The 56045-nt window shown below is 59.1% G+C and carries 52 protein-coding genes and 1 pseudogene (2 of these 53 cut by a window edge); 27 read left to right on the forward strand and 26 right to left on the reverse strand.

Annotation, left to right across the window (positions count from 1 at the left end; genetic code table 11):
* Positions 1-523, forward strand: the 3' portion of a protein-coding gene (locus tag ACN1C3_RS08715; RefSeq protein WP_419115405.1) for an acetylornithine transaminase. The gene continues 695 nt to the left of window position 1, outside the view; 523 of the gene's 1218 nt are visible here — the last part of the coding sequence; its start codon lies off the left edge, out of view; its stop codon occupies positions 521-523.
* A gap of 4 nt (positions 524-527) precedes the next feature.
* Here the strand turns inward: ACN1C3_RS08715 and ACN1C3_RS08720 are convergent, their stop codons facing one another.
* Positions 528-1076 carry a DUF4174 domain-containing protein gene (locus ACN1C3_RS08720; protein WP_419115406.1) on the reverse strand — a complete coding sequence of 183 codons (549 nt, stop codon included), beginning with the start codon at positions 1074-1076 and terminating at the stop codon, positions 528-530.
* A 267-nt stretch (positions 1077-1343) separates the two neighbouring features.
* On the opposite strand from ACN1C3_RS08720, the gene ACN1C3_RS08725 reads away from it, so the two are divergent.
* Positions 1344-1703 carry a hypothetical protein gene (locus ACN1C3_RS08725; RefSeq protein ID WP_419115407.1) on the forward strand — a complete coding sequence of 120 codons (360 nt, stop codon included), beginning with the start codon at positions 1344-1346 and terminating at the stop codon, positions 1701-1703.
* A 147-nt stretch (positions 1704-1850) separates the two neighbouring features.
* Positions 1851-2291, forward strand: coding sequence for a CBS domain-containing protein (locus ACN1C3_RS08730; protein WP_419115408.1), 441 nt, complete (start codon positions 1851-1853; stop codon positions 2289-2291).
* A 16-nt stretch (positions 2292-2307) separates the two neighbouring features.
* Here ACN1C3_RS08730 and ACN1C3_RS08735 read toward each other — a convergent pair whose 3' ends face one another.
* Both ACN1C3_RS08735 and ACN1C3_RS08740 read right to left on the reverse strand, forming a co-directional pair.
* Positions 2308-3642 carry a sensor histidine kinase gene (locus ACN1C3_RS08735; RefSeq protein WP_419115409.1) on the reverse strand — a complete coding sequence of 445 codons (1335 nt, stop codon included), beginning with the start codon at positions 3640-3642 and terminating at the stop codon, positions 2308-2310.
* A complete protein-coding gene (locus ACN1C3_RS08740) occupies positions 3639-4298 on the reverse strand; it encodes a response regulator (RefSeq protein WP_419115410.1) in 660 nt (219 codons plus the stop codon). The genes ACN1C3_RS08735 and ACN1C3_RS08740 overlap by 4 nt, the downstream gene beginning before the upstream one ends.
* A 132-nt stretch (positions 4299-4430) precedes the next feature.
* On the opposite strand from ACN1C3_RS08740, the gene ACN1C3_RS08745 reads away from it, so the two are divergent.
* The 4 genes from ACN1C3_RS08745 (at position 4431) to ACN1C3_RS08760 (ending at position 8893) form a co-directional block, all read left to right on the forward strand.
* On the forward strand, positions 4431-4901 hold the full coding sequence (locus tag ACN1C3_RS08745; protein ID WP_419115411.1) for a DUF2271 domain-containing protein: 471 nt from the start codon (positions 4431-4433) through the stop codon (positions 4899-4901).
* Positions 4902-4926: 25 nt separating this feature from the next.
* Positions 4927-7152 carry a PepSY domain-containing protein gene (locus ACN1C3_RS08750; protein ID WP_419115412.1) on the forward strand — a complete coding sequence of 742 codons (2226 nt, stop codon included), beginning with the start codon at positions 4927-4929 and terminating at the stop codon, positions 7150-7152.
* Entirely contained in the window at positions 7142-8125 is a 984-nt protein-coding gene (locus tag ACN1C3_RS08755) for an FAD:protein FMN transferase (protein ID WP_419115559.1), read from the forward strand. The genes ACN1C3_RS08750 and ACN1C3_RS08755 overlap by 11 nt, the downstream gene beginning before the upstream one ends.
* 66 nt (positions 8126-8191) lie before the next feature.
* Positions 8192-8893 carry a VIT1/CCC1 transporter family protein gene (locus ACN1C3_RS08760; RefSeq protein WP_419115413.1) on the forward strand — a complete coding sequence of 234 codons (702 nt, stop codon included), beginning with the start codon at positions 8192-8194 and terminating at the stop codon, positions 8891-8893.
* A gap of 120 nt (positions 8894-9013) precedes the next feature.
* Here the strand turns inward: ACN1C3_RS08760 and ACN1C3_RS08765 are convergent, their stop codons facing one another.
* Positions 9014-10147: a nickel/cobalt efflux transporter gene (locus ACN1C3_RS08765; protein WP_419115414.1), complete on the reverse strand. Its 1134-nt coding sequence runs from the start codon at positions 10145-10147 to the stop codon at positions 9014-9016.
* A gap of 199 nt (positions 10148-10346) precedes the next feature.
* Here ACN1C3_RS08765 and ACN1C3_RS08770 point away from each other — a divergent pair, with 199 nt between their 5' ends.
* Complete coding sequence (locus ACN1C3_RS08770) at positions 10347-10622, forward strand: metal/formaldehyde-sensitive transcriptional repressor (RefSeq protein WP_419115415.1); 276 nt, start codon at positions 10347-10349, stop codon at positions 10620-10622.
* A 239-nt stretch (positions 10623-10861) separates the two neighbouring features.
* Here the strand turns inward: ACN1C3_RS08770 and ACN1C3_RS08775 are convergent, their stop codons facing one another.
* Positions 10862-11470, reverse strand: a complete 609-nt coding sequence (locus tag ACN1C3_RS08775) for a hypothetical protein (protein WP_419115560.1) — start codon at positions 11468-11470, stop codon at positions 10862-10864.
* 626 nt (positions 11471-12096) lie between these two features.
* Positions 12097-13005 carry a glutaminase B gene (gene glsB / locus ACN1C3_RS08780; protein WP_419115416.1) on the reverse strand — a complete coding sequence of 303 codons (909 nt, stop codon included), beginning with the start codon at positions 13003-13005 and terminating at the stop codon, positions 12097-12099.
* Positions 13006-13173: 168 nt separating this feature from the next.
* Between glsB and ACN1C3_RS08785 the strand changes: the two genes are divergently transcribed.
* Positions 13174-14034 carry an NAD-dependent protein deacetylase gene (locus tag ACN1C3_RS08785; RefSeq protein WP_419115417.1) on the forward strand — a complete coding sequence of 287 codons (861 nt, stop codon included), beginning with the start codon at positions 13174-13176 and terminating at the stop codon, positions 14032-14034.
* On the opposite strand, the gene ACN1C3_RS08790 is transcribed toward ACN1C3_RS08785, so the two are convergent.
* Positions 14020-14922, reverse strand: coding sequence for a LysR substrate-binding domain-containing protein (locus ACN1C3_RS08790; protein ID WP_419115418.1), 903 nt, complete (start codon positions 14920-14922; stop codon positions 14020-14022). The two genes, ACN1C3_RS08785 and ACN1C3_RS08790, sit on opposite strands and share 15 nt — an antisense overlap.
* Positions 14923-15065: 143 nt before the next feature.
* On the opposite strand from ACN1C3_RS08790, the gene ACN1C3_RS08795 reads away from it, so the two are divergent.
* The 4 genes from ACN1C3_RS08795 to ACN1C3_RS08810 all read left to right on the forward strand — a co-directional run bounded on the left by ACN1C3_RS08795 (position 15066) and on the right by ACN1C3_RS08810 (position 18735).
* A complete protein-coding gene (locus tag ACN1C3_RS08795) occupies positions 15066-15764 on the forward strand; it encodes a CoA transferase subunit A (RefSeq protein ID WP_419115419.1) in 699 nt (232 codons plus the stop codon).
* Between the two features lie 52 nt (positions 15765-15816).
* Positions 15817-16479 (forward strand): CoA transferase subunit B, encoded by a 663-nt coding sequence (locus ACN1C3_RS08800; RefSeq protein ID WP_419115420.1) that lies wholly within the window; start codon positions 15817-15819, stop codon positions 16477-16479.
* A gap of 14 nt (positions 16480-16493) precedes the next feature.
* The gene (locus ACN1C3_RS08805; RefSeq protein ID WP_419115421.1) at positions 16494-17675 is read left to right on the forward strand and encodes an acetyl-CoA C-acetyltransferase; all 1182 of its coding nucleotides are present in this window, start codon (positions 16494-16496) and stop codon (positions 17673-17675) included.
* Positions 17676-17988: 313 nt separating this feature from the next.
* Positions 17989-18735, forward strand: coding sequence for an SDR family oxidoreductase (locus tag ACN1C3_RS08810; protein ID WP_419115422.1), 747 nt, complete (start codon positions 17989-17991; stop codon positions 18733-18735).
* A 191-nt stretch (positions 18736-18926) separates the two neighbouring features.
* On the opposite strand, the gene ACN1C3_RS08815 is transcribed toward ACN1C3_RS08810, so the two are convergent.
* The gene (locus ACN1C3_RS08815; protein ID WP_419115423.1) at positions 18927-19844 is read right to left on the reverse strand and encodes a LysR substrate-binding domain-containing protein; all 918 of its coding nucleotides are present in this window, start codon (positions 19842-19844) and stop codon (positions 18927-18929) included.
* 198 nt (positions 19845-20042) lie between these two features.
* Here ACN1C3_RS08815 and ACN1C3_RS08820 point away from each other — a divergent pair, with 198 nt between their 5' ends.
* From ACN1C3_RS08820 to scpB, 3 genes are read left to right on the forward strand one after another with little or no spacing between them, the layout of a single operon-like run.
* Positions 20043-21344, forward strand: coding sequence for an MFS transporter (locus tag ACN1C3_RS08820; RefSeq protein WP_419115424.1), 1302 nt, complete (start codon positions 20043-20045; stop codon positions 21342-21344).
* A 45-nt stretch (positions 21345-21389) separates the two neighbouring features.
* Positions 21390-22646 (forward strand): CaiB/BaiF CoA transferase family protein, encoded by a 1257-nt coding sequence (locus ACN1C3_RS08825; protein WP_419115425.1) that lies wholly within the window; start codon positions 21390-21392, stop codon positions 22644-22646.
* Positions 22643-23443, forward strand: coding sequence for a methylmalonyl-CoA decarboxylase (gene scpB / locus ACN1C3_RS08830; protein ID WP_419115426.1), 801 nt, complete (start codon positions 22643-22645; stop codon positions 23441-23443). Before ACN1C3_RS08825 ends, scpB begins: the two co-directional genes overlap by 4 nt.
* A gap of 8 nt (positions 23444-23451) precedes the next feature.
* Here the strand turns inward: scpB and ACN1C3_RS08835 are convergent.
* Both ACN1C3_RS08835 and katG read right to left on the reverse strand, forming a co-directional pair.
* Positions 23452-23619, reverse strand: a pseudogene (locus tag ACN1C3_RS08835) (LysR family transcriptional regulator); the annotation flags it as partial.
* Between the two features lie 133 nt (positions 23620-23752).
* Positions 23753-26047, reverse strand: a complete 2295-nt coding sequence (katG, locus tag ACN1C3_RS08840) for a catalase/peroxidase HPI (protein WP_419115427.1) — start codon at positions 26045-26047, stop codon at positions 23753-23755.
* 357 nt (positions 26048-26404) lie between these two features.
* On the opposite strand from katG, the gene ACN1C3_RS08845 reads away from it, so the two are divergent.
* Entirely contained in the window at positions 26405-27097 is a 693-nt protein-coding gene (locus ACN1C3_RS08845; protein ID WP_419115428.1) for a hypothetical protein, read from the forward strand.
* Between the two features lie 109 nt (positions 27098-27206).
* Here ACN1C3_RS08845 and ACN1C3_RS08850 read toward each other — a convergent pair whose 3' ends face one another.
* The gene (locus ACN1C3_RS08850) at positions 27207-27557 is read right to left on the reverse strand and encodes a BON domain-containing protein (RefSeq protein ID WP_419115429.1); all 351 of its coding nucleotides are present in this window, start codon (positions 27555-27557) and stop codon (positions 27207-27209) included.
* A gap of 271 nt (positions 27558-27828) precedes the next feature.
* Here ACN1C3_RS08850 and ACN1C3_RS08855 point away from each other — a divergent pair, with 271 nt between their 5' ends.
* The gene (locus ACN1C3_RS08855; protein WP_419115430.1) at positions 27829-28809 is read left to right on the forward strand and encodes a class I SAM-dependent methyltransferase; all 981 of its coding nucleotides are present in this window, start codon (positions 27829-27831) and stop codon (positions 28807-28809) included.
* A gap of 7 nt (positions 28810-28816) precedes the next feature.
* On the opposite strand, the gene ACN1C3_RS08860 is transcribed toward ACN1C3_RS08855, so the two are convergent.
* Positions 28817-29905 (reverse strand): polyamine ABC transporter substrate-binding protein, encoded by a 1089-nt coding sequence (locus ACN1C3_RS08860; RefSeq protein ID WP_419115431.1) that lies wholly within the window; start codon positions 29903-29905, stop codon positions 28817-28819.
* 72 nt (positions 29906-29977) lie between these two features.
* A complete protein-coding gene (locus tag ACN1C3_RS08865) occupies positions 29978-31279 on the reverse strand; it encodes an NAD(P)/FAD-dependent oxidoreductase (protein WP_419115432.1) in 1302 nt (433 codons plus the stop codon).
* A 192-nt stretch (positions 31280-31471) separates the two neighbouring features.
* On the opposite strand from ACN1C3_RS08865, the gene ACN1C3_RS08870 reads away from it, so the two are divergent.
* Positions 31472-32374: a LysR substrate-binding domain-containing protein gene (locus tag ACN1C3_RS08870; RefSeq protein WP_419115433.1), complete on the forward strand. Its 903-nt coding sequence runs from the start codon at positions 31472-31474 to the stop codon at positions 32372-32374.
* 32 nt (positions 32375-32406) lie between these two features.
* On the opposite strand, the gene ACN1C3_RS08875 is transcribed toward ACN1C3_RS08870, so the two are convergent.
* Complete coding sequence (locus ACN1C3_RS08875; RefSeq protein WP_419115434.1) at positions 32407-32985, reverse strand: DUF4337 domain-containing protein; 579 nt, start codon at positions 32983-32985, stop codon at positions 32407-32409.
* A 146-nt stretch (positions 32986-33131) separates the two neighbouring features.
* On the opposite strand from ACN1C3_RS08875, the gene ACN1C3_RS08880 reads away from it, so the two are divergent.
* Together ACN1C3_RS08880 and ACN1C3_RS08885 are read left to right on the forward strand one after the other, a co-directional pair.
* Positions 33132-33323: a hypothetical protein gene (locus ACN1C3_RS08880; protein ID WP_419115435.1), complete on the forward strand. Its 192-nt coding sequence runs from the start codon at positions 33132-33134 to the stop codon at positions 33321-33323.
* Between the two features lie 148 nt (positions 33324-33471).
* Positions 33472-35175 carry an AMP-binding protein gene (locus ACN1C3_RS08885; protein ID WP_419115436.1) on the forward strand — a complete coding sequence of 568 codons (1704 nt, stop codon included), beginning with the start codon at positions 33472-33474 and terminating at the stop codon, positions 35173-35175.
* A gap of 35 nt (positions 35176-35210) precedes the next feature.
* Here ACN1C3_RS08885 and ACN1C3_RS08890 read toward each other — a convergent pair whose 3' ends face one another.
* Genes ACN1C3_RS08890 through ACN1C3_RS08905 form a run of 4 tightly spaced genes read right to left on the reverse strand, consistent with a single transcriptional unit; the run spans position 35211 to position 38790 of the window.
* Positions 35211-36059 (reverse strand): sugar phosphate isomerase/epimerase family protein, encoded by an 849-nt coding sequence (locus tag ACN1C3_RS08890; RefSeq protein ID WP_419115437.1) that lies wholly within the window; start codon positions 36057-36059, stop codon positions 35211-35213.
* Between the two features lies 1 nt (position 36060).
* Positions 36061-37302, reverse strand: a complete 1242-nt coding sequence (locus ACN1C3_RS08895; protein ID WP_419115438.1) for an NAD(P)/FAD-dependent oxidoreductase — start codon at positions 37300-37302, stop codon at positions 36061-36063.
* Positions 37303-37320: 18 nt separating this feature from the next.
* A complete protein-coding gene (locus tag ACN1C3_RS08900; RefSeq protein ID WP_419115439.1) occupies positions 37321-37641 on the reverse strand; it encodes a MocE family 2Fe-2S type ferredoxin in 321 nt (106 codons plus the stop codon).
* 36 nt (positions 37642-37677) lie between these two features.
* Entirely contained in the window at positions 37678-38790 is a 1113-nt protein-coding gene (locus ACN1C3_RS08905; RefSeq protein ID WP_419115440.1) for a fatty acid desaturase family protein, read from the reverse strand.
* 182 nt (positions 38791-38972) lie between these two features.
* On the opposite strand from ACN1C3_RS08905, the gene ACN1C3_RS08910 reads away from it, so the two are divergent.
* Complete coding sequence (locus ACN1C3_RS08910) at positions 38973-40022, forward strand: substrate-binding domain-containing protein (protein ID WP_419115441.1); 1050 nt, start codon at positions 38973-38975, stop codon at positions 40020-40022.
* 37 nt (positions 40023-40059) lie between these two features.
* On the opposite strand, the gene ACN1C3_RS08915 is transcribed toward ACN1C3_RS08910, so the two are convergent.
* Positions 40060-42066 (reverse strand): sigma-54 interaction domain-containing protein, encoded by a 2007-nt coding sequence (locus tag ACN1C3_RS08915; RefSeq protein WP_419115561.1) that lies wholly within the window; start codon positions 42064-42066, stop codon positions 40060-40062.
* A 205-nt stretch (positions 42067-42271) separates the two neighbouring features.
* Here ACN1C3_RS08915 and ACN1C3_RS08920 point away from each other — a divergent pair, with 205 nt between their 5' ends.
* From ACN1C3_RS08920 to ACN1C3_RS08930, 3 genes are all read left to right on the forward strand, one after another.
* Positions 42272-43294, forward strand: a complete 1023-nt coding sequence (locus tag ACN1C3_RS08920; RefSeq protein ID WP_419115442.1) for a Gfo/Idh/MocA family oxidoreductase — start codon at positions 42272-42274, stop codon at positions 43292-43294.
* Positions 43291-44079, forward strand: a complete 789-nt coding sequence (locus ACN1C3_RS08925; RefSeq protein ID WP_419115443.1) for a TIM barrel protein — start codon at positions 43291-43293, stop codon at positions 44077-44079. Before ACN1C3_RS08920 ends, ACN1C3_RS08925 begins: the two co-directional genes overlap by 4 nt.
* 132 nt (positions 44080-44211) lie before the next feature.
* Positions 44212-45138 (forward strand): sugar ABC transporter substrate-binding protein, encoded by a 927-nt coding sequence (locus ACN1C3_RS08930; protein WP_419115444.1) that lies wholly within the window; start codon positions 44212-44214, stop codon positions 45136-45138.
* Positions 45139-45194: 56 nt separating this feature from the next.
* Here ACN1C3_RS08930 and ACN1C3_RS08935 read toward each other — a convergent pair whose 3' ends face one another.
* Positions 45195-45611 carry a DUF1801 domain-containing protein gene (locus ACN1C3_RS08935; RefSeq protein ID WP_419115445.1) on the reverse strand — a complete coding sequence of 139 codons (417 nt, stop codon included), beginning with the start codon at positions 45609-45611 and terminating at the stop codon, positions 45195-45197.
* Positions 45612-45935: 324 nt separating this feature from the next.
* Here ACN1C3_RS08935 and ACN1C3_RS08940 point away from each other — a divergent pair, with 324 nt between their 5' ends.
* Positions 45936-46355, forward strand: coding sequence for an organic hydroperoxide resistance protein (locus ACN1C3_RS08940; RefSeq protein WP_419115446.1), 420 nt, complete (start codon positions 45936-45938; stop codon positions 46353-46355).
* A gap of 132 nt (positions 46356-46487) precedes the next feature.
* On the forward strand, positions 46488-46682 hold the full coding sequence (locus tag ACN1C3_RS08945) for a hypothetical protein (RefSeq protein WP_419115447.1): 195 nt from the start codon (positions 46488-46490) through the stop codon (positions 46680-46682).
* Positions 46683-46800: 118 nt separating this feature from the next.
* On the opposite strand, the gene ACN1C3_RS08950 is transcribed toward ACN1C3_RS08945, so the two are convergent.
* The 6 genes from ACN1C3_RS08950 to ACN1C3_RS08975 form a co-directional block, all read right to left on the reverse strand.
* Complete coding sequence (locus ACN1C3_RS08950; protein WP_419115448.1) at positions 46801-48459, reverse strand: fatty acid--CoA ligase; 1659 nt, start codon at positions 48457-48459, stop codon at positions 46801-46803.
* A 25-nt stretch (positions 48460-48484) separates the two neighbouring features.
* Positions 48485-50263 carry an acyl-CoA dehydrogenase C-terminal domain-containing protein gene (locus tag ACN1C3_RS08955; protein ID WP_419115449.1) on the reverse strand — a complete coding sequence of 593 codons (1779 nt, stop codon included), beginning with the start codon at positions 50261-50263 and terminating at the stop codon, positions 48485-48487.
* Positions 50264-50270: 7 nt separating this feature from the next.
* Positions 50271-52805: an efflux RND transporter permease subunit gene (locus ACN1C3_RS08960; protein WP_419115450.1), complete on the reverse strand. Its 2535-nt coding sequence runs from the start codon at positions 52803-52805 to the stop codon at positions 50271-50273.
* 31 nt (positions 52806-52836) lie between these two features.
* Positions 52837-53910, reverse strand: coding sequence for a WD40/YVTN/BNR-like repeat-containing protein (locus ACN1C3_RS08965; RefSeq protein WP_419115451.1), 1074 nt, complete (start codon positions 53908-53910; stop codon positions 52837-52839).
* Between the two features lie 156 nt (positions 53911-54066).
* Positions 54067-55425: a DUF1329 domain-containing protein gene (locus ACN1C3_RS08970; RefSeq protein ID WP_419115452.1), complete on the reverse strand. Its 1359-nt coding sequence runs from the start codon at positions 55423-55425 to the stop codon at positions 54067-54069.
* A 39-nt stretch (positions 55426-55464) separates the two neighbouring features.
* On the reverse strand, positions 55465-56045 hold the final stretch of the coding sequence (locus ACN1C3_RS08975) for a DUF1302 domain-containing protein (RefSeq protein WP_419115453.1). The gene runs 1297 nt beyond the window's last position; only the last 581 of its 1878 coding nucleotides appear in the window; the start codon falls outside the window, past its right edge — the gene reads right to left on this strand; its stop codon occupies positions 55465-55467.

Genomic DNA, 56045 nt, shown 5'->3' on the forward strand with positions numbered 1-56045 from the left:
CCAGCATGAAGGCATCGTGCCGGACGTCATGACCCTGGCCAAAGGTTTGGGCAACGGCATCCCCATCGGCGCCTGCCTGGCTCGCAACAACGTGGCACAGCTGTTCACGCCGGGCAGTCATGGCAGCACCTTTGGGGGCAACCCGCTGGCCTGCCGGGTGGGCTGCACCGTACTGGAGATCATCGAAGAACAAGGGTTGCTGACCAACGCCAAGCGCCAGGGCGAACGGTTGCTCGTCAGGTTGCGCGCCGAGCTGAGCGACCATCCGGAGGTGGTGCAGATTCGTGGTCAGGGCTTGATGATCGGCATCGAACTCGCTCACCCCTGCCGGGACTTGATGCTCATCGCCGCACGGGACCATGGCTTGCTGATTAATGTCACCCGGGGCAAAACCATTCGCTTGTTGCCGCCGTTGACCATTGACGATCGAGAAGTGGAGATGATCGTGAGAGGCGTTTGCCAGACGCTGAAAAGCGTCCAGCAAGCTCAGGGCGTTTCAGACTGCACCCCGGCGCAAGCGTAAAGAGTCAGTCCTCCAGCGGTTTGGGTGGCCCCGCCGGCTTGGCGTTTTTGCCGGCCTTGCCCCCCTTGCCTGCTTTGCCGGCAGGGGCTGGTGTGGGCTCTGGTGGCGGTGGCGCTGCGGCTTCTTTTTCCTGGGCGGGCAACTGGTCGATGGTGCTGAAGATTTCCTTGGGGTCGATGGGGCCGGAGTGGTCGATCTTTTTCTCGCCATCCTTGCCCACCAGTATCACCTTGGCGTCAACGCCGGCACCCAACTTGAGTTCACGGATCAGCGCCATGGTGGTTTGCGGGTCCATATCCTTGCCATCGCGCTGGCCCATCATGTTGACCACGGTGTAGAGCACCATGTTGCGTTCAGTGAAGGCTGCGCGGTTGGCCGGCTCATCCAGGGCTTTTTTCAGGTTGACCAGCGTGGGGTCGACGGAGGTGCGAGTGATGATGATCAGCGGGCGCGATCGCCCCTGATCCTGAGCCAGGGGGGCATCACTGTCGGCGGCCATCAAGGGGGCAGTAGCGGCGAGCAGAATCGCGAGGGTCAGTGACCGAATGAGCATGCGCATCTCCTTCTCATATTCATGCAGTGTTCACTGAGAGTCTCATCCGTGAGGTTTCGAACTCAAGGCCGCATCCGTTGTGTTGTTCTGAAGCTTAGGTCAGCGCGCTCATCGCGCAACCATCTCCTGTCACTGAAGTGCTTGGGTCTGGATGCTCAAGCCGATACTCGGTAGCGAGTAGCCCTCACTGGCCCGCGGTCCGGTTGTGTGAGTGCTATAGTTAAAAGTCTTGGGGTAACCGGGGGGATTCACTTCGCAGGTACTGTCATGCGGAACCTCAACAGGATGCTGCTGACCCTCGCCAGCTGCACGATAGTCGCGGCCGGGGTCCAGTCCCAAACGACCATCAGTAGTGCCGCCGACTACGGGCAAGATCAGGACTTCGCCAATCCCGAGCCACTGCCGTTTCGCTCAACACCCCCCCAATCTTATCGATCGACTTCACCCCAGAGTTTTCTAGTCATTCCGGATCAGCATGTTTTCCACAATTCCCAGCTGCCGATTGTCATTGACGCCACGCCACGCGTATTCATCCGCACCTACAATCCAGACGTGGGATCGTACGTCGACACCGAGGTTCACGACCCGAGGTGCCTCATGAGCTGCGAGGCGAAGATGGGTCACTAAGTGAAGGACCAGTTGAACACCTCAATGACGTTTTTTGATCGTATGTGTGCCGCTTTGCTCCTTGCTCTACAGGCTTATCTCTACGATTCTGTATAGACCGTCAGGGCGGTTTACGGCCGCCCCAAGAACAATACCGGAGAGGCCCCCATGAAGACCGTTGCCCAACTACTGAAGCTAAAGGTCAAGCACAACCAGCAAGTCCACACCATTGCTCCACATCAAATGGTGCTGGAAGCGCTCATGGTGATGGCAGAGAAAAATGTCGGCGCTCTACCGGTGCTGGAAAATGGTCTGGTGGTCGGCGTGATCAGCGAGCGCGACTATGCGCGCAAACTGGTCTTGCATGGACGGTCCTCGGTTGGTACGCCCGTGCGAGACATCATGAGCGCGCCCGTCATAACGGTGGACTCCCACCAAACGGTCGAAACCTGCATGGGCATCATGACCGATAGCCACCTTCGCCATTTGCCGGTGGTCGAGGACGGACAATTGCTGGGCTTGCTGTCCATTGGTGACTTGGTGAAAGAAGCCATTGCCGAGCAGGCGGACCTGATTCGGCAGCTGGAGCAGTACATTCGCGGCGAATAGGTTGTGATGACTGAGGTCATCGCTGCACGTGAACAAACTGGACGATGACTTCGAAGCCATCTTGTTTGCCCGTCGCTGGGGACATGAGCGTCATTGTCGCGTCGACGCCTTGGGCAATCGTCAGCGCGATAGCCAACCCAAGCCCCGAACCACTGGCACCACTGTCACCTCGCACGAAACGTTCGGTCAGGCGTTTCAATACCGGCTCAGGCACCACCGAACCGGCATTCACCACCCTCAGCAGCGCCTGACCCGAAAGGCTCACCTCAATGGGATGATCCGGCGCTCCATACTTCATCGCGTTCTCGATCAGGTTACGCAGAAGAATGGCAAAGGCGTCAGGATCAATCGCCGACAGCACACTACGCGCTGCGGGCAGAACCAAATGAATCCGCTGACTGGCCGCGTGATTGCACTCATCAACAACATGCGCAAGTAAGGGAATAAGGTCTTGCGGTGCTTCGGACAGAAGCCCGCCGCCTTCAGCCTTGGCCAGTTGCATCAGCTTTTCCGAGAGCCGCGCCAGTTCTTGAAGGGAGGCCTCAATCTTGGCTGCACGCACTTGAAGCGGGCCCTCAGGCGCCTCGCGGCGTAACCGCTGGATGTGCGCCAACGTCGCCGCCAACGGGGTGCGCAGCTCATGGGCACTGTTGGCGGTAAAGCTGCGTTCGGCCTCCAATGCCTTGCGCAGTCGCTCCATCAAATGATTGACCGCCTCGGCCAACGGGTCGATCTCTGCAGGCAATCGATCCACCTTGATGGGGGACAAGTCACCGACCCCGCGCGTCTCGATTGCTCTGCGGTAAGCCCGAACGCTACGCAGGCTGGCGTGCACGAACAACCAGGTGCCCAACAAGCTGATCGGAATCAGTGCCAACAACGGCAGGAGCAGCGCGAGTAACGCCTCCTGCGCTGCTTCGCGTCGATGGGCCAAAGGCTCGGCCATCTCGATAAAAACGCCTTCACGCAGAGCGCTGGCCCCGTACAAGCGGTACTTGGAAGTGATCGTAAAACCCTCCACCGGCAGCGGATTGAATATGCTCGGGTCGGCATCATGGGACTGCATAAGGATCTCGCCCTTGGCATCACGGACCAGGTACGTCAGGTATTCCTTGCGCACTTTGAGCGTCGCAATATGCTGAGACTGGCGGGGCTTATCACGGTTGCTGATCTCGAGCACGGCCAATGGCAGAAGCCGCTGTGCCGTCTCCTCCAGAGCGCTGTCGAAGGCCTCATTCAACTCGTGTTGCACCACCAGCCAGGCGCCTACGGTCGCTCCCAGCCAGAGCAGGGTCATGCCCAGGGTCAGCCCCAGGCCCAGGCGCTTTTGCAGACTGGAGGCCGGTTTCATACCGGCATCAACCGGTAACCCATTCCACGGACAGTCTCAATCATGTCGCGCCCCAGTTTCTTGCGCAGACGGCTGATATAAACCTCGATGGTGTTGCTTTCAATTTCGGCCCCAAACGCATACAGACGATCTTCCAACTGGGATTTGGAGAGCAACGCGCCAGGGCGCTGAATGAATGCTTCGAACAATGCCCACTCGCGAGCGGTCAGGTCCAGCGTAACGCCGGCGCGCAGCACCGTGCGGGCGTTCATGTCTATTTGCAGCTCTCCTACTTTGATGTGCGGGTTGGGATTACCGCTGTAACGCCGCGCCACCGCCGCCACTCGGGCAGACAACTCAAACAGATCAAAGGGTTTGACCAGATAGTCATCAGCGCCCGCATTCAAGCCCTCAATACGATCGGATATCTGATCTCGAGCCGTGAGAATGATCACGGGCGTAACGTTCCCTGCCCCGCGTTGCTTGCGCAAAAAATCCAGCCCGCGTCCGTCCGGCAGCATCAGGTCGAGCAAAATCAGGTCATAACGGGTCGTTCGCACACTGGCTTGAGCGTGATCAAGGCGCTGCACCCAGTCCACCGCGTGGCCGTCATCCGCGATTTGTTCACGCACCGCTTCGCCGAGCCCCACAGCGTCCTCAACCAACAAAACCCGCATGCCACATCTCCTTGATTGTTCGTCGTACGACACATTAGCGGGCAAACCTGACAAACGCCTGAATCACCATTCAGGTTGCTGTCAGCTTACAGGCGCAGGATCCAGCCACAACGCTTGAACGGGAAACCCACCATGAAAAAGATTACTGCTGCAGTGTGTCTCGCTGGTGCCATTGCGCTGCCAGCGTTGGCCCAGGCGCGCGAAGTCACCTTGACCACCCAGCTGAAAAATTACGACGGCAATGATGCATATCTGGCGTTTTATGTGACCGATGCCAACGGTAAATACCAAAAAACCCTTTGGGTGGCCGGCAAGAAGGCCAAGTACTACAAACATTTGTCCGACTGGGCGCGCGGCAGCGGCTTGAGTCCCAGCGAATTTGACGGGGTCAGCGGTGCCAGCGTTGGTAGCGGGCGCACCCTGAAAGTCAGCGTTGAACTGGCTGATACGTTGATTGACGCCGGTTATCAGATTCGCGTCGACAGCGCTGTCGAGAACAAACATGAGGCCCGCTCCGATATTGCCGTGCCATTGACCACCCAAGGTGCGGGAAAGCCTTCGACAGGCAGCGGTTACATCGAGTCCTTTACCTACAACCTGTGACATCGGCAACCCTTGGAGGCTGACCATGCTACGCCAGTTTCATTCACTGCCCGGCCTTGTCGCAGCCCTGCTGGTCATGCTGCTGGCGATCAGCGGCGCGATCCTGTCTGTGGACCCAGCCCTGGAGCGGTTGAACGCAACGGTACCTGCATCAGGCCAACTGAACGTTGCCGAGCTGGCCGGTCGAGTGGCGCGCCACTACCCGGGGGTCGATCACATCCAGCGAACCCCCTCCGGTTCAATCATCGTGTATTACACCCAGGACGGTCAGACCGGCGCCGAGCGCGTCGACCCACTGACCGGAGCAGGTCTTGCGACCTATGCACCTTCAGCCTTCTCGCGCTGGGTGAAAGACTTGCACAGGTCATTGCTGCTCGGCACGCAGGGGCATGCCGTGTCGGGAATCGGAGCCCTTTTCATACTGATACTGTCGATTTCAGGCGCGGCTCTGTTGGCAAAGCGCCTGGGCGGCTGGCGAAACCTGATGCGACCACTACGTGGGAGTTTTAATCAGCGCTGGCACGCTGAAGTCGGGCGTTTCGCGATTCTGGGTTTGCTGCTGTCCGCATTGACCGGGATGTATATGTCGGCAACCACCTTCAGCTTTATCTCGGACGGAATGGAACGCGAGCCTGCTTTTCCGACCATGATCAGCGGCGGCCCGGCAGCGCCAATTACGACTTTGCCGGCGCTCTTGGCGACCGATTTGAATGACCTGCGCGAGCTGGTCTACCCCAGTGTCGACAACCCGGACGATGCCTTCTCGCTGCATACCGCGCAGGGTGACGGTTATGTCGACCCGGCCAGTGGCGCGCTGTTGTCGTACTTGCCCCATGACCGCATGCGCAATGCTTACGAGTTCATCTACCAGCTGCATACCGGCGAAAGCTTCTGGTGGTTGGGCCTGCTCCTCGGCGTTTGCGCACTCAGCGTGCCGTTGATGAGCGTCACCGGTGCGCTGCTTTGGTGGCGCCGCCGCCGGTCAATGCCGAAAATCCGTCACAACAGTGGCGCGCAAAACGCCGACACCGTGATTCTGGTCGGGAGCGAAAGCAACAGCACCTGGGGGTTTGCCAAGACCTTGCATGAGGCCTTGAACCAGGCTGGCCGCCGAGTACATACCACGACCATGAACCAGCTCGCGACTGAGTATCGTGGCGCGCAGCGTCTGTTCATCCTGACGGCCACGACCGGTGACGGTGACGCGCCCTCCTCTGCCTCACAGTTCTTGAAGCGACTGGCGAATGTCCGCGTAAAACCTGATCCGGGTTTCGCTGTACTGGGGTTTGGCGACCGGCAGTTTCCGAAGTTTTGTCAGTTTGCCAAGGACACTCAGGCGGCGCTGCTGGCTTCAGGCTGGTCACAACTACTTGAGCTTGAAACCATCAATCGCCAGTCACCCCAGGAGTTCACACGCTGGGGCACCACCGTTGGCCGGTTGATGGGCCATGAGCTGACGCTCGTACACACCCCTCGTCTGCCCGATACCACGGCCTTGGCGTTGATGGAACGCATGGAGTACGGCGAGCAAGTGAACGCGCCAACCCATATTCTGCGCTTCAAAGTAGCCGCACCTGCCCGCGCAGCGGGCTGGCTCAAACGTGTGCGCAAGGGCAACCGCCTGCCCCATTTCGAAGCCGGAGATTTAGTTGGAATGCTGCCGCCCGGTTGCCGGGTGCCGCGGTTCTACTCACTGGCCAGCGGATCAGATGACGGCGTTTTAGAAATTTGTGTGCGCAAACATGAAAGCGGTGTGTGCTCCGGCTTCCTCCATGACTTGCCGGTGGGGGCTCGGGTTGAAGCCTTCATACAGCCCAACCCTGACTTTCGTCCCGCGTCTGGAAAAAAGCCGGTGATTCTCATCGGCGCTGGTACGGGAATCGGTCCTTTAACGGGTTTTATCCGCAACAACAAAGCCAGGCACCCGATGCATCTGTATTGGGGAGGACGTCACCCGGCGTCCGACTTCCTCTATGAGCCCGAACTCAATGGTTATTTGGCGGATCAACGTCTCACCCAGTTGCGAGCCGCGTTTTCCCAAGTGCACGAACGAAGCTATGTGCAGGACCGACTCATCGCCGACGCCTTGGCATTACGCCGATTGATTGAAAAAGGCGCCCAAGTGCTGGTGTGTGGAAGTCGCGAGATGGCCAAAGGCGTGATGAACGCCCTGGATGAAGTGCTGGCTCCGCTCAACTTGAGCGTACTGACACTCAAAGCACAAGGACGCTACCGTGAAGATGTCTACTGAGCCCCATGCGCCCTCATCCTTGCAGCGCTATAGCCTGAACGGGGAGACCATGGGCACCCGTTACAGCGCGTTGTTTTACGCCGAACCGCAGGTGGATGAGGCCGCCATAAACAAGAGCCTGTTTGCGGCTGTCGACAACGTGGATCAACAGATGTCGACGTGGAAGCCACAGTCCGCTCTCAACCGTCTTAACGCGGCGCCTGAACAGCAATGGCTGCCCGTGTCTGGCGAACTGGCCAACGTTCTGAGAACCGCTTTGCGTGTGGGCTGCCAGTCCAGTGGTGCGTTTGATATCGCCGTGGGTGATCTGGTCAATGCCTGGGGCTTTGGTCCCGGCGAACAGCAACCGACCCCGCAGCAGATCAGTACGTTACGTCGCCAGGTGCGGGCAACTGCCACTCAAGCACTGGAGATTGATCCGCTCCGCAACCTGGCCCGCAAACGCTCGGCGACCACGTTAGATCTTTCAGGCATCGCCAAAGGCTTCGCGGTGGATGAAATGGCACGCTGCCTTGACGGCTGGGGGATGACGAACTACCTGGTGGGGATCGATGGCGAAATGCGCGCACGAGGAGTCAAGCCGGATGGACAGCCTTGGGTCGTTGCCATTGAAAGACCCCGCCGTGGCGTTCGTGAGGTTATGGGAGTGATGGAGATCAGCGATGCGGCGATTGCCACCTCCGGGGACTATCGACACTGGATCGAGATTGCCGGTCAGCAATACTCCCACACGATGGACCCCACTCTCGGTGCGCCCCTGTCCAACCCACTCGCCGCAGTCACAGTGGTTGCCTCCACTTGCATGCTCGCCGATGCATGGGCCACCGCCCTCATGGTCCTGGGAGAAAAAGCCGGTCCTGAGCTGGCGCAAGAACGTGGCATGGACGCATTGTTTGTACTGCACGATGGCGAGCAGTTCAGAGAAATATCGATTGTCGCTGGACGCCTCCAGGCGCAGATTGAAGCACGCTGAAGCAACCGAACCACAGGGCAGGTTTTTAATCGGCATTGGCTCAACGACAGTGAGTAGATTTCAACGATGAAGTTCGTTCGCAGGCACGCTGAGTCCCATAAACATGACCGGATCGGTTGGCTTCGAGCCTCGGTATTGGGCGCCAACGACGGGATTGTCTCAACTGCCAGTCTTTTGATCGGAGTGGCCGCTGCCCATGCCACCCACAGCACGTTACTCGTCACGGGTATTGCCGGGCTGGTGGCGGGTACAATGTCGATGGCGGCGGGAGAATACGTCTCTGTGCACTCCCAGGCGGACACTGAACGGGCTGATCTTTTGCGCGAACAAGCCGAGCTTGAGACAGCGCCGCTTGCTGAGCATCGGGAGTTGGCGGCCATCTACATGGACCGCGGCGTTGAACCTGAGCTGGCCCGAAAAGTCGCAACGCAACTCATGGCCCACGATGCACTGGGATCGCATGCGCGCGACGAGCTGGGCATTTCTGATGCGCTAAGCGCAAAACCACTGCAAGCAGCCGTGTCTTCGGCGGCCAGTTTTATTGTCGGCGCAGCATTGCCGCTGGGCGTGACGATCCTTGCTCCCACTCAAAGCGTGATCCCGTGGATATCCGGCATGTCATTGGTATTTCTGGGAACATTAGGCGCTATTGCGGCCAAGGCCGGTGGCGCCGATCTGCTGATGGGGGCATGGCGGGTGACGCTATGGGGGGCGCTGGCCATGGCGACTACGGCGCTGGTGGGCACCTCATTCGGAGCAATTGTCTGACTCATTTATCCCGACAGGGTCTATTTGAATTGGAAGTCGCTCATGCACTCCCCCACTGCATGCGGATTCTTGAGCCTTAGAGTAATCGGGGAGTCGCCTCCCCTACATAACAGCTCAATCTTAGGGATTCAAGCCGATCCAGCCATGAATGCCCATGTATAGACCTACGCCGATAATGAGCACACTGGAGAAGTAAGGTGCACGTCGAGCGACGTTGCCCAGCCAAGGCCACCGATTGGATGCTTGTCGAGCCCCCACCGCAGCTGCGACGCCAACGGTGACCAAGGTAAGGGCCAATCCAATGCTGAAGCAAAGCACCAGAACAGCCCCTAACGCCACCTCTTTGACTTGCAGGCAAAGCAACAAGACAGTGATGGCCGCCGGGCAAGGAATCAAACCACCCGTCAGGCCGAACATAATGATCTGCCCTGTGCTTACCTCACGATTGGTGAAGCGCTTACGTATATCATTGGCATGCGCTCGTTCATGAGCGTCCTGGTACCCGTCTATTGAAAGCTCCAGCCCCTCTAACTCCGAGTGGTGGTGGTCATGGCCGTGCTCATGGAAGTCCAGATCATAGTCGTGGCTATGACTTGCGTGGCCAAGGCAAAGTCGGGCGGTGAATGCGTGAGGTTCAGGAATGACGTCCAGGGACTCCAGGTATTCGCCCTGATTTGCGAAGATAAACGTCTGAACCTGTCCAGTAGGGCGGGTAGTCAGCAGGCTCACGTCAGCCGCAGCCCAAGCATGACCACTCACTGTTTTCAGACGCCACTTCGGTGGCACACCCGTTTCGAAAATAGAGAGTTCTACTCTGCCGTGGCCGGTATCGATGCGTTTGGTTTCATCATCATGGCTATGGTGGTCATGCCCATGATGACCGTCGCCTTCTTCAAACTTCCACCTCTGCTCGCCACGCCATGTGCGCCAGAGCATCCAGAGCGCAATGGTGATAATGATTGCGGCTGAGGCGAGCTGGAAATAAGGCTCTGTGGTGGCCGCGTCCAGGTTCTGCCCCAGGTACATACCTCCCACTGCTACTAGCCACACCACTAAGGTATGCGAAAGCGTCGCCGCTAACCCCAACAGAACCGCCTGCTTCACCGAACCACGTACAGCCACGATAAACGCCGCCATCATCGTTTTGGAATGCCCAGGCTCAAGGCCATGCAAAGCGCCCAATAGAATCGCACTGGGGAAATACAGCCAAGCGTGCGCAGGCCCCTGCTGCAGAATTTCTGCGAAAGTCGACATGGATGTTCCTGGAGGTGTTTAGTCATTTGATTGGGTTGACGAGCCGCCGTCCCCTGCAATTTTCATGGATGCTGTGAGGGTGACGGCCATCTGGTCTTTCACTTAGGTAGATGTAGGGGTTGGCATTTGATACCGTCCCCTATACAGGCACGAAATATACTATACCCCAGTATACCAACATGAAAGTGAGCAAAATCCCATGGGCCATACAATTCACGGAAAAAAGAAGTTATTAGCACGCGTTCGCCGTATCAAAGGGCAAGCAGAAGCGTTGGAGAAAGCGCTGGAGAAAGAGACCGAGTGCGTGGCGGTGCTTCAACAAATTGCTGCGATCAGAGGAGCCGTGAACGGCTTAATGACAGAGGTGCTCGAAGGACATATCCGTGAACACCTTGGGCCAGAGGTCGTTTCTCCAGAAAGCAGAAAGGAAGATGTAGAGCAGGTGGTTGCTGCTTTGCGCTCCTACCTCAAATGAAGGCAAAAGCCTGAGCTCGATGGGCTGAGAGGTGCCGGCTCCCCTTTCGATAAAAACAGGCCACTTGAAGCCACTTGAAGCAATGCCTGTCAGTTAAGCGAACGCAGCCTCATGCAGGAGCAGCCGGTCGACGCTCGATTGCTCGCGAGGGTGGCAATAAAAAACGACCTTTTGCTCGGTACCGGCATGTGATTCATGCCTTCACTCAGCAAAAGGTCGTCTCGACGTTTTTCGTCAGCTCAGCGTGCATTCATACTGGTGAGCGGCCATGGAGTTTCCTGAACCATGCTCTGCTTTCGCGCCCACTGGGTCAGCGCCAGCATCATCGCGAACCCGAGCACAATCAACACCGGATAAGCCGTCAGCAACTCGAGAAGCGAATATTTCCACGCAAGGGGGCGCCCAACGCCCAGCATGGCGGCATACAACCAGGACACACCCGACAGCGCCCCGGAGAAAATAGCCAGCGTGCGTACGCCAAACTCGAGATCGAGCAACGACCCGGCTTTTTGCAGCGCAGGCAGCACGACACGATGCAGAAACATACCGTTATACGTCAGCAACAGGACAATGATAACTTTGGCCTGCAGTTTCGGATTCGCGAAATAGGTCATTCCCTTATCAAGATAATCGACGCCGATGACAGCAGCCCCGGTGATCCATAAAAATATTAATGCCATAACCACAGTCTTCTGAAGACTCGCCATATGAGCGTTATCATGCTCGCTCGAAACATGGCCCTTTAATAAATTATTGACCATCGCAACATCACTGGTAAATACCAGACCAATAGCCACACAACAGGCTACAAGATGAACATAGATCAACCCTAACCGAAAAAGCTCCATGGTTTCTTTCTGCCCCAAAAGGGTAGTGATTGTATTTAACGCCACGGTTATTTCCCCACTCAATAACAATAGAGCAAACTGATCATTCAACAGGCATGTGAACTACTTGCTCACACCCAATGTGACCCGCTTCCGTACAAACAAAACCAAATCAATGACTTGATACTATCCACAGTACCGACTCGCCCAGCGAGCCACTGATCAGCACATTCGCCCACTCCAATTTTCAGGTAAAAAAAAGCCCCATTTGCACTCAATGCACATGAGGTTGAACGTCCACTTCTTTTTACTACTGACACAGAACAGATCGTAGAGAACCTGCCTGCTGGAGAATAAGAGGCCTGTATTTCCTGTTCGTTCAGATGTTGAACAGAACGACCGACAGACGGTGGCAAATTGAGGCCATATTGACACTCGCGCTATGCCACCCGTTTTCGCTCTATTGCGCGTAGTAACTGGGCTGCTTGCCGGAGAACCAGTGGCTCACTGTTAGTTCTGCAAGAAATGAATTAACACGAGCACACCGCATGATAGCGACTGCATCGTATTTAAGTGTCATTCCTAATAACAGCACCTGCTTCGACTTATCCTTGTCGCTGTTATCCTTCACGTTGAATTGGGTCGCCCTAAAATACTGACCATCCAATGCGCTGACTCAGCAACTCCAGAGCGGCCATGCCGGCCAACGAATTACCGGCAGCATTGAGCTCCGGAGACCAGACGCAAACGGTAAATCGCCCCGGCACCACCGCCACGATGCCACCGCCCACACCACTCTTGCCCGGCAAACCGACGCGATAGGCGAAGTTACCGGCTTCGTCATAAAGACCGCTGGTGGCCATGATCGAGTTGACCTGCTGGGTTTGACGCGGGGTCAAAATTTGCGCGCCGCTGTGTTTGCAAAAACCATCGTTGGCCAGAAAGCAGAACGCGCGGGCCAGATCCACACAACTCATGCGCAGCGCGCAATGGCTGAAGTAGCTGCGCAGCACCGCTTCAACATCGTTGTGGAAGTTGCCGAACGATTGCATCAGGTAGGCCATGGCCGCGTTTCGCGCGCGGTGCTGGTATTCCGACTCAGCGACTTTCCCGTCAACCAGCACCTGCATGTTGCCGGACAGACGTCGGACGAAATCGCGCATCGACAATGCAGGTGCAGCAAAACGTGATTGATTGATATCGCAAATCACCAGCGCGCCCGCATTGATGAACGGGTTACGCGGGCGCCCGCGCTCGAACTCCAATTGCACCAGTGAGTTGAACGGCTGGCCAGAAGGCTCGTGGCCCAGGCGTTCCCAGATCGCTTCGCCGGAATGATCGATGGCCTGCACCAGGCTGAACACTTTCGAAATGCTCTGCACAGAGAACGGTGTTTGCGCATCGCCCGCGCAAAATAACTCGCCGTCATTGCCATAGACAGCAATGCCCAATTGTTCGGCGGGCACATTACCTAACGCCGGGATGTAATCAGCCACCTTGCCCTGACCGATCAGGGGGCGGACTGCATCAAGGATTTCGTTCAGCAGCGCTTGCATGCTCGGGTCCGTATTCACTCCCCGTGCGGCTGCGGGGATACTTTCGCTAGACGCCGGACGCCATCTACAAATCACAGTTTTGGTTTCAGATGTCTGTAATTGCAGTCTCTTCGCTTTGGCTCAAAAGCGGACTATCTTTGCCTACCGGTATTGGAAACGGCATTCAACATGATCGATAGCCAGATCAGCACCCATCTCGACGCCCTTTACCACTTGATGGCCGAGCAACCGTTCCTGATCCTCACCGGCGCGGGCATCAGCACGCCTTCCGGGATTCCCGACTACCGGGACAACGACGGCGTGCGTCGCGGCAAGGCGCCGATGATGTATCAGGAATTCCTCAGTGCACCGGCATCACGTCGGCGCTATTGGGCGCGTGCGATGCTCGGCTGGCCGCGGATCCGCCAGGCTCGGCCGAATGCCGCCCATGAGGCGCTGGCCACGTTGCAAACGAAGCACCACATCGCCGGGCTCATCACGCAAAACGTCGACACCTTGCATGATCAAGCGGGTAGCCAGGACGTGATCGAGTTGCACGGCAGCCTGCATAGAGTCGTTTGCCTGGATTGCGAACAACGCAGTGATCGCCATGGGATTCAGCTCGTCATGGAAGCGCAGAACCCTTATCTGGCGGGTGTCGATGCCGTCCAGGCGCCAGACGGGGATACCTTGCTGGACCCCGCATTCGAGGCGCGTTTTCAGGTACCCCGTTGCCCTCACTGCGACGGAGAACGATTAAAACCGGACGTGGTTTTTTTTGGCGAAAACGTCGCCCAGGCGACTGCCGCCAAGGCCATACGTTGTGTCGAACAGGCTGCGGGATTGCTGGTGGTGGGATCGTCGCTGATGGCTTACTCGGCCTTTCGATTGTGCCGCGCGATGGCTGAGCAAAACAAACCGCTGATTGCTATCAATCTGGGTAAAACCCGCGCCGACGATCTGCTGGATCTGAAAATCGAAGGCTCCTGCGAGCAGCTGTTGCCGCTGATCGCTGAACGCCTGATTCATAACGGCTCAAACCACACCTGAAAACCGCTCACCCAGCCGTTCATCCTGCAAGATGTCAAACAACGCCTGGGCCGCCGCCGATAACTCATGCCCCGGTTTGGTCAGCACGCCGATCGCCCTCATCACCGGATCGCGCAGGGTGATGCAGCGCGCGCCCAGCTCTTGCATCTGCCCGGCGCATAGCGCCGGCACCGCACTCACACCCAATCCACTGGCAACCATCCGCCCCACCGTCGCAAGCTGGTGACTCTCCAGTTCCACCGGGAGTTTCATATTGCGGGCCTGCAGGTGCTCCTCAAGCATGACGCGCACGGTCGAGGGCCTTTGCAAGGTAATGAACGGCAGTTTCAACAGGGATTCCCAGTCGGTCTCTGCGCAGTCGGCCAGCGGCGAGTCACTGGGGACCACGGCCACAAAGCGGTCGATGTATAGCGGTGTGAACGCCAGCGACGAACTCTGCTGCGGTTCGAAGGCAACCCCCAGTTCCACGTGACGATCGCGGACCATCTCCAGCACCTGCTCGTTGATCACGTCGTTCACCGTGACGTTGACGTTGGGGTAGCGCAAGCGGAAGGCTTTCAGAATCGACGGCAACAGATTACCGGCAAATGAAGGCATCGCCGCCAGAGTCACTCGACCCCGTTGCAGGGTAAACAGTTGGCGCAGTTCGTCCTCGGCATTGTCCCAGTCGGCAATCAATCGCCGAGCCAGCGGCAATAGCGCGTCACCTTCCGGGGTCAGTGCGACATTGCGCGTGGTGCGGCTGAACAGTCGGCCGCCCAGGCCTTCTTCCAGCGCCTTGATCGTCAGGCTGAGGGCCGACTGGGACAAATGCAGACGCTCGCAGGCCACGGCAAAACTGAGGCTTTGCGCCACGGCGAGAAATGCACGGATCTGCTTGACGGTCATCAGCGATGCCTCCGGGATTCGATTGTTTTATTTTATCTATCAATCAACCTTAAAAATCAACTTAACAAATAAATTATCCAGAGCAACACTCTGGCGCATACGGCTAGCCAGCCGCCAACAAACAATAAAAGAGGATGGTGCATATGGCAGGTTTCGATAAGCGCGTGGCTTCCTACGAGGAAGCGTTGGCCGGTCTGGAAGACGGCATGACCGTGATCTCCGGCGGCTTTGGTCTGTGCGGTATTCCGGAAAACCTGATCGCCGAGATCAAGCGCAAAGGCACTCGTGATCTCACCGTGGTGTCGAACAACTGCGGCGTCGACGGCTTTGGCCTCGGTGTGCTGCTGGAAGACCGGCAGATCCGCAAAGTGGTCGCCTCTTATGTCGGCGAAAACGCCCTGTTCGAGAAGCAACTGCTCAGTGGTGAAATCGAAGTCGAACTGACCCCACAGGGCACTCTGGCCGAGAAAATGCGCGCTGGCGGCGCCGGCATCCCGGCGTTCTTTACCGCCACCGGCTACGGCACACCGGTTGCCGACGGTAAGGAAACCCGCGAATTCAAGGGCCGTCCGTACCTGATGGAAGAGTCCATCACCGGCGACTTCGCTATCGTCAAAGGCTGGAAAGCTGACCACTTCGGTAACGTGATTTATCGCCACACCGCACAAAACTTCAATCCACTGGCCGCCACCGCCGGCAAGATCACCGTGGTCGAAGTCGAAGAAATCGTTGAACCGGGCGAGCTGGACCCAACGCAGATCCACACCCCTGGCATCTACGTGGACCGGGTCATTTGCGGCACCTTCGAGAAGCGCATCGAACAGCGCACCGTGCGCTCCTGATCCCCTTCCCTTCCAGCCCGAAGCTCTTGATAACAGAGCATGGAGAAAAACAATGGCTCTTACCCGCGAACAAATGGCTCAGCGCGTCGCCCGCGAAATGCAAGACGGCTTCTACGTGAACCTTGGCATCGGCATTCCGACCCTGGTCGCCAACTACATCCCTGAAGGCATGGAAGTCATGCTGCAATCGGAAAACGGCTTGCTCGGCATGGGCGCCTTCCCGCGCGAAAATGAAGTCGACGCCGACATGATCAACGCCGGCAAACAGACCGTTACCGCCCGCATCGGCGCGTCGATTTTCTCGTCCGCCGAGTCCTTCGCGATGATTCGCGGCGGCCATATCGACCTCACCGTGCTCGGCGCTTTTGAAGTCGACGTGCAAGGCAACATCGCCTCCTGGATGATCCCCGGCAAGATGGTCAAGGGCATGGGCGGCGCGATGGATCTGGTAGCCGGTGCCGAGAACATCATCGTCACCATGACCCACGCCTCCAAAGACGGTGAGTCAAAACTGCTGCCGCGTTGCAGCCTGCCGCTGACCGGTGCCGGTTGCATCAAACGTGTACTGACCGACCTGGCCTATCTGGAAATCCGTGACGGCGCGTTCATCCTCAAGGAACGCGCGCCCGGCGTCAGCGTCGAGGAAATCGTCAGTAAGACTGCCGGCAAGCTGATCGTGCCTGAGCACGTTCCAGAAATGCAGTTCAGCGCTTAATGAGGAGTGATCCTATGCAAGAAGTCGTCATTGTCGCCGCAACCCGCACTGCCATCGGCAGCTTTCAGGGTTCGCTGGCCAACATTCCCGCGCCGGAACTTGGCGCGGCGGTAATCCGTCGTCTGCTGGAGCAGACTGGCTTGAACCCCAGCGAAGTGGATGAAGTCATCCTCGGTCAGGTGCTCACCGCAGGTTCAGGCCAGAACCCGGCACGCCAGGCCTCGATCCTCGCCGGCCTGCCCCACGCCGTACCCGCGATGACCCTGAACAAAGTCTGCGGCTCGGGCTTGAAAGCCCTGCACCTGGGCGCCCAGGCGATCCGTTGCGGCGATGCGCAAGTGATCATCGCCGGCGGCATGGAAAACATGAGCCTGGCACCCTACGTCGTGCCGGCTGCCCGCACCGGCCTGCGCATGGGCCACGCTAAAATGATCGACAGCATGATCAGCGATGGCCTGTGGGATGCGTTCAACGATTACCATATGGGCATCACCGCCGAGAATCTGGTTGACCAATACAACCTCAGCCGTGAAGAGCAGGATGCGTTCGCCGCAGCCTCGCAGCAGAAAGCCACCGCGGCCATAGAAGCCGGTCGCTTTGCCGACGAGATCACTCCAATCCTGATCCCACAACGCAAAGGCGATCCACTGTCCTTCGCGGTCGACGAGCAACCTCGCGCCGAGACCACAGCAGCCTCGCTGGCCAAACTCAAACCGGCGTTCAAAAAGGACGGCAGCGTCACCGCCGGCAACTCCTCCAGCCTCAATGACGGTGCGGCAGCCGTCCTGCTGATGAGCGCCGACAAAGCCAAAGCACTGGGCTTGCCAGTGCTCGCCCGGATCGCCAGTTACGCCAATGCCGGTGTCGACCCGGCCATCATGGGCATCGCCCCGGTGTCGGCAACACGCCGCTGCCTGGAAAAGGCCGGCTGGAGCCTCGGCGAGCTGGACCTGATCGAAGCCAACGAAGCCTTCGCCGCCCAGTCACTGGCGGTCGGCAAAGAGCTGGAGTGGGACGCAAGCAAGGTCAACGTCAATGGCGGCGCGATTGCCCTCGGTCACCCGATCGGCGCTTCGGGATGCCGGGTGCTGGTGTCTCTGCTGCACGAAATGATCAAACGAGACGCCAAAAAAGGCCTCGCCACGTTGTGCATTGGTGGCGGTCAGGGTGTAGCGCTAGCGATCGAGCGAGCGTAAGTCCGCAAGCGTTCAACAGGTAAAGTCGGTATCCACGAAATCCGGCTTTGCCTGGCAACAAACCCGGCGCGATTTCGGTCGCGCCGGGCCTTATCCCCTCCCCCCTGTTCCAGGGGCATGTTCCGCCTTCGCTTACGCGCTCTCGATCATATCGAAGCCGCCAAAGATCATCCGTTGACCGTCGAAGAGTCGATCAAGCCGACCGTCGGCCATTTCCGGCCAATCAGAACAGGACTTGATAACTATGCTGATCAAGCGGCTGACGCATAGGGGCCGCATCGCAACCCACTGGACGCGCATTGGGAGATGAGACATGAAAATCGTGGTCATCGGCGGCACCGGTCTGATCGGGAGCAAACTCTGCAAGAACCTGCAAGATCTGGGACATGAAGCCTTGGCTGCGGCGCCCAGTACCGGCGTCAACACCATCACCGGTGAAGGGCTGCAGAATGCTTTACAAGGCGCCGACGTTGTCGTTGACGTGGCGAACTCGCCGTCATTCGACGACGCTGCCGTTCTCCAGTTCTTCGAAACGTCCACACGCAACCTCCTCGCGGCCGAGGCGGTCGCCGGACTCAAGCACCATGTCGCCCTGTCAGTCGTGGGCACCGAGCGGATGCTCGCAAGTGGTTACTTCCGGGCCAAAATGGCTCAGGAAAAACTTATCAAGGAGTCAGGCATTCCTTACACCCTCCTGCGGGCGACGCAGTTCTTCGAGTTCATCGACGCCATTTCGCACTCAGGCATTCAGGAAGGCGAGACCATCCGTTTGACCTCCGCTACTGTGCAACCGATTGCCTCGACCGATGTCGCGGCGGCACTGACGAAAATAGCCGTGCAACCACCCAGCAATCGGACCCTGGAAGTGGCCGGGCCTGAGCGTTGGCCGCTGGTCGAATTCGTGAGGTTGTTCCTGCAACACAGCAACGATTCGCGTAAAGCCGTCTCAGACGATACCGTTCCGTACTTCGGCGCGCCGATAAACGACCAATCGCTTACGCCGGGGAGCAACCCCATCATCGGCCCGACTCGCTTCGAAACCTGGCTCAAGAGCACCTAGCCCCAATCCTGACAAGCCAACGGCGCGGTATCTACACACTCATGATCATTCCCACGCTCCCGCGTGGGAATGCAGCCCGTGACGCTCTGCGTCACATCAAGAGCGGACGCAGAGCGTCCAGTGAGGCATTCCTTTGCTGCGCGTGGGAACGATCAATAAGCCAACGGCGTGGGCACCTGCAACCGGACTCGTCATTGTCCGTCCGCCCACCCCGGCTGGCGCTCAAACTCCTCGAAAAGTTCAAAAATGGTCGCCTTGACCTTTTGCACAGCATTGCTCTGCACGGCCGTGTCGGGCCAGCATAGAGATAGCTCACGCGTGAACAGCCGATGATCGATCCTGGCCAGCTTGAGCTTATGCTGATCAAGTTCAACATGAGCCGCCGCCCACGGCAGGATCGTGACACCCAGCTTTGCCAGAACGGCTGCGAACAACAAGTCCGTGGAGTTGGCTTCGAACTCAACCTCGCAGTGCAGACCGGCCTCCTGCAGTGCCGACTCGACTCGACTGCGAATCGTGTTCGGTGCACAGGGCAGAACCAGCGGCATCTTCGCCAAAGCGTCGATCGTCACGGGCTCATCCGGTATCGAAAACTGGGGCCACGCAACCAGATACAGCGTTTCGGTCAGCAGCCGCTGCGAGGCCACTCCACGGGTTTCGAGCGCATCGACAATCACAGCGAGAGCAACCCGCCCGACAGTGATCAGGCCTCCCAGGTCGGCGCTCGGTGCATCGATCAATTCCAGTTTGATACCCGGATAGCGACTGCGGATCGTGCGAGCGAGCGGAATCGCCAACATACGAGCAGTGCTCGACGGCATGCCGACCGATACCTTTCCCTGCGGGAATTCGGCGTCCTGACGCAGCAGTTCCCGAGTGCCGTCGGCCTGGCGCAGCAGCTCGATGGCATGCCGGTACAGCGTCTGGCCAGCCGCGGTGGGCACCACGCCCTGCACGCTGCGCTCGAGCAATTGCATGTCCATATCCCGTTCCAGATTGCGCATCTGTTGGCTGATCGCGGGCTGCGCGATATGCAGCGCTTCACTGGCGCGGGTGATATTGCCGCACTCAACCACCTTGATGAAATACCGCAACTGGCGCAGGTCCATGCGTACCTCCAAGCCATATAACTTTCCGATTGAATTAGAGGAATATCATATTTGAAGCTTATGAGATACGACGCCTAGACTCGTCTCACAACAAACGAAGCGCTAACGGCCGCAACAGCCACGCAGCGCTTCTATAGGCCTGATCAAGGTCAATGGGAGATCTTAATGTCTAGAGCATTAACAGCATCAGCAACGAGCGTGAAACCCATCAAAACGCCCCTGACCCGCGAGCAGATCCGCGGCTTCTGGACCGTCTACCTCGGATGGGTGCTGGATGGCGTGGATTCGGTGATCTTCGCCCTGGTTTTGATTCCTGCCATGACCGAGTTGCTCCCCAACTCGGGCATTACCCCAACCCCTGCCAATATCGCTATGTACGGTTCTGTCTTGTTTGGGCTGTTTCTGATCGGTTGGGGTCTGTCGTTTATCTGGGGGCCACTCGCCGATCGCTTTGGCCGGGTGAAGATGCTGGCAGCCAGCATTCTGGTCTACTCACTCTTTACCGGGGCAGCGGCGTTCTCGGAAAATATTTGGCAGTTGGCGGCGTTTCGGCTGATTGCCGGGATCGGCGTCGGCGGCGAGTGGGCACTGGCCGGCACCTACGTGGCCGAGAGCTGGCCGGAGGACCGGCGCAAGATGGGCGCGGGATACCTGCAAACGGGCTACTACTTCGGCTTTTTTATTGCTGCGTTGCTGAACTACACCGTCGGTGCAACCTATGGCTGGCGCGTCATGTTTCTGTGCGGCCTCGCGCCGGCAGCGGTGGCGATCTACACCGTGTTGAAGGTGAAAGAACCTGCCCAGACTCGCAAGGCGGCGCAGCACGTCGAACACTCCCACTCCCACTCCCCAACCGCATCCGCACACACGTCGTGGTGGGAAATCTTTGCACCGGCCTTTCGCCGACGCACGCTGACCAGCTCTGCCCTGGTCGGAGTCGCCATCGTCGGGTTGTGGGCCGGCTCGGTTTACGAAGCGACTGCCGTCGTGACACTGGCGACACGCGCCGGTATCGATCACGTCGGGGCGGTGCACCTGGCGTCGATTGGCGCGGCCGTGCTGTCGCTCAGTACCATCCTGGGCTGCCTCGTGGCGCCATGGCTGGCCGAACGACTGGGGCGACGGGTTGCGCTGGGCATCTACTTCGCCGGCATGGCCACGTCGATCGTCTTCGCGTTCGGCTGGGTGTTCTACATGGACAACGGCCTCAATCTGTTCATGGTGTCGTTGGTGTTCCTCGGCTTCTTCGGCGGTAACTTCGCGATTTTCTCACTCTGGCTGCCGGAGCAGTATCCGACCCGGATCCGCGCCACGGCGTTCGCCTTCAATGCCTCGGTCGGCCGCTTCATCGGCGCGGGCGTCAACTTCCTGCTGGCCGCCGCGATCCACTGGCACGGTTCACTGGGTACCCCCATCGCCTGGACTGCCGCAGCCTTCGTGATCGGCATTCTGATCCTGCCGTTTGCCGCTGAAACCCGTGATCAGCCGTTGCCGCAATAGCGCGTACCTGAAACAGCACCGTTCAAACATTCACTGGAGAATCGTATGCAAGCTTTGCAAGGCGTGAAGATCGTCGACCTGAGCCGTGCGCTGTCGGGGCCGTTCTGCACCATGGTGCTGGCGGACCTCGGCGCCGATGTGATCAAGATCGAGCCCGGCCCGACCGGCGACATGAGTCGGACCTGGGGCCCGTTCGACCGGGGCGTGAGCACCTACTATCTATCGTGCAATCGCAATAAACGCGGCATGTGCATCGACTTCCGCAATCCCCAAGGGTTGGCCACGATCCAGCGACTGATCGATGATGCCGACGTCGTGATCGAGAACTTCAAACCCGGCACCCTCGAAAGCATGGGGCTCAGCTATGACGTACTCAGCGCGCGCAATCCGCGGCTGGTCATGGGCAGCATCAACGCCTTTGGCGCCGACGGGCCGATGAGCAGCTGGCCAGGTTTCGACCAGATCGCCCAGGGCTACTCGGGGCTGATGAGCCTGACGGGTTTCGTCGATGGCGACCCGACCCGCACCGGCACGGCCATCGGCGACCTGACCTCGGGCATGTGGCTGGTGACGGCGGTATTGGCCGCCCTGCTGGAGCGCGAACGCACCGGGCACGGCCAGCACGTCAGCACGTCATTGCTGGCCAGCCTGGTCGGGTTGTTAAGTGTGCACGGTCAACGCTACCTCAGCCTGGGCGATGTCCCCCGCCGCACGGGCAACGCCCATTCAGTCATTGCGCCTTACGGCGTGTTCCAGACGCAGGACGGCCCGCTCAATCTGGCGCCGATCACCTCGGCCATGTGGGGACGTTTATGCGTGCTGCTCGATTTACCCACGCTACCGGACGACCCGCGCTTCGCGACCAATGAAGCCCGGGTCGCGCGGCGTGACGAATTGAAAGTCATCCTGGAAAGCCGTTTAAAAACCCGCAGCAAACGAGCGTGGACCGAACTGTTCATCGAGGCAGGCTTGCCCGCCGGCCCGATCAACACACTCGACGAAGTGTTCGACGACCCGCAGGTGCTGCATAGCCAACTGACCAAGACACTCATGCACCCGACACTCGGCGCACTGCGTCAGGTAGTGACCCCTGTGTTCAGCGCCACAGACGCAGCAGAACCTGCGCCTGGTGTCAGCCAGCGACCACCGCCTCTCCTGGGAGAACACACCCTCGAAGTACTGCGCGAAGCAGGTTTCGACGCTGCGTCGATCAACGCACTGCTGGCCGCGAAGGCCGTGTACCAGGACACAAACGATTCGCCAGCAATGGCTTCCGGACAATCAACAGGAACAGCACAATGACCCCGACGCAAACCTCTTCCGCCATCGTGACCGTTAACATTGTCGAGGAGCGAATCGGGCGGTTGGTCTTCAGCAACCCCACCCACCGCAACGCCCTCAGCGCACAACTGCTGATGGCCCTCGACGAAAGCCTCGCTGCACTGGCGTCACAACGCATCCCGGTGGTGATACTAGGCAGCGAAGTGGGCCAGCCCGTCTGGAGCGCCGGCCATGACATCCGCGAACTGCAACATGACCGCGACCCCATTGCCTATGGCAAGCCACTCGAACAGGTGTTGCGCCGCATCCGCGCCTACCCCGGCGTGGTGATTGCCATGGTCTCCGGCTCGGTGTGGGGAGGCGCGGTCGACCTGGTAATGAGTTGCGATATGGTCGTCGCGGATCGCAGCGCGAGCTTTGCGATGACTCCGGCAAACATCGGCTTGCCTTACACAACGAGTGGGCTGCTGCGCTTCTTCAACAACCTGCCGATTCACGTGTTGAAGGAAATGTTTTTCTGCGCGCAGAAGCTCGATGCAGAACGCGCAGAACACTTCGGTGTGGTGAACAGGCTGGTCGACGGCGATGCGCTGGAGGCAACTGCGCTTGAACTGGCACGCACGATTGCCGGCAAAGCGCCGCTGGCCATTGCGGCGGTCAAGGAGCAGTTGCGCATCCTCGAAGACCTGCAACCGATGCCCGTCCAGGCGATGGAACAGATCGCAGAACTGCGTCGACAGGCGTGTGAGAGCAGCGACTTTGATGAGGGGCTGGCGGCATTTGCAGAGCGTAGGCCAGCGGTGTTTTGCGGTAGGTAGGACACTCTTCAGCCTATACCCCGGTCGCCCTCGAGTTCGAATTCAGCTTGCAGCATCGCAACGAAAGCATCGCGTGCGGGGTGGTGCGTGGAATGCTCGTGCCAATAGAACAGGTTATCGATAGCCGTGAGCTCCGCAAATTCATAGCCGGCCCAACCAGCGCCCCGCCCGTATTGCGCCACACAGGGAGGCGTTGGTTTTCAGAAACACCGAATATGACGCTTCTACTCTTGGCAACCTCCCTGGAGCCCCCCAACCTGAGCGATCAGGTCGAGGTGGCCCACTTCAAGACCAGGTCCAACGCTCGCGTCACCTGAGGTCGAAGCGGTCAAGGTTCATCATCTTGGTCCAGGCTGCCACGAAGTCTTTCACGAACTTCTCCTGCGCGTCGGCGCTTGCATAGACTTCGGCCAAGGCCCGCAGCTGCGCATTCGAGCCAAAGACGAGATCGACACGAGTGCCTGTCCATTTGAGGTCGCCGGTTTTGCGATCGCGTCCTTCAAACTCTTCATTGACGTCCGAGACCGGCTTCCATTCCACGCCCATGTCGAGCAGGTTGGTGAAGAAGTCGTTGGTCAACGCCTCCGGCCGCTTCGTGAAGACCCCGTGCGGGGTTTGTCCGACGTTGGTGTTCAACACGCGCAGGCCGCCAATGAGCACCGTCATTTCTGGCGCGGTGAGTGTCAGCAGTTGCGCCTTGTCGATCAGTAATGCCTCGGCCGGTACGCGGTATCGGGTCTTGAGGTAGTTACGGAAGCCATCGGCGATGGGTTCGAGAAACCCGAAAGATTCCACATCCGTCTGTTCCTGGGTCGTGTCCATCCGCCCTGGTGTGAAAGGCACCGTGACGGTATGACCGGCATTTTTCGCCGCCTGTTCGACGCCAGCGCTACCGGCCAGCACGATCAGATCCGCCAGCGATATTTTCTTGCCGCCAGCCTGCGCGCTGTTGAACTCGCTCTGGATTTTCTCGAGGGTCGCCAGCACCTTCGCCAGTTGCTCGGGCTGGTTGGCCGGCCAGTCCTTCTGCGGGGCCAGGCGCAGGCGCCCACCGTTGGCGCCACCACGCTTGTCGGAGCCTCGGAAGGTGGAAGCCGCCGCCCAAGCAGTTGATACAAGCTGCGAGACTGTCAGGCCACAGGACTGGAGCTTGCCCTTGAGTGCGGCGATGTCGCTGTCGTTGACCAGGGCATGGTCGACCGCCGGGATGGGGTCTTGCCACAGGAGTTCTTCGTTCGGCATTTCCGGACCGAGGTAGCGCGAGAGCGGCCCCATATCGCGGTGGATCAGCTTGAACCAGGCGCGGGCGAACGCGTCGGACAACTGATCGGGATTCGCCAGGAAGCGCCGTGAAATCGGTTCATAGATCGGGTCGAATCGCAGGGACAGGTCCGTGGTCAGCATGGTCGGATTACGCCGCTTGGACGGGTCGTGAGCATCTGGAATGATGCCGGCGCCAGCGCCGTTTTTCGGCGTCCACTGGTTAGCACCCGCCGGGCTCTTGGTCAGTTCCCACTCGAAGCCGAACAGGTTCTCCAGGTAATTGTTGCTCCACTTCGTGGGTGTCGTGGTCCAGGTCACTTCCAGGCCGCTGGTGATCGTGTCGCCGCCTTTACCGGTGCCGAAGGTGCTTTTCCAGCCCAGGCCCTGTTCTTCGAGGCCGGCGGCTTCGGGCTCGGCCCCCACATTGGACGCAGGCCCGGCGCCGTGGGTCTTGCCGAAGGCGTGGCCGCCGGCGATCAGTGCCACGGTTTCTTCGTCATTCATCGCCATGCGAGCGAAGGTTTCGCGGATATCCACTGCAGCAGCGACCGGGTCCGGGTTGCCCTCCGGACCTTCCGGGTTGACGTAAATCAGGCCCATTTGCACCGCGGCGAGCGGTTTCTCCAGGTTGCGTCCGCCCTCGGTACGGCTCTCCTCATTTTCCCCCGGCTCAGCAACGAGTGGGCCTTCTCCGGGTTCTTGCATGGCTTCTTTGTCTTTACCATAGCGGGTGTCGCCTCCCAGCCACTTGTTTTCGGAACCCCAGTAGACGTCCTCATCCGGTCCCCAGACGTCCGGACGACCTCCGGAAAAACCAAAGGTCTTGAAGCCCATGGACTCCAGCGCGACGTTGCCGGTGAGGACGATCAGATCAGCCCAGGAGATGCTACGACCATACTTTTGCTTGATCGGCCAAAGCAGTCGGCGCGCCTTGTCGAGGCTGACGTTATCCGGCCAACTGTTGAGCGGCGCGAAGCGTTGCTGACCGGAGCCGGCACCACCCCGCCCGTCACCGGTGCGGTACGTGCCTGCGGCGTGCCAGGCCATGCGAATAAAGAACGGCCCATAGTGACCGAAGTCCGCTGGCCACCAGTCTTGCGAATCGGTCATCAGCGCATGCAGGTCTTGCTTGAGCGCCTCAAAGTCCAGGCTTTTGAACGCTTTGGTGTAGTTGAAGCCCTCGTCCATGGGATCGGACAGGGACGAGTGCTGGTGCAGGATCTTCAGATTGAGTTGGTTCGGCCACCAGTCGCGGTTCGTCGTACCACCGCCAGCGGCGGCGTGATTGAACGGGCATTTCGATTCAGTTGCCATGTGTGAGCTACCTTTGGTCGTATTCATCCGGCTATTCGGCCCGGTGTGGGCGCGCAATAGCGACGAGCGAAATCAATGACATAAGCTGCAGGGCCAACAGTTCGATCAATTGATCGTCGTGGTCACACGGGAAATCCGGACAGCGGCAATCGAGTTGCCAGCACGGTGGCCCACGGCAAGCCTAGTACGCTTCTGACTTATTCGTATCTCTTTCAGGTCTCAACCGGCCAGCTTACGCCAGCACTCCATTAAGGTTAGACCCCTGTAAAGAAGTCAGCTAATAGGTGGAGTGTTCGGTCTTGATAGGCCTAGTCTTTTACCTGACACCTAAGGATGGAATAGAGCTGTTACGTGACGTACACCTGCACGGGAGAGGACCAGACCATGAATAAGCGCCCGCGCCGCACGGCCATCCACGAAGCTGGCCACGCCCTGGCCTTTTGGTGGAATGATCAGCACATAGAGCGCGTCATCGTGCGCACCAAGACAGAAGCCTTCACCGGTCCAATGATTGATCTGCGCGGCAACCCGCAAAACGTAGAGGGATTGGTAGAGGCTGATTACTGTGTCCAGCACCCATCCTTCGATGCCCCCGGGATTGCTGAATACCTGCCCTCTATGGTCGAGTCTATTGAGCGCGACCTTCTCCATTGCTTCGCCGGCCCCGTGGCCGAAGCCGTCTACAGGCACAGCAAATCTGACAAATTCATCAGCGGCAGCGGTTGGGGTGACCGGCGCCGAGGTAACGAATTGATAAGTTTGCTGCCCGCCCGAAAGCTACTCGACGCCGAATCCCAGGCAATCGCCCGGTCCAGCTGTCTGGTGCGTCGTTACTGGCCCGCTGTCACCGCTGTGGCGGATCTTCTACAAGAGCACGGCACGGTTAACGGGGAAGCTATAACAGCGCTGCTGTGCGAAATCACCGGGGAGTCACCTACGCGGCTCACTAATGACCTGGCATCCCTCGACACGCGACGCAACAAGCGGTGGACTGCAGCCCACGCCAAGCTACTTTTTAGCAAGGCCCAGCAATCGTCTGACCGAACTGACGGTGACGGTCCATCAGCTCAATCCTGAAAAAACAAAGGGTGCCTCCAAGCGCCCCCATGCCATTGTCAGTCATCAAACGGTGGCGCCCTGCCCTCGGTTCCCGACCGGGAGCGCGGCGCCTGCAAAGTTGCCATTATCATTTGTCGTCCATCTTCGTTGACGATGGTGGCCGACGCTCAGTGCTCTCTTCCGCGTTGGGCGCTTCTGGAAAACTCCCTGGCGTGAACACGTGGGTCTGCAAGTCGCTGGCATCGACTTCGGTGACACCATGAACCGAACGAGCCAGACCAATGGCTTGGTCACACTGCCTATGGGTGTTAACGCGGCCGCTCAACACCACCCTGCCCGCATAGGTTTTGACATTGATATGCAGGCCAAGGGTTGGTTCGGAAAATGCCAGGGCCGACTTCACCCTGGTGGTAATCCATGCGTCATGAACGGCTGTTTCCAGATCATGAGAGTAATGCTGGAAGGAATGAAGTTTCATGGCTGAACCCTCTCTCGTGTAATCAGATGTACTGTCCGTCCCATTTGCTGTGCTGCCCTTTGCCTGTCAGGCGAGCGTTATGGATAGCTGATTCGTTTGGGAGTGCTCGCCACTCAAACATGGGCACACATTAATTATAGTGCGGCCATTGCCTGCGGTCAGAGCGCTGGCCTCGGTGCTTAACCTCTGGCTAAAGGGATTTGCCTTGTAGAGGCTCTAGCGCCGCAATTGTGTTTAAAATGCCGCCCTTTCAAATTGCCGACCCTGCCCGATGAATCCTGACGCGCTGTCCACCCTGCATCACCATTTGCTGACGGCCCTGGCGGCTGCTCCCGAAGAAACCCGTCGCCTGTTTCACGGCCGGGGCCGATGCTGGCCGGGTCTGGAGCAACTCACTGTCGACTGGATGCAGGGTGTGGTTCTGGTCTCGCTGTTCAAGGAGCCTGAGCAGGCGCAGCTGGAGGCCTTGAAGCGGCTACTGATGGAGATTACCGAGTCGCCTGCGTGGCAAGCATCCAACGCTCATACGTTACTGCTGCAACACCGGTATCTGCCGCAAAGCTCTACTGAATGGCTGCTGGGGGAAGCGATTGAAGAATGGACGCTCACCGAGGGCGGCCTGCGCTATCGGGTGGACCTGGGCAAGAAACAGAATAATGGCCTGTTTCTCGACATGCGCTACGGCCGCGATTGGGTGCGGGCCAATGCCCACGGCAAACGTGTCTTGAATTTGTTCGCCTATACCTGCGGGTTTTCGGTTGCCGCCATCGAGGGCGGTGCGGATCACGTGGTCAATCTGGACATGTCCCGCGCGGCCCTGAGCCGTGGGCGCGACAATCACAGGCTCAACGGACACGACCTGAGCAAAGTGAGCTTTCTCGGTCACGACCTGTTCAAGTCCTGGGGCAAGGTGATAAGCAGCGGACCGTACGATCTGGTCATCATCGACCCGCCTTCTTTTCAGAAAGGCAGTTTTCTGCTGACCAAAGACTACCAGCGCGTGTTGCGCCGCCTGCCGGAGCTGCTGAGCAGCCATGGCACCGTACTGGCCTGCATGAACGACCCGGCCATAGGCTCGGACTTTCTCATCGACGGCGTAACCCGCGAAGCCCCGAGCCTGCACTTCGAACAACGCCTGGAAAACCCGCCGGAATTTGCCGACGCCGACGCTGAATGCGGCTTGAAGGCGCTGGTATTCAGACAGGGTGATAGACCGCTGATTGCTGGCCCCACTGAAAAAGCTGGCGCCTGACAAATCGCTATGTATTGGTTTTCAGCTTGGTCCACAGGCGAGTACTCAGTCGTGCGATTGCAGCGGGGAGATCCTCTACGATGAACAGCTTGTCCAGCACACTTTTCTGTGGGTATATCGCCAAATCCTGCTTCACGGACGGAATAACATACGCATCCGCCGCACTGTTGGGGTTAGCGTAATGAATGCTGTTGCTGATATTGGCAATGACTTGAGGCGTCAACAGGTAATTCATGTATGCGTAGGCATTCTTCTCGTGAGGCGCGCTCTTTGGCATGACCACCATGTCGAGCCATAGGGTAGATCCTTCGTCTGGGATCGAATAGGCGATTTCGATCCCGTTGTTTGCTTCCTTGGCACTGGCGGCAGCTTGCACAACGTCGCCATTGAAGCCAATCACCGCGCAGATATTGCCATTAGCCAAGTCACTGACGTACTTGGAGGTGTGGAAATACTGGATGTAAGGTCTGATCTTAAGCAACGCCTGCTCGGCTTTAGCGTAATCCGCCGGATCGTGGCTATGGTGGGGCAGTCCCAGATAATTCAGGGTGATCGGCAGGATCTGTGTAGGGTTATCAATAATCGCCACGCCGCACTGACTCAGCTTCTTGATGTTGTTCTCATCAAAAAACAGGCTCCAGGAATGAGTAACATCCGTGCTGCCGAATATCGCCTTGATTTTCTCGACGTTGTAGCCAATACCCGCAGTGCCCCACATGTAGGGATAACCGTACTGGTTGCCTGGATCATTGACCTCGAGTTTTTTCATCAACGCGGGGTCAAGGTTTTTCCAGTTGGGCAACTGACTTTTATCGAGCTTCTGAATAGCCCCTGCCTTGATCAATCTGGACAGAAAATGGTTCGAAGGACTCACCACGTCATAACCGGTATTACCGGTCATCAGCTTCGATTCCAGTACTTCGTTACTGTCGTGAATGTCGTAAGTCGCCTTGATCCCCGTTTCCTTGGTGAAATTGATCAAGGTGTCGTCAGCGATGTATCCGCTCCAGTTAGAAATGTTGACCTGTTCGGCAGCGTAAGTGACTGCCGAAAACGTCGTGAGTAATACCGCCAGAGAAATAGTATTGACGCGCATGTTCGATCACCTTCTTTTGAAGAGCTTTTATTCTTTTGTGGCTTTCTGGATTTCTTATTCTTTTGCGGTTTTCTAGATTTCTGTTCTGGCCCTGACCGCCTCCACGCGCATTCGAAGCATGGCGCCGATATCGAGTAATGGTCGGGGTGGGAGCCAGCCAGGCTGAGCCCTTTGCATGACCGACGCCAATATTGGCGAACTGACACCCGATGCCAGTTCGGCGAGCAGCCGCCCCCAAAGGGTGCCGCGCGCGACGCCTGATCCATTGCATCCGGCCACGGCAAACAGCCCCTCTTCGACCTTGGCAAAATACGGTTGTCCGGAGCGCGAGGCGCTCAGATGACCGGTCCAGGTGTATTGAATATCCTGCTCGGTCAACCACGGAAAACGTCGCTGCAAACCCAGCACATGGTGTTTTCTGCGGAGCAAGAGATCACTGTCGGACAAATCCCGAGAGCGGTATTCGGCGGTGTTACGGATCATCACGCGACGATCCGGGGTCAGTCGCACCGTGGCTCCGAGTGGACGGGTGGACAACACGCCCCAGGGCTCCACGCCGCCGATCGTTCGAAACTCCTCGTCGCTCAGTGGCCGAGTCAGGCTGGCGCTGAGTTCCATGGGAAACGTTGCGCTGTCATCTATTCCCGCACGTGGGATGAAGGCGTTCAGGCAAACCAGGACCTGCTTCGCCTCAATACTTCCCTCGATACCCTTGGCGCGAAGACGTCCTTTATCCAAACGCTCAAGGCCAGTGATATCGGTGTTTTCGTAGAGGGTCACATTCTGGGGCAGCGAATCCAGCAATCCCTTCACGTATTTGGCTGGTTGAAGCAATGCGTTTCCATTACCACACCAGATCGCGGCTTGGTAATGCCCGGTTCCCAGTTTTTGTTTCAGCTGTTCACCTTCCAGAAATTGCGCAGATGCACCCACTGCTCGTAGCGTTTCCAGTTTGGCCTCGACGTGAGTCAGCTTGCCTGGATCGCTAACGGCGAAGAAATAGCCGGAATCCCTGAAGTCGCACTCGATGCCGTGACGAGCAATGCGCTTACGGACTTCCTCACTGGCAACACGTGAAATCGACGTATCCACTTCAAAACCAGCGAACCCCTGATTGCCTAAAAGCTCATCATTGCCCGGATGTTCGTGGCCCACCACGAATCCGGAATTGCGCGCCGAAGCCCCCTGCGCCGCTCGCTGTCTGTCGACGATCACGATGCGTGCCTGAGGGTGCATTTCAGCGAGCGTATGAGCGGCACACAGTCCGGTGATACCGGCACCTACGACCAGCCAATCCGCTTTTTCCGCGCGGCTCAGCCGACCGCGACTTGATGAACTTCCAGCTTGCGCAATCCAGCCACATACATTCTTCACGCATCACCTCATTTGACTGTCGTTGCGGGCTAGCCAAAAAAAGCACTACCCTGCGAGCCGCCTCTATCCAAAGCAGAACTACATGCAGTAATCGCATGGGTGGTTTGAGATGGCGGTAGCTAGAGCTGGAATCTATAAGGTCTTTGGTGATACAACCAACGTTATAAAATCATTGAGCCATTCTGAAAACGCATGGATAAAATTCGCCACGTTCCCTCTCTTCAGGCCTTGCAGGCACTGGTGGAGGTCTCTGATTCAGGCAGCTTCACTCAGGCGGCGCAAAAGCTCTGTTTGACCCAAAGCGCAGTGAGCCGAAAAATCCAGCAGTTGGAGAGTCACTTCGGCGTACCGATGTTCGTGAGGAGCAGCCGTAGTATCCGACTGACCCCAGAGGGCGAACAGGTTCTTGGCAGCGCTCGGAATATCCTGGAGCAATTGAAGACACTCGAGGATCGGCTTTCTCCACAGAAACGCCCCTTCCGCATACGCATGCATGTGTCGCTGGCGGTTCGCTGGTTGCTACCGAAGTTGAGCGACTTCTACCGGCGTCACCCGGACATTTCCCTGTCGATCGAGACCGTTGCGACGGAGATCGTCGAGCCGGCCAGCGACAGCGACGCCTACATCCTCTATCTGCCCGAGCCGTCCAGTGACCCAGCCTGCCTGACCCTGTTCGAGGAAGCGCTGGTTCCGGTGTGCGCCCCCGGCCTGGGCAGCGCAACCCAGCCACTGGAATCGGTGGAGGATCTTGTACGCTTCCCCCTGCTCCATCGTTCGGCGGACAAGCAAGCCTGGATTGATTGGCTGGCAGCCAATGGCGCCAAGTCGTTGGAGGACTATCGGCACATCCCCTTCAACCTCGACGAGTTGGCGCTCGATGCAGCGGCGCGAGGCCTGGGAGTGGCCATGACCGACATGACCCTGGCAGAGGAGTCTATCGATCGCGGTGTGCTCATCGTTCCCTTTGGCCGCCCGCTGAAAACCAGAGGGATTTACTCGCTGTGCCCGCAACCCTCAGCCGCCTCTCATCCGGCGTGCTCGCTGATCATGCAATGGTTCGCCCAGCAGGCCGAACAGGACGAAGGCGCACGCTGACCTGCAAGCGCCGGCTCGCACGGGCATCCAATTTATATATGTAACCAGGCCAGAGTGCCCAGCACTACACTGACTCCTGCCGCACTATACGCGACCCTTTTTAGCCATTCCTTGCGCGTCAACAAGGTAATCGCCGCCAGCGAAATAGCAATCTGAATGGCTGTCATCGCCTGGGCCCAGCGGTGATGCTGATGCAATGCCAATTCTGACTTTTCATCCCACTCGCGAGCTTCCATCTCGAGGGCTTCTGCTTTTATGCGCACCACTTCTTTTTGATCTTTATAGCGCTGCGCTTCGGCGGCGTAGTGCGCGGCATCGAGGCCAGGGATATGGATCGCCAGTTCAGACAGGTTTTGTCGGCTGGATTTGGCCTGGTAATAATTCCACTGGTTGGAGGCTTCGGTTTTCTTGATGGCGGCGTTGTTCTTGTCCATTGCAGCTTCGCTCTCTGTGGAGCCCGCCTGATAGCTGAGCAAGGCGCCTATGGTCGCCATGATCGCCGTCATCACCGCTATCTTGCTGGCGAAATTGTCGCCGTGGGAATGGGCATTTTTGGTGGCGTGCTCCACATGTTGTTCGTGCGGGCTGGGAACTTCGAACGCTTCAGACATGGCCTTTGATCTTTGGGAATGAACAAGTGTCGAAGTGTAAAGGTAGTCATCGTTAAAGGCTCTATATCAATGGATAACCATCGAGTCGAGGTGACGAACTGCTGGTTTTTGAATCGTGCTCGCTCGGCTGGAGTCTTCCGCTGGTCATGGGCAACCTTCCGGTCGGAGCGTACGACCCTGATCGTCTGGTCAATCGATTCAGAATGACTGGACTCGCCGTCATACCGAGCAAGGATGCGCAATTTGCGCTTTTGAATCTGCATTTATCCCGGCTGGGCTGGGGAAATCCTATGATTTTTTTGCACAACACACCGGATTTTTTGAGCATTTTTATTTGATTTTTGCATGCCTATACTCGATTCAACCGCTTGGTCATGAACCAGGTCAGTCCCGACAAAAATAAACAAGGGCACCCACCGTGAAGCCATCCATGCTCGCCGCCGTCTCCCCGCTATCAGGTACCCGCACGGGTCTCGGGAGACTCCAATGAATAGCAACTGCCAACCCTTCCTCGCCGCTCGAGACTTCCTGCTGGCCCACCGTACCGACTACGCCACTGCCGTGCGTGACTTTCGCTGGCCGCAGCTGAGCGAGTTCAACTGGGCGCTGGACTACTTCGATGCCATGGCCGAGGGCAATCAGGCCAACGCCCTGTGGATAGTCGAAGAAGACGGTAGCGAACAGCGCTACAGCTTCCAGCAACTGGCCTCGCGCTCCAACCAGGTGGCCAACCACCTGCGTGCCCTCGGCGTGCGCCGCGGCGAGCGCATCCTGCTGATGCTCGGTAACGACATCGCCCTGTGGGAAACCATGCTGGCCGCCTTCAAACTTGGCGCCGTGGTCATCCCCGCCACCGCCCTGCTCACCCCCGATGACCTGGGCGACCGCATCGAACGCGGCCAGGTTCGCCACCTGGTGGTCGGCAGCGCTCATGTGGACAAGTTCGTCGGCCTGGGTAAAGGCTGCAGCCGCATCTGCGTGGGTCCCGCCCCCGCCGACTGGACCCCGCACAGCGCCGCCAGCGAATATTCCGAGCAGTTCGAAGTCGAGGGCCGCACGCTGGCCACCGACCCGATGCTGCTGTACTTCACCTCTGGCACCACCTCCAAGCCGAAGATGGTGCTGCACAGTCACCAGAGCTACCCGGTCGGCCACCTTTCGACCATGTACTGGATCGGCCTGCAGCCGGGCGACCTGCACCTGAACATCTCGTCACCGGGCTGGGCCAAGCACGCCTGGAGCTGCCTCTTCGCGCCGTGGAACGCCGGCGCCTGTATCTTTATCCACAACGTCGCGCGCTTCAGCGCTTGCGCGCTGCTCGGCGCTCTGGAGCGATACGGCGTCACCAGCCTGTGCGCCCCGCCCACCGTGTGGCGCATGCTGATTCAGGAGGATCTGGCCGGTATCAAGGAACGCCTGCGCCTGCGCGAATTGGTAGGCGCCGGTGAGCCGCTCAACCCGGAAATCATCGAACAGATCCAGCATGCCTGGGGCCTGCCGCTGCGTGACGGCTTCGGTCAGTCGGAAACCACCGCTCTGGTCGGCAACACGCCTGGCCAGCTGCTCAAGGCCGGTTCCATGGGCCGTCCACTGCCGGGCTACCAGGTGACCATGCTCGACCTCGACGGCGTACCCGGCAATGAGGGTGAAGTAGCCCTGCCGCTGGACGTGCGTCCGCTCGGCTTGATGCTGTGCTACGAGGACAGCCCGGAAAAAACCGCCGAAGTGATGCGCGACGGCTACTACCGCACAGGCGACACTGCGCAGATCGACGCGGATGGCTACATCACCTTTGTCGGCCGCGCCGACGACGTGTTTAAAGCCGCCGACTATCGCATCAGCCCCTTCGAGCTGGAAAGCGCGCTGATCGAGCACCCGGCGGTGATGGAAGTGGCCGTGGTGCCAAGCCCGGACCCGCTACGCCTGGCGGTGCCCAAGGCGTTTCTGATCCTGGCCCATGGCGAACCCGGGAGCGCAGAGCTGGCCGCCAACATCCTCGCCTTCGCCCGCGAGCACCTGGCGCCCTACAAGCGGGTGCGGCGCATTGAGTTCGTCACCGAGCTGCCCAAGACCATCTCCGGGAAGATCCGCCGGGTAGAACTGCGGCAGATGGAAGTGCAGCGCCGCCAGAGCGATGCACGCGGCCCGCAAGAGTACTTCGAAGAAGACTTCCCGCAGCTCAAGGGCTGAACCCGGGCCAGTACGCCGACCGGTCATACATTAAATCAATGACCATTGTGAGACCGTGCCTGGCAGTCGCTCCAGACCTTGCGCATCAGATCCTTAAGCATCAGCGCCTCGGCCCAGCGATCGGTGATGTCGCCTCCGTCGGCACCGGTGATGGCATAGGGTGGCGGGCCGAGTTCGCAGGTGAAGGACAGGCTGGCAGGTGTGTTCGGTCGGGCCAGCCAATCCTCGATCCCATAGCGCCACCAACCCAGGAAACGCTCCAGCCAGGGTCGATGCTGGGAGAAACTCAGGGGCACCTGGACCTGTTCGCAGCTGGCGACCCGACCATGAAAGCCCCAGCTGTGGCGCAGGATGGTATGGATCTGTTCGTCGTCCTCGGCAGCGGCCGGCTCTGGCAGTTCGCGGCCCACGACATAGTGGGACAAATCGGCCAACAGCTTGAGATCGGGCATTTCAGCGAGAATATCGAGAGTGAACAACAGGTCGCTAGTGAGGCGATAACGGTGGGTTTCCAGCAGGACCGGAAAGTCCACCTGCTCGGCCAGGCGCTGCCAGCCTTCGATCAGTTCAATGGCTTGCGCCAGCGTGCGCGGCCGGACGTCCGCTTGCAGCGTGAGGTGGTGGCATCCGTAGCGGGAGGCGACATCGATCGCTGCCGCCAGATCATCCACGGTGCGGGGGAACACTTGACCTTCGATTTGCAGGCCCTGGGCCTTGGCGGCCCCGCTCAGGCGTGCGGCCTGTGGCGCGACCCAGAAATGGTCGGTGATCCCGTCGAAGCCGGCGGCGGCGACTTTCTCCAGTTGCGCTTCAATGGAAAGGTCGCATTGGCCACGGTGATCTTGCATGGCCCACAAGGACTGAAACACCAGGAATTCGCGCATGTCAGTTCCTCAACAATTGTTTGAGCGATACATCGGCATCGGCTAAAGCGACCACCGAGAGGGGGTTATGGTTGGCGATCAGCCGTTCGCACAACTTGATGTCCTTGGCGACGCTATTGCCCTGGCCCCAGCCGCAAGCCCCTAGCAGGCGTTGTTCGGCATCGAGGTAGAACAACAGGAAACCGCCACCCGGGGTTGTCCGGCTCGCCGTCGGTTCGGTGTTTGCGATTACGCCCACGGTTTGCAGCCCCCAGTCGTACTGATCGGACCAAAAGCCGGGAATGACCTCGAAGGGCAGCTCGCCGCCCATCAGATTCAGGGCCGCGTGACGGCCCTGGGTTTCGGCGTTGCGCCAGGTTTCCTGACGCTGGAAAACCCCTTGCGGGTGCAACCGAAACTCACAGACATCGCCCGCTGCAAAGATGTCCGCCGCGCTGGTGCGCAGCTGGGCATCGACGCGGATGCCCTGGCCAACCTCGAGCCCGGCGGCCGTAGCCAGTTCAATGTTGGGTTGCATGCCGATGCCTACCACCACCAGGTCGCAGGGCAACAACTGGCCGTCGACCAGTTGCACGGCCTTGACGCGAGTGCTGCCCTGCACGGCCTCAATGGCCACGTTCAGCCGGACATCCACGCCCTGGCTGCGATGCAATTCCAGCAGGACGCTGGACAGCCGCTCCGGCAGGACGCGACCCGCCAGGCGCGGCCCGGCCTCGAGCAAGGTCACGGTGCAACCCAAGGCTCGGGCGGTCGCGGCGACTTCGAGGCCGATAAAGCCGCCGCCGATGATCACCAGACGGGCGTCGGGGCGCAGCGAAGCACGCAATGCCAACGCCTCATCATGAGTTCGCAGATAAAGCACATTCAGCAGATGCTCGGGCACTGAGGGCAACAGTCGCGCCCTGCCCCCGGTCGCGAGCAACAGACGGGCGTACTGCAACCAACTGCCGTCGGCCAACTGCAATCGATGCTGCTGCGGATCCAGGCATTTCACCGGATTGCCGGCCAGGTGCTCGATGTCCAGTTCGGCGAGCTGAGCGGTATCGCACAGGCTGCAGCCCGCCAGATCAACCGTGCCCTGCAACAGTCCCTTGGACAGTGGCGGACGTTCATAGGGAGGATGGGGCTCATCGCCTATCAGAATCAGGCGACCGCGATAACCTTCGCCGCGCAGGGTCAAGGCCGCGCGACCACCCGCATGCCCGGCACCAACGATAACCAGTGGATCGTTGTCAGAACTCATGGCACAGACTCCGTGCAATTAAACCGTAATAGCGAGCAGAACACGGCCCGCCTCGACCCGGACCTGATAGGTCTTGAGGTTGACGCACACCGGTGCGCCAAGGGCTTTACCGGAGCGGTAGTCGAAACGCCCGTTGTGCTTGGGGCACTCGATGACATGCTCCATCACCAGGCCATCGGCGAGGTGGATGGACTCGTGGGTGCATAGGCCCGCCGTGGCGAAGAACTCGCTGTCGGCGGAGCGGTAGACGGCGTAGGTGTGCTGACCATGGTCGAAACGAATGACATCTTCTTCGTTTATATCGCCCACGGCACAGACATCGATCCATTGATCGGTCATGGCGTTTTCTCTTGTAGGGGTGCAGTCAGGAAGGTGTCAGCCGGGTATTGCTTCAGGTTGCGCCTGGACGCTGGCGGCGGGCTCTGCGCGCTGTGGCAGAGGGCGACGGATGAAATACGTCGGGTCTTTGCGCTGCTTCCAGATGGTCGGGAGGATTTCCCTGAAGGCCTCGAACAGGCTGGTGTACGGCGGCGGGCAGTCGTGACGGATCTCTTCGTGAAGCTGCGCCAGCGCGTGAAAAGGCACCATCGGGTACATGTGGTGTTCGAGGTGATAGTTCATGTTGAGGTACAGAAAACGCAGCAGCGGGCCCATGTAAATCGTGCGGCAGTTGCTGCGGTGATCGAGCACATCCTCGGCCAGGCCGACATGCTGGGTAAGGCCGAACAGGTAGGACAGCCAGCCGCCGTACAGGGTCGGCAGGCCGATAAACATCAGCGGCAACCAGCTCTGCAGATAAAGCGCAGCCCCCACGGTCAACCCATAAATCACCAGCCAAATGCGCGCAGCCGTAAAGACCTTGGGCCACTCGGATTCGGGGATAAACGTCTGCTCTTCTTCAGCCATCCGGCCTGTCGCATGCCGGCAGACTGACCACATGGTCGTCAACGCGTAAGGCATCCTGAACAGACTCAGCACCATCATGACCAGGCGTGGCGGACGCGGCTCGACGATCTCTGGATCGCGGCCGACGATGATGGTGTCGGTGTGGTGCCGGGCGTGACTCCAACGCCAGACATGGGGTTCGAACATGAACATGAAGCTCGACAATTGGTAGACCGCATCATTCATCCAGCGGGTTTTGAATGCCGTGCCGTGACCCGTTTCGTGCCAACGGGCATTGGACGCCGTGCCGTAGAGCAGCCCATAGGCGAAGAAGAACGGAATGCAGGCCCAGGAGCCCCAAAACCAGTAACCGCCGAACCCGGTGACGACCATCGCCAGCAGCCAGATCGCGGTATCACGCAAGGCCGGACCATCGCGGCGCTGCATCAATTCTTTCAAGCGTTTACGGGGAATGGGCGATTGGTGCCAACTGGCCGATACCAGGCCTTTTTGCGCCGCTCTGGCGGCTTCGGGACCGGTCAATCGATAATCCCGAGGCATGGGTTTGCCGGGGGTTTCAAAGGCTGCGTTTTGTTCGGGCATTTTATTGTTCTCCGCAAGCTTGATAGTTTTAGGCACTTGCTTCGATGCGGGATCACATCGCTGGAGAAAATATAGAGAGCGTAGAAATCACCCTCAAGCCCTTGAATACATTCCCTATCAAGCTATCATCCAGGCCCAGCAAGGCTTGATAGTTTTCTATCAAGGCGTTTCCGGGACCCGCCATGAACAACAATAAACGCCCAACCATCGCCACTGTTGCCGAGTACGCTCGCTTGAGTGTCGCCACCGTGGACCGGGTGCTCAACGCCAGGGCTCCGGTCAATCCGGCAACCGCCGAGCAGGTATTCCAGGCAGCCGAAGCGGTCGGTTATTTCGCGGCCAGACTGATCGGTCAGCGGATCCGCGAACGTCGTCCCAGCTATCGTTTCGGCATCCTGTTGCTCGGCACCGCCCAGGCCTTCTATGCCAACGTTGCCGCCGCCATCACCGAGGCGGCGCAGCGTCAGGCCGGCGCCAACCTCAGCTGCCAATTCGAGTACGTCTTCGATCGCACACCCAGCGCCATCATTGCCCAGATCGAACAACTGGCGGTGCAGTGCGATGGCCTGGCGGTGGTCAGCTTCGCTCACCCGCTAATCAATGCCACCATCGCTCAGATCAGAGAGGCGGGAGTTCCGGTGATCGCCCTGCTGTCCGACATCCATGAGGCCGCGCATGAGCCTTACGTCGGTCAGGATAATCATGAGGTCGGACGCACCATGGGCTGGCTGATGGCTCACACCTGTGGTGCACGCAAAGGCAGCATCGGGGTACTGCTCGGCGGCCACCGCTTTCTCGGCCATCAGGCTCGGGTCGAGGGGCTGCGCAGTTACCTGACGGAGCGCGCACCGGGGCTACGGCTACTCGAAGCGGTGATCAACCTGGACAACTGTGACGTCTCCGAAGAGGCGACGCTGGAACTCCTGGCGCGCCATAACGACTTGCGGGGTCTGTGCGTGGTCGGAGGTGGCGGCGACGGAATCATCAGTGCCCTGTCGCAGCTGCCGAAGCGGCCGTCGCTGTGCAGTATCCTGCAGGAGTCGACCGAGCTGTCGCGACAAGCCCTGGACCAGGGATTGATCAGCCTGGTCATCGATTCCCAGCCGCGCCTGCTGGCAACAGCGCTGATCGACTTGCTGGTCGAGCTGCAGACCACACCGGACTTCGATCCGATACGCCATCGGGTCCATGTTCCGTTGCAGATCGTGACATCAGAGAACGCTCGACGCTGACTGTGTGAGCGACACCGAGAATGCTCTACATAACCCATCAGAGGTTTGGTCCCGAACGGAAAGCATCGGCACTCAGTCCGAACCGATTCATCTTGTTGTACAACCCACCACGAGAAACGTTCAGCTGCTTCGCGGCCAGGCGGATGTTGCCGTGGGTATCCCTGAGGGCGGCGATAATCGCGTTCATTTCATGGGCACCCAGGTCCAAGGCAACCCTGGGCTCTGGCAAACTTACCATCGCCGGCTGACGCAGCCTCTGCATGATCTCGACAGGAAGATCACCCGGCTGGATCAGTTCGGTAACCGCCAGATTGGTGGCGCGTTCAATGGTGTTTTCCAACTCGCGAACATTACCCGGCCAGCTGTGGGCAGAAAGAATATCCAGTGCCGCCGGTGAGATCCCCAGCACCGACTTGCGAAGCGACTGAGCACAACGGTTGAGAAAATGTCGCGCCAGCAATGGAATATCCTCCCGGCGCATCCGCAGTGGTGGAACCGTAAGGTTCAGCACGTTGAGCCGGTAGTACAGATCTTCCCGAAACGCACCATCGGCAACCGCCTGACTCAGGTTGCGGTGGGTGGCGGCGATGATGCGTACATCAACCTGCTGCGATTTCTTCGCGCCGACGCGCGTGACCTCGCCTTCTTGCAAGACTCGCAGCAGGCTGACCTGGGCATCGAAAGACATGTCACCGATCTCGTCGAGGAAGATGGTTCCGCCATCGGCCAATTCGAACCTTCCGGCAGACCCTCCGCGGGCCGATCCTGTGAAGGCGCCCTCGACGTGACCAAACAGTTCGCTCTGCACCAGATCTCGCGGAATAGCCCCGCAATTGACGGCCACGAAAGGTCCCTTGGCACGGTCGCTGGCGTTATGAATGGCCTGGGCGAACAGCTCCTTGCCGGTGCCGCTTTCGCCGAGGATCAGGGTGGTCGAGTCACTGCGGCTGGCAATCCGTCCCAAGCGCAACGCATCCTGTATGGCTCGCGAACTGCCCTGGATGGTCTCAAAGGTATAACTGGCTTGAGTCCCTATGATCCGCCGGGTGATTTCGCGGATACGCCGGTTCTCCCGCAACGAGACAACTCGCCCGCCCTGCTCCAGGGAACACACGGACACCAGGCACGCCAGCTGGGTCTGGTCATGCAGCACAAAGGTGCAGTCCAGATCGCGAACCCCCTCACCGCTGCGCAGCAAAATCTCATCGCTCAGCTCGCTCTGCCCCAGCCGCTGGAACGGGCAACCCAGCAGATCTCGCCCCACCCGAAACAGCTGGCGGCCATAGCGGTTGAGCGCCTTGATGCAACCTCGCTCATCCAGCACCACCAGCCCTTCGTTGAGCACTTCAAGGACCGTCTGCTGCTCTTCCAGCAGCGTCTGCAGCGCCATCTGCCGCGAGACCGCCTCGGCCGCCGCCTGCACAGTGCCCAGCGTGTGAAAATGGAACCAGCCCGGCTCTGCGGTCAGGGTCAACATGGCCAGCGTCCGACCCTGGGCATCCCTGATTGGCGCGGCGGCACAATGCATGCGCCGCTGACGCAGGCCAGCAGCAAAGTTTTCCTCGGCCAGCACATACACCAATCGGTCTTCAGCAAGAGCAAGACCGGTGCAGTTGGTGCCCTGCACCGACTCCAGCAACCGGCTACCCACCGGCGTGAGATCCAGGCCGCAGAAGTAGAGGGTCGTCCCTTCGGCATCGGTCAGATTGATATGCCCCCTGGGGTTGTAAGCCAGCAGGCCCCTCATGACCTCTGCCGCCGCCCCGATCAATACGCGATTGGCCGTGAGCGTCGCGTCCAGAACCTCGGGGTCGACAAAACGGTAGTCGGAATCATCTGAGTCGAGGCCGGCACTGACGCTGCGCAGCCATGAATCCCAAATGACCTGCCTGACCCCGGCAGGTCGATCAGTGCGCCCCTTCAGGCAAGCCCGCCAAGCCTGGTCGAGCTCAGCGATGGGCCCCTCACTCAAAGACGCGGGACCGAGGGCGGTAATGTAATCGAGGTCTTCCTGGCTGAAGGTCATGAGCTGCTGGTCAACCATCATTGAGCTCCACATCTATGTTCATATTTTTGACATGTCATTATAGACATGTCATTTCAATGAACACTCTTCTTCTTTCAATCTGAAAAATTTATATAAATATCAACTAGTTATGTATTGGCACAGGCCTTGCTCTAGACCTTGTACCAGCGAGGACAGTTCCTGCTGCTCAATCACGTGAACAACAATAAAAAGGAGTCACTTCATGAATACACCCAAGACCATCCGCCTTGGACTCATCGGCGCCGGCCGCATGGGCAGCTTTCACGCCCAGACCGCTGCCCGGCACATTCCCGGTGCCTGCCTGGTCGCCATTGCCGACCCGACACCCGGTCAGGCCGCACGCCTGGCGGCAGAATTGGGTGTGCAACGGGTCTATACCGATCCACAGCAACTGCTCGACGACCCGGAAATAGACGGTGTATTGATCGCCGCCCCGGCCCGCAGCCATGCCGAACTGGTGATCAGTGCGGCCCGGGCCGGCAAAGGCGTGTTCTGTGAAAAACCCATGGCCATCACCCTGGACGAGGCCGACCGCGCCATCGCCGCTGCCGCCGACGCACGCGTGCCGCTGCAGGTCGGCTTCAACCGCCGCTTTGCCAGAAGCTTCCGGGCTGCCCACCTGGACGTGGTCGCTGGCCGCATCGGTACGCCTCAGCTGCTGCGCTCGCTGACCCGCGATCCAGCGCTGAACAACCCGGCCGCCTCGCCGCAGTGGGTGATTTTCCTCGAAACCCTGATCCATGACTTCGATACCCTGCGCTACCTGAATCCGGGTGCCGAGGCTATCGAGGTCTATGTCATGGCCGATGCCCTGGTTGCACCGGATTACAAGGACAAGGGGCTGCTGGACACCGCCGTTGTCACGATCCGCTTCGACAACGGCGCCATCGCGACGGCCGAGGCCAATTTCCAGGCAGTCTATGGCTACGATGTTCGAGGGGAAGTCTTCGGCAGCGCTGGCATGCTGACCATGGGCAGCCTCAATGACTCTGACCTGGTTCGCTATTTGGCCGATGGCATCCAGGCCGACACCCAGCGCATGGACACCGACCTGCTGCGTGATGCCTATGTGGCCGAGCTCAATCACTTTGTCGACTGCCTGCGCACTGGCGAAAAACCACTCGCCAGCGGCGAAGATGCCCGGGCCGCACTGGCCATTGCCCGCGCTTGCATCGAATCCGTCCAGCAGGGCAAAGCTGTTCGCGTGCAAGGAGCCCATTCATGAGTTTTACCCCCTTCAAACTGGCGATCAGTGCCGAGATGGTCTTCCTCGATCTTCCGTTCACCGAACGCGTCAAACGTATTCAAGCGCTGGGCTTCAGCGCCGAACTCTGGGACTGGACGAAGAAAGACATTCCGGCCCTTGTAGCCACTGGCGCTGACTTCACCTCCATGACCGGTTATATCTCGGGCAACCTGACCGATCCCGAGGACATCCAGCACCTGCTCGACAGCGCACGAGAATCGCTGGCCGTGGCCGCACAGCTCAGTTGTCCGAGCCTCAACCTGCATGGCACTGGCCTGGGCGACAAAGGCTTGCCGGTCAAACCCGTGGCCCACACCAGCGGACGCATGTGGCTGAGCGCCTGCAAGACCCTGGAAAAAATCGCCAGGCTGGGCGAAGAGGCAGGCCGGGTATTTTTGCTGGAAAATCTCAATACCGAGGTTGACCACCCCGGCACTCCCTTCGCTCGCGCCGAGGATACCCTGGCGCTGATCGAAGCCGTGGGCAGCCCGCATTTAAAGATGAACCTGGACCTTTACCATGCCCAGATCGGCGAAGGGAACCTGATCGAACTGATCCAGCGCGCAGGCAGCGCCATTGGAGAAATCCAGGTCGCCGATGTGCCCGGCCGCATGGAGCCCGGCACTGGCGAGATCCATTATCCGGCCATTGCCAGAGCCTTGTTCCGCATGGGATACACCGGTGTCGTCGGGCTAGAGGGTTGGGCCTCTGGCGACGCCGAAGCAGCACTTGAGCGTTTTCGGCAAGCCTTCACGCTTGATTGAGGGAGCCGGCCAAGCCACTCGGTAAACACGATGCCACTGGCTCTCTCGCCGGATTTGATTCAGAGAGAGCCAGAAGCCCTTCACGCTTGATCTTGATGAATTTCATCTCATAACAACAAAAGGAAAACCATCATGCGCCGCTGCAAACTTCTTTTTGCCTCGCTATTACTGCTCTGCAGCCACTGGGCCTTCGCCGACTATCGCATCGGCGTCAGCATTGCCATGGTTGACGATAACTTCATGACCTACGTGCGCAGCGGCCTGGAAGATGCCGCCAAGAAGGAGAAGGTCCAGATCCAGTTCGAGGATGCCCAGGGTGACGTGGTGCGTCAGCTCAATCAGATCGAAGGCTTTCTCAGCCAGAAGGTGGATGCGGTCATCGTCCTGCCCGTGGACACCGCCGCCACTGCCAACATGACCCGCGCCGCCGTCGCGGCGAAGACACCACTGGTCTACGTCAACCGCCGCCCGGACGAACGCGTCTTACCCAAAGGCGTGGTGGCGGTGGCATCCAATGACATCGAGGCCGGACAACTGCAGATGCGTTACCTGGCCGACAAACTGGGGGGCAAAGGCAACCTGGCGATCATCATGGGCGACCTGGCGCAAAATGCCACTCACGGCCGTACCGAAGGCGTCAAACAGGTGCTCAAGGACTATCCCGAGATCAAGATCGTCGAACAACAAAGTGCCGACTGGCAGCGCAACAAAGGGATGGACCTGACCAGCAACTGGCTGCTGGCAGGTTCCAACTTTGATGCAATCATCTCTAACAACGACGAGATGGCCATCGGCGCGGCCATGGCGCTGCAACAAGCCGGCAAAGCCAAGGGCGCCATTCCGATTGTTGGCGTAGACGGCTTGCCTGACGGCTTGGCTGCCATCAAACGTGGTCAGTTGGCTGCCTCAGTGTTCCAGGATCCCAAAGCCCAGGCGACCAGCGCGCTACTAGCCGCCATCAAGATGATTAAAGGGGATCCGGTCGAGGCTGATGTCTGGGTGCCTTATCAGCTGATCACGCCGGATCAGGTACCTGCCTTTGAACAGCACTTTAAATAGTGTCAAACCGGAGCGTGGCTCGGCCACCTTCCGCAGCTGAGGCTTCGCAGGGCAGCTCATTCAACCGGTTTGGTGCGAGCGACTGCTCGCACCGAGGTGTTGAGAGCCACGGCGGCGCGAATGAGCGTCTTCAACGCTTTTTCATCAATCCCCTCGCCCTCATGGATATCAATGGCACGCCGGGTGTTGCCTTCGAGGCTGGAGTTGAAGAGACCTGAAGGGTCCTCCAACGAGGCGCCCTTGGCGAAGGTCATCTTCACGACATGCTTGTACGTCTCACCGGTGCAGATGATTCCGGCGTGGGACCACACAGGAACCCCCCTCCACTTCCATTCCTCGACCACTTCGGGGTCGGCCTGCTTGATGAGCGTTCGGACCCGAGCGAGCGTCTCGCCCCGCCAATCACTCAGCTCCTTGATTCTCGCTTCTATCAGCTGAGAGGCAGAGCCTCCTCCCTCTTCTTCCTTTTTCATGGTGGTTGTCACCCTCTTCATGGTGGTTGTCGCTCGCCCGCCACGTGAGTATCGCCGACTGACGGCTTTCCTCCAGGCAATCAACGACCGCTTCACACCCTGAGGAATAGATACGCATCAAGTTGCGTAGGCAGAGCCAGGCCTGTGATTTGTAACGGTCTGTATTTTCTCTGGCGATCTTACACAGCGTTACACAACCGCTGGATCAGGACACATACGCAGTACATGAAGGTGGAAAAGTAGGCGTCGTCGGAAGCCAAGCGTCCTCCGATGAATCCAGTGACATCAATGGTGAAGAACCCAAAACCTTAGCAGGAACCACCCATGATCAATGAAATCGACACAGTGCTTTATACCGGCAAGACCCACACTACCGGAGGCCGCGACGGCGAGTCGCGAAGCCTGGATGGACGTTTGGACATCAAGCTTTGCGCTCCTGGCACTTCAGGGAGTGGCACCAATCCCGAACAACTGCTGGCTGCAGGTTGGTCGGCCTGCTTCATCGGAGCAATGGGTAAGGCGGCTGCCGTGTTGAAGGTGACCCTGCCGACCGACGTTGCCGTCGATGCAGAAGTGGATCTGGGCAAGACCGAAAACGCCTATTTCCTCCAGGCGCGCCTCAATGTAAGCCTTCCGGGCCTGGATCCTGCTGTCGCACGGGCGGTGGTGGATGCCGCACACCAGACCTGCCCCTACTCCAAAGCGACCCGTGGCAACATCGACGTCGCGATCAATTTGGTTTAACCAGGGCACCCAGTGCGGCCTGCCTCCTGGCAGGCTGTGCTGGAATTTCGGAAACGTCAGTTTTCAGTATGGAATCCTGGAGATTACTGGAGTAAAAAAGACCTTACCTGTCTCAATCCAGAGGATGAGCAAATGGTCATTACTGTCAAAGAGCGCGATGAGCATCAAATGTCTCATGAGGCCAGTAGCGCGGGTGTCAGAATGTGGGATGTATATCAAGGAGATGTGCTTGTAGGCGTCTATCACAGTGAAGAAGATGCGTTGAAGTACAAGGCTTTGCTGGAGAGCGGTCTACTGGATAGCCTCAAAGCACCTCCGAAAAACTAAGATCAACGCAATGAGGAAGCCCAGCCTGGCACTGGGCTTTGTCAGACATTTTCGCGCCAGCGACGCGCCTGAACGATCAAGGCTGGCGCACAGTGCAACACGACCATCCGAGTCGCAATTATCGTGCCTTACGCGCCCCCAATTCGCGTTCCCGGATGAGCTTCTTGTCGATCTTCCCGACGCTGGTTTTAGGTATCTCGGCGACGAACTTGAACTGCTTGGGGATCGCCCATTTGTTGATGCGGCCACGCTCGACAAACGTCTGCAGGTGCGCCTCCAGGATCTTGCGGTCGAGATACTGCCCCTGCTCGCACACCACCAGAGCCATGGGTCGCTCACCCCATTGCTCGTCCGCAATGCCCACGACCGCGACCGACAGGACAGCCGCGTGCTCGCTGATCAGACTCTCCAGTTCCAGGGAGCTGATCCACTCCCCACCGGTCTTGATCACGTCCTTGATTCGATCCTTGATTTCCACCCCTCCCAAAGTGTCGATAGAAGCCATGTCGCCGGTGTGCAACCATCCGTTGTGCCAAAGCTCGGCGCCCTTTTCAGGGTCCTTCAAATAGCCTTGAGTCAGCCAGGGGGCGCGCACGACGATTTCCCCCAAAGACTCACCGTCGTGAGGAACGTCATTGCCACTGGCATCGATGATTTTCAGATCGACCATCGGCACCGGCATTCCGGTCTTGATGCGAATGGCTAACTGGGTTTGCGTGGATAATTCCAGCTCCTCATCACGCAGGTACGTCGTGCAAAGCAACGGACAGGTTTCCGACATGCCGTACCCGCTGTGCACGCGAATACCTTTTGCGCTTGCCTCACTGGCAATGCCCAGCGTCAGGGCGCTGCCGCCCAGGAGCATTTTCCAGCCATCGAAACGGGTCTGCGCGGCTTCCTCGCAGCCCAGGATCATTTGCAGAATCGTCGGCACGCAGTGGGAGAACGTAACGTTCTCTTCTCGAAACAGCCTGACCAGACTGTTGGGCTCGTAGCGACCGGGGTACACCTGCTTGAGCCCCATCAGGGTGGCGACATAGGGCACTCCCCAGGCGTGCACGTGAAACATCGGCGTGATGGGCATGTAAACATCATCGGAACGCAACAGCGGCAAACCTTGATAAACGCCTAGCGTGCCCACGGCGTTCAAGGTGTGCAGCACCAATTGACGGTGAGTGAAATACACCCCTTTAGGGGTTCCGGTGGTCCCGGTGGTGTAAAAAAGGGTCGCCACTGAGTTTTCATCAAAGTCGGGGAAGTCGTACTGCGCCGCCGCCTGGGACAGCAGTTCTTCATACTCCCCCAACACCGGTAGCGAGGTGTCGCTCGCCGTGTCGTCAGTCAGTTGCAGGTAACCTTTGACGGTACTGAGCTGTCCCTGAATCTGCTCGATCAAGGGCAGGAAATCATCATGCACCAGGACCAGATCATCCTCGGCGTGGTTCATGGTGTAGGCCACCTGATCCGCCGACAGTCGAATGTTCACCGTGTGCAACACCGCGCCGATCATTGGCACGGCAAAGAAGCATTCCAGATAACGATGGCTGTCCCAGTCGAGCAGCGCCACCGTATCCCCCGCCTTGACGCCGGCAGCCGTCAGGGCGTTGGCCAGTTTGCGAATCCGCTGGTTGAGGGTCTGGTAGCTGTAGCGCAGTTTGTCGGAATAAACGATCTCCCTGCCAGGTTCGTAGCGTACCCCTGACAGCAACAGTTGCTTGATCAGTAAGGGATAGGCGTAAGCGCCGTGGGCGGGAGGAATAATTTTTGTCGCCATCATGGTTGGGGGATCCTTGTCCTTTCGATCAGAAGTGCGCTGCTTCCAGCTCATATAGGCATTCGCTGCCGGCCTTGGCCGAAGCGCTCAACGAGTGAATGCGCGGCAGCAGACGAGCGAAGTAGAAGCGTGCGGTGCCCAGTTTGCTGACGTAGAAGTCATCCTCGGCCTGTTTGTCCTTGGCCGTTTTGGCCATCAGTGCCCACATGTAGGCATACGCGGTGTAGCCGAACACCTGCAGGTACTCGACCGAGGCCGCACCGATTTCATTCGGATTGTTCTGTGCCCGATCCAGCAACCACGCGGTCAGCTCGTCGAGGGTGTCCACGGCGGCGTTCAACGGTTTGCAGAACTCGCCGAGTTCAGCGCTGGCGTTCGCAGTGAAATGGCGAATTTCGGCGGCGAACAGACGGTAGAGCGCCCCGCCGCTGCCAACGATCTTGCGCCCGGCCAGGTCCAATGACTGGATGCCGTTGGTGCCTTCATAGATCTGCGTGATCCGCACGTCACGTACCAGTTGTTCCTGCCCCCACTCACGGATGTAGCCATGGCCGCCGAAAATCATCTGCCCGTGCAGGGTGGTTTCCAGCCCCATGTCGGTGAGAAATGCCTTGGCAACCGGGGTCAGCAAGGACACCAGCTCTTGCGCGCGCAGGCGGGTTGGCGCGTCTTCGCTGTATTTGGCAGTGTCCAGTTGCAGGGCCACGTAGCTGGAAAATGCGCGCCCGCCCTCGTTCAGGGCTTTCATGGTCAGCAGCATGCGACGCACGTCCGGGTGCACGATGATCGGATCGGCGGCCTTGTCCTTGTTCTGCGCGCCCGTCGGCGAACGGCTTTGCAGGCGGTCACGGGCATATTCGACGGCGCTCTGATAGGAGCGCTCGCCCTGCGCCAGCCCCTGAATACCCACGCCCAGACGCTCGTAGTTCATCATGGTAAACATCGCCGCCAGGCCCTTGTTCGGCGCGTCGACGATCCAGCCGGTGGCCTGATCAAAGTTCATCACGCAGGTGGCGGACGCCTTGATGCCCATCTTGTGTTCGATGGAACCGCAGGACAGCGAGTTGTTTTCGCCTAGGGACCCGTCGGCATTGACCAGCACCTTGGGTACTAAAAACAGTGAAATGCCCTTGGGGCCGGCGGGCGCATCCGGCAGTCTGGCCAGCACCAGGTGAATGATGTTTTCGGTCAGGTCGTGCTCACCGCCGGTGATGAAAATCTTGCTGCCGCTTATCGTGTAACTGCCGTCAGCCGCAGGCTCGGCTCTGGTGCGAATCAGGCCCAGGTCGGTGCCGGCATGAGCCTCGGTCAAGCACATTGAGCCGCTCCAGACACCGGCATACAGGTTCGGCAAATAACGCTCCTTGAGCGCCTGGCTGGCATGGGCATTGATCGACAGGCACGCACCGGCGGTCAGCATCGGGTACAGGCCGAAAGACAGGCTGGCTGAATTGACCATCTCCTCGACCTGGGCCGAAATGGCCTTGGGCATGCCCATGCCACCGAACTGCGGGTCGCCACCTACACCCACCCAACCGCCTTCGGCAAACGCTTGGTACGCCGCGACAAAACCCTCCGGGGCTTTGACCGTGCCGTTGCTCCATGTGCAACCTTGCTCGTCACCGCTGCGGTTCAGCGGAGCGACTACGGCGGCACTGATCTTGCCAGCCTCTTCAAGGATCGCGGCAGCCGTCTCTTCATCGATCACCTCGGACAATCCGGGCAGTTGGGCCCAAAGCCTGGACACCTCAAAGACTTCATTGAGTACGAAGCGCATGTCGCGCAGGGGGGCTTTGTAATCAGACATGGTTGGCTTACTCAGACAGTGTGAGGGCATGACGCATGCCCGGTTTTTTGGCGTTGTCGGTCTCGCTGGCGCGCACCACCGGCTCATCCGGGGCAGTACGATGGCTCAGCGCGGGCCCGCGCAACAGGAAGTACGACAGAGCAGGAATGAGGATCAGTGCCCCGAGCATGTTCCACAGGAACATGAAGGTCAGCAGGATGCCCATGTCCGCCTGAAACTTGATCGGCGACCAGACCCAGCACACAACCCCGGCCGCCAGAGTGATGCCTACCAGGCCTACCACCCGGCCGGTAAACGACACGGCGTTGCGGTAGGCCTGAGCCAGCGGCAGGCCCTGACGCTGGAAATGCAACTGCACGCTGAGCAGGTACAACGCGTAGTCCACACCGATCCCCACGCCCAGTGCGATCACCGGCAGGGTCGCCACCTTCACGCCGATGCCCATGACCACCATCAACGCCTCGCAGAGGATCGAGGTCAGCACCAGTGGCAGCAAGGCCACCAACGTGGCGCGCCAGCTGCGAAAGGTGATCAGGCAGAACAGCGTCACCGCCGCGTAGACATAAAGCAGCATGGTGCGATTGGCCTCGCGCACCACAATGTTGGTCGCCGCTTCGATGCCGGCGGTTCCGGCCGCCAGCAGGAACTGGCGATCATCGCTGCTGTTTTCCCGGGCGAAGGTGTCGGCGATCCCTACCACCGCGTCCAGGGTCTCGGCCTTGTGGTCCTTGAGAAAGGCAATCACCGGCATCAGTGAGCAGTCGGTATTGAACAACTCTGGAGAGTTGACCGAGGCTTGCTGCGCGGCATAGTTCAAGACGTCCTGGTTGCGCTGAATACTGTTGAGCTTGGGGTTGCCCTCATAGGTCCCCGCTGTGATCTGGCGCACGGCATTGACCAGCGAAGCGGTCGCCTGCACACCCGGAGACTGCTGCAGCTCCCAGGCCAGACGGTCGGCGAGGATCAGCGTCTTGTAGTTCAGGCAGCCTTCGGGCGGTGTCTTGATCATCACCGCGAACAGGTCGCTGGATAACGCGTAGTGACGGGTGATGTAGGCGTTGTCACGGTTATAGCGAGAATCAGCACGCAACTCCGGTGCACCACTCTCCAGGTCGCCGATCTTCAGGTGCAGGCTGATCATGAAGCCGCCGATGCCCATCAGCACCGCGACCAATACCGCACCCGTGGCCCACTTGGCCGTGGTGAAGCGGTCGAGCAAGTCCCACAGCTTGCCAAAGCCCTTGTGCCCGTACGCACGGGTGTCGATTTTCAGTGCACGCTCGGCAGCCTTGGCACCGACGCCGACATAAGACAGCGCAACCGGCATCAGCAACAGCGAGGTAAAGATCAACACCGCGACACCGATACTGGCGGTGATGGCCAGGTCTTGAATCACCGGTATGTCGATCAGCATCAGCACCGCGAACCCGACTGCGTCGGCCAGCAGCGCGGTGACGCCGGCAATGAATAGACGGCGAAAGGTGTAGCGTGCGGCAATCAGCTTGTGGGTGCCACGGGCGATGTCCTGCATGATGCCGTTCATCTTCTGCGCCGCGTGGGACACACCGATGGCGAAGATCAAAAAAGGCACCAACACCGAATATGGATCAATGGCATAGCCCAGCCAGGCGACGATGCCCAGTTGCCAGACCACCGCGACCAGCGAGCAGCCAACCACCAGCAGCGTGCTGCGCACACAGCGGGTGTAGAGATAGATGATGACCAGTGAAGTGACCACGGCCAGACCGAAAAACATCATGACCTGAATCAAACCGTCAATCAGGTCACCCATCAGTTTGGCGAAACCGATCACCCGGACCTTGTACTGGCCCTTGCCCTCCTCTCCGGCCTTGCGTGCGGCGCTGTCGCCAGCGAATTCGATCTTGTCGCGTAACTGCTCTTCGAGTAACCGCGAGAACTGGTGGTAGTTGATGCCCTGGCCAGTGGCCGAGGTCTTGTCCAGCAGCGGTACGATCAGCATGCTCGACTTGAAGTCACTGGCCACCAGGCTGCCGACGACTCCGGCGCGACTGATGTTCTGGCGCAGTTGTTCGATGTCTGCGGGCGAGCCCTGATAGGTACCGGGCATCACCGGGCCACCCTGAAAACCTTCCTCGGTGACTTCGGTCCAGCGCACGCCCGGGCTCCACAGCGATTTCATCCAGGCCCGGTCAACGCCTTCGGTGATGAACAGCTGGTCGTTGACCTGCTTGAGTACTTCCAGGTAGCCGGGGTCGAAAATATCGCCTTGCGTGTTCTCGACCACCACCCGCACCGAGTTACCCAGACCGCGCAACGACTGGCGATTCTCCAGGTAGTTCTGGATGTACGGCTGGCTCTGGGGAATCATTTTTTCGAAACTGGGCCGCAGCTCCAGACGCGTCACCGCCATATAACCCAGCAGCACGGTGACCAGTGCCATCAGCAACATGAACAGTGGGCGGTAGTTGAACACCAGCCGCTCCAACAGGTTGCCGGAATGGCGGTCGAAGTCCCGCAGGTCACGGATCACCGGCATGGTGTCTTGCTTGATATTGCCCATGTCTGGGTACTCGCTCTAATTGTTCGAGGTCTTATTCGCCAGCCAGTGCATGCGCACCACGGCTACCCACCACCACCCGCGAACCATTGGCTGCCAGGGTGGCACCGGCCACGGGTGACAGATCCTGCTGCGGCAAGCGTTGCAGCCGTGTGCTGTCCGTTTGACTGAGCAACGTATGTCCGGCTTGGGTAAACAGCTCGTACTGACCCTGGGGATTAACGATGGCGGCCGTGATGCTGACGTGCAGGCCACTCGTGAGCGGGCTCCAGTGCTCGCCGCCATCGGTGCTGCGCAACACATTGCCGCGCAGGCCGTAGACGATCACTTCACCGGGCTTGCCGATAACCCCGAAGAAACTGCCCTGATAAGGTGTCTGCAAGGCCCCGAAACGCTGCCGGGCTTCATCCCACTTGAGCAACAGCCCCTGCTCGCCGGCGATGTACAGACCGTCGCCGGTCGAGGCGATGGCATTGAGGTGAAAGCCTTGCGGGTTGTCGGTGCGATCCTGAAAAGGTGTCCAGCTCTGGCCACCGTCTTCGGTGCGCAGGATCAGGTTGAACACACCGACCACATAGCCAAGCTTGTCGTTGGCGAACCACACATCGAGGAACGGCTTGTCGGCGCCTTCTGCGGCCAGACGCTGACCTTCAGCGACCCGTAATGGCCATTGCTCGTTGGCCGGCTCGGCAGTGGCCAGTGCGGTGTAATGCTTGATCAGCAAGTCACCGATCTGGCGACCGTCCAGTTGCTTGCGCCAGGTGGCGCCAGCATCGCTGCTATGCAGCACCACGCCATCGTTACCGACCGCCCAGCCCTGTGTGGCTGAAGGAAAAAACACCGCACTTAGATCACTGCTGAGCGGGACGCTGGCCTGCGTCCATTGGTTGCCAGCGTCATCGGAATAAAGAATATGACCACGCTGCCCCACAGTGACCAGACGCTCACCGGCACGAGCGATGCCAACCAAGGGGCTACGCACGGCCCACGCACTCGGCGTGGCCGGCAGATCCAGCACATCCACGTAACTGGCCGCGTGAGCGCCACCCTGCACCAGCGCCAGCATCGAAAACAGCAGCGCCAGTTCGAACTTTTTCAAGAAACCCATACCGCACCTTCCAGGAAAACGACACCGCGAAGCACATGAGGTGCAACCCGGTGTCGGAGTCGGTAACCCAAGACGAACAGCGTTCGCGCCGCCCCTCTTCCAATTACTCTGCCGGGGCACTACGACCCGTTACCCCGGACATCTTTCATCGGGTGCTTAGCGAATCCCGGCCCCTGCCAGGGCATCCGGCGCCCACTGCACTTTCGACAGTGTTTCGATGTACTTGATGCCGCCGTACGGGCCCACGATGCCGTTGATGTTGTAGTTGCCACCCACCAGGTCGTAAATCATGAAAGGCGAGGTATCGGGGGTCTGCTTGTCGTAGCTTTGGCTGAGGAAAGTGAAGGCGCCACGGTAGAGCTTGCCGCTCGAGTCGTATTGATCGGAGGCCAAAGCGATCCAGCTGTCTTCATCCAGGTAGAAACGGCGCGTGTGGTAGATGTGTCGCGCACCGGGCTTGAGCGTGGCTTCCACGACCCAGACACGGTGTTTCTCCCAGCGCACGTAGTCGGGGGCAATGTGGTTGGGGGTCGTCAGCGACTTGGCCTGGTCAGCGTAAGTCAGCTTGTAGGTGTTGTAGGGCACGATCATTTCCTGCTTGCCCTTAAGCTTCCAGTCGTAGCGATCCAACGCGCCCATAAAGACGAAGGTATCGTCATAGGTATTGGCACCGGCAGTACCAGGGTTGGGCGTGTCATAGGCCAGGTCCGGCGCCAGCTTGACCCGACGCTGACCGGGCAAGTATTGCCAGGCCTTGCGTGGCTGAGTCAGTGGGTCGGCAGAATCCTTGAGCATGATCGCCTCTCCCGCACGGCGCGCAGGACCGGTGTAATACAGCTTCATCTGGTAAAAAATGTCAGTGCTGGCAACCAGCTTTGACATGTTTTCGTAGATCGGATAATTCATGAACGCCACCGCTGTGGTGGACAGTGTCGGTACCCCCGCAGCGTCTACGTTCCAGGAGTCATACTTGGTGTTGATATTGGTCCCCAGGTAGCGCAACAGGTGGTTCCACATGGCCTCACTGCCCGACTGCGGGATCGGGAACGGTACGCCAGGCAGTACGTTATCGATGGCCAGGCCGCCGTTGAGGCTCTTGGCATCGGTGGCGTTTTTCAGCGTGTTGGCCAACACCGCCTGGGGTAGCGAGACAGTACGGTGGGTCGGATACACATCGATCCGGTAAGTGGGGTAACGCTTGGCCAGTTCCACCGTGGTGGCGGTCAACAGCCCCTTGTACTGATCGACGTTTTTGCCATCGATGACCAGCAGCGGTTTTTCGTCGGCAAAGGGGTCGGGACGCATACTGTCACCGGGTTTGAAACTGGCTGGCGGTGTTGTCAGTCCGCCTTTATAGGCTGGAATCGAGCCGTCGGCGTTACCCGCCATCTCGGCGCCTACACCGGTAAGGTTGGTGCCCAACCTGGCCGCTTCCTGAGCCGATACGCCCGCCTGGGCCTGGCCGGCAATGACGGCCGCCAGAGAAACTGCCAGCACGCTACTTAGGAATCTCATCTGAATTCTCTCCACTTGTTTTTGTAATCTGAGCGTTAATCAGAAGGTGGTTTTGAACGAGGCAGTGACCATCCCGCGGTCCTTCAGCAAAGGCGACAGGCCTGCTTGCGAAGTGATCTGACCGGGGATGCACTGGTACAGGCCATTGGCTCCAGGGGTGTTGTTATCAAACCCGCTTTCACAGGTATCGAAAGGACCAAAGGAGTCGACGTACTTCAGGTCGAGCTTGTACTTCTGATAGACGTCGGCAGCGATGCCTACGGAGTAGCTGCCGGCATCTTCGTTGCCGCCCAGCTGCACCGCCGAATTGCCCTTGAGGCCAACGTTGTAGGACACCGGCATGGACATATCGACACCCGGGAAGACCTGGAACCAGGTTGGCGCGAAGTTGGCCGCGAGGGTGTAAGCATTGGTATCAACCTTGTCGACGCCCCTGTAGCTGGAGTCGCCCTTAAAGGTCTGCTTGCCCTTGTCGACGCTGACCAGATGGGTCAAGGAGCCTTCAACCGCCAGTGAGGAGGCATCCCACAACGGGGTCTTGCCAAAGGTCATCAGGCCGTTGAGTACGGCATGGAACGTCTTGCCACGGGCCAGCCCGGTTTCACCCTTGCCCGGTATGG

It is taken from the genome of Pseudomonas sp. H11T01 (genome assembly GCF_048515765.1).
Classification (GTDB): Bacteria; Pseudomonadota; Gammaproteobacteria; order Pseudomonadales; family Pseudomonadaceae; genus Aquipseudomonas.

Coding starts and splice junctions, on each gene's coding strand:
- ACN1C3_RS08950 (WP_419115448.1), bottom strand. CDS start 48,459: ATGATGGCGACAAAAATTATTCCTCCCGCCCACGGCGCTTACGCCTAT.
- ACN1C3_RS08790 (WP_419115418.1), bottom strand. CDS start 14,922: ATGACCGTCAAGCAGATCCGTGCATTTCTCGCCGTGGCGCAAAGCCTC.
- ACN1C3_RS08770 (WP_419115415.1), top strand. CDS start 10,347: ATGGGCCATACAATTCACGGAAAAAAGAAGTTATTAGCACGCGTTCGC.
- ACN1C3_RS08890 (WP_419115437.1), bottom strand. CDS start 36,059: ATGCGCGAATTCCTGGTGTTTCAGTCCTTGTGGGCCATGCAAGATCAC.
- ACN1C3_RS08720 (WP_419115406.1), bottom strand. CDS start 1,076: ATGCTCATTCGGTCACTGACCCTCGCGATTCTGCTCGCCGCTACTGCC.
- ACN1C3_RS08745 (WP_419115411.1), top strand. CDS start 4,431: ATGAAAAAGATTACTGCTGCAGTGTGTCTCGCTGGTGCCATTGCGCTG.
- ACN1C3_RS08935 (WP_419115445.1), bottom strand. CDS start 45,611: ATGAAAAAGGAAGAAGAGGGAGGAGGCTCTGCCTCTCAGCTGATAGAA.
- ACN1C3_RS08905 (WP_419115440.1), bottom strand. CDS start 38,790: ATGCCCGAACAAAACGCAGCCTTTGAAACCCCCGGCAAACCCATGCCT.
- ACN1C3_RS08885 (WP_419115436.1), top strand. CDS start 33,472: ATGAATAGCAACTGCCAACCCTTCCTCGCCGCTCGAGACTTCCTGCTG.
- ACN1C3_RS08810 (WP_419115422.1), top strand. CDS start 17,989: ATGAAAATCGTGGTCATCGGCGGCACCGGTCTGATCGGGAGCAAACTC.
- ACN1C3_RS08875 (WP_419115434.1), bottom strand. CDS start 32,985: ATGTCTGAAGCGTTCGAAGTTCCCAGCCCGCACGAACAACATGTGGAG.
- ACN1C3_RS08735 (WP_419115409.1), bottom strand. CDS start 3,642: ATGAAACCGGCCTCCAGTCTGCAAAAGCGCCTGGGCCTGGGGCTGACC.
- ACN1C3_RS08785 (WP_419115417.1), top strand. CDS start 13,174: ATGATCGATAGCCAGATCAGCACCCATCTCGACGCCCTTTACCACTTG.
- ACN1C3_RS08940 (WP_419115446.1), top strand. CDS start 45,936: ATGATCAATGAAATCGACACAGTGCTTTATACCGGCAAGACCCACACT.
- ACN1C3_RS08740 (WP_419115410.1), bottom strand. CDS start 4,298: ATGCGGGTTTTGTTGGTTGAGGACGCTGTGGGGCTCGGCGAAGCGGTG.
- ACN1C3_RS08910 (WP_419115441.1), top strand. CDS start 38,973: ATGAACAACAATAAACGCCCAACCATCGCCACTGTTGCCGAGTACGCT.
- ACN1C3_RS08970 (WP_419115452.1), bottom strand. CDS start 55,425: ATGAGATTCCTAAGTAGCGTGCTGGCAGTTTCTCTGGCGGCCGTCATT.
- ACN1C3_RS08925 (WP_419115443.1), top strand. CDS start 43,291: ATGAGTTTTACCCCCTTCAAACTGGCGATCAGTGCCGAGATGGTCTTC.
- ACN1C3_RS08920 (WP_419115442.1), top strand. CDS start 42,272: ATGAATACACCCAAGACCATCCGCCTTGGACTCATCGGCGCCGGCCGC.
- ACN1C3_RS08795 (WP_419115419.1), top strand. CDS start 15,066: ATGGCAGGTTTCGATAAGCGCGTGGCTTCCTACGAGGAAGCGTTGGCC.
- katG (WP_419115427.1), bottom strand. CDS start 26,047: ATGAATACGACCAAAGGTAGCTCACACATGGCAACTGAATCGAAATGC.
- ACN1C3_RS08880 (WP_419115435.1), top strand. CDS start 33,132: ATGGGCAACCTTCCGGTCGGAGCGTACGACCCTGATCGTCTGGTCAAT.
- ACN1C3_RS08815 (WP_419115423.1), bottom strand. CDS start 19,844: ATGGACCTGCGCCAGTTGCGGTATTTCATCAAGGTGGTTGAGTGCGGC.
- ACN1C3_RS08855 (WP_419115430.1), top strand. CDS start 27,829: ATGAATCCTGACGCGCTGTCCACCCTGCATCACCATTTGCTGACGGCC.
- ACN1C3_RS08730 (WP_419115408.1), top strand. CDS start 1,851: ATGAAGACCGTTGCCCAACTACTGAAGCTAAAGGTCAAGCACAACCAG.
- ACN1C3_RS08825 (WP_419115425.1), top strand. CDS start 21,390: ATGCAAGCTTTGCAAGGCGTGAAGATCGTCGACCTGAGCCGTGCGCTG.
- ACN1C3_RS08850 (WP_419115429.1), bottom strand. CDS start 27,557: ATGAAACTTCATTCCTTCCAGCATTACTCTCATGATCTGGAAACAGCC.
- ACN1C3_RS08775 (WP_419115560.1), bottom strand. CDS start 11,470: ATGGAGCTTTTTCGGTTAGGGTTGATCTATGTTCATCTTGTAGCCTGT.
- ACN1C3_RS08750 (WP_419115412.1), top strand. CDS start 4,927: ATGCTACGCCAGTTTCATTCACTGCCCGGCCTTGTCGCAGCCCTGCTG.
- ACN1C3_RS08965 (WP_419115451.1), bottom strand. CDS start 53,910: ATGGGTTTCTTGAAAAAGTTCGAACTGGCGCTGCTGTTTTCGATGCTG.
- ACN1C3_RS08760 (WP_419115413.1), top strand. CDS start 8,192: ATGAAGTTCGTTCGCAGGCACGCTGAGTCCCATAAACATGACCGGATC.
- ACN1C3_RS08725 (WP_419115407.1), top strand. CDS start 1,344: ATGCGGAACCTCAACAGGATGCTGCTGACCCTCGCCAGCTGCACGATA.
- ACN1C3_RS08765 (WP_419115414.1), bottom strand. CDS start 10,147: ATGTCGACTTTCGCAGAAATTCTGCAGCAGGGGCCTGCGCACGCTTGG.
- ACN1C3_RS08945 (WP_419115447.1), top strand. CDS start 46,488: ATGGTCATTACTGTCAAAGAGCGCGATGAGCATCAAATGTCTCATGAG.
- ACN1C3_RS08805 (WP_419115421.1), top strand. CDS start 16,494: ATGCAAGAAGTCGTCATTGTCGCCGCAACCCGCACTGCCATCGGCAGC.
- scpB (WP_419115426.1), top strand. CDS start 22,643: ATGACCCCGACGCAAACCTCTTCCGCCATCGTGACCGTTAACATTGTC.
- ACN1C3_RS08800 (WP_419115420.1), top strand. CDS start 15,817: ATGGCTCTTACCCGCGAACAAATGGCTCAGCGCGTCGCCCGCGAAATG.
- ACN1C3_RS08900 (WP_419115439.1), bottom strand. CDS start 37,641: ATGACCGATCAATGGATCGATGTCTGTGCCGTGGGCGATATAAACGAA.
- ACN1C3_RS08960 (WP_419115450.1), bottom strand. CDS start 52,805: ATGGGCAATATCAAGCAAGACACCATGCCGGTGATCCGTGACCTGCGG.
- ACN1C3_RS08870 (WP_419115433.1), top strand. CDS start 31,472: ATGGATAAAATTCGCCACGTTCCCTCTCTTCAGGCCTTGCAGGCACTG.
- ACN1C3_RS08955 (WP_419115449.1), bottom strand. CDS start 50,263: ATGTCTGATTACAAAGCCCCCCTGCGCGACATGCGCTTCGTACTCAAT.
- ACN1C3_RS08755 (WP_419115559.1), top strand. CDS start 7,142: ATGTCTACTGAGCCCCATGCGCCCTCATCCTTGCAGCGCTATAGCCTG.
- ACN1C3_RS08845 (WP_419115428.1), top strand. CDS start 26,405: ATGAATAAGCGCCCGCGCCGCACGGCCATCCACGAAGCTGGCCACGCC.
- ACN1C3_RS08930 (WP_419115444.1), top strand. CDS start 44,212: ATGCGCCGCTGCAAACTTCTTTTTGCCTCGCTATTACTGCTCTGCAGC.
- glsB (WP_419115416.1), bottom strand. CDS start 13,005: ATGCAAGCGCTGCTGAACGAAATCCTTGATGCAGTCCGCCCCCTGATC.
- ACN1C3_RS08895 (WP_419115438.1), bottom strand. CDS start 37,302: ATGAGTTCTGACAACGATCCACTGGTTATCGTTGGTGCCGGGCATGCG.
- ACN1C3_RS08915 (WP_419115561.1), bottom strand. CDS start 42,066: ATGGTTGACCAGCAGCTCATGACCTTCAGCCAGGAAGACCTCGATTAC.
- ACN1C3_RS08860 (WP_419115431.1), bottom strand. CDS start 29,905: ATGCGCGTCAATACTATTTCTCTGGCGGTATTACTCACGACGTTTTCG.